Source organism: Winogradskya consettensis, from assembly GCF_018332715.1.
Taxonomy (GTDB): domain Bacteria; phylum Actinomycetota; class Actinomycetes; order Mycobacteriales; family Micromonosporaceae; genus Actinoplanes; species Actinoplanes consettensis.
Genome location: NZ_BOQP01000022.1, coordinates 1 through 57,671 on the forward strand (window position 1 = coordinate 1; position 57,671 = coordinate 57,671).

Here is a 57,671-nt window from a genome sequence, read left to right on the forward strand (position 1 = left end):
GCAGGCCAAGGACGGCGCGGCGGGCCGGGTGGGTGATCAAGCCGAGGGTGTCCCTGGGGAGCACGGCTTGAGATACCCGTAACGCCGGCGTGACCATCGCTACGGTCGAGAGCAGGTGGCGTATCAGCAGCAAAGTCGCCCTGCGGTAGATCCAGTGGGACGACACCCACGGCATCACGGCAAGCCCCGGAACTACCAGACGTGTCGACCGGCACCACCGCCCCCGATCGAGGTCTCCGCCGTGAGCGGGCAGTTCTACGTCCCGAGCTCGCCTGACGACCCGACGGCGAGTTCTCTGCGCGCCCGCGCAGTCGTGGGAGACAACTAAACCGTGACGGGGACGCCGCCGGCGTTGCCGAAACCTGGCCCGACCGGCGGCGACGAACCCGGGGTCGCGTTCTAGCCCGGAAGGATGAGCAGGGCCCGATGCGGACAACGATGCAGCCTGCAGCAAAGCCTTACTCCCTGCACACACGACGTCAACGCCATGTCGAGGGCGGCCCCGGGCTGGCCAGGGATGCTCTCAGAACGAAGCGGCCGGCGCACAACGGGACGAGGCGGGATCGCTGGCGCAGAACGGGACGACGCGGGACACAGCTCCGGGCGCACGGAACTCAGGCGGCCAGAAACAAGCCCGGCCGGACCGGGCAAATCAAGAACGAACCCGACTCAGCCCTTAGGCGGGCCAGAAGTGAGTTCAGCCTTCAGCCCTAGCTGCCAGAAGCCAGGCCCCGCGCTCCGCGCCACCCCAGACCACCTGCCAGGGTTCAGCTGAGCCCCAGCCGAAGCTGACGCGAGTCAGCTGAGCCCCCAGCCCAAGCTGACACGCGTCAGCTGAGCCCCCAGCCCAAGCTGACACGCGTCAGTCGAGCCCCAGCCCAAGCGGGCCAGGAGTCAACTGATTCTCGGCTTTGCGGATCAGGACTGAACTGGCTCAGGCCTACGGGTCGTGCCGCGCGGAGCGCGGATGCCCCCAGCAAGCAGGTGCAAGCCTGCGAGGAAGCGCAAGAGCCAGGGCAGACCGCGGGGGCAAGCGGGGGTCAGCGGACGCCGGCGACGTCCATGCCTCGGAGTTCCTTCTTGAGTTCGGAGACTTCGTCGCGGATGCGGGCGGCGAGTTCGAATTGGAGTTCTCGGGCGGCGCCGAGCATTTGGTCGTTGAGGTCCTGGATCAGTTGGGCCAGCTCGGCGCGGGCCATGCCTTCTCGGGCGGGGGTGCCGGCGGAGGCTCGGGACTTGGAGCGGGTTTCGGGGACGGGGCCCTTGCCTCGGGAGATCTGGCGGCCGCCGCCGCCGACCACGTTGCCGGTGAGGGCTGTGTCGGTGTCCTCGGCTTCTCGGTAGATGTCGTCGAGGATGTCGTGGATCTTTTTGCGGAGGGGCTCGGGGCTGATGCCGTGGGCCTTGTTGTGGGCGATCTGCTTGTCGCGGCGGCGGTCGGTTTCCTCGATGGCGCTGCGCATGGACGGGGTCATCTTGTCGGCGTACATATGGACTTCGCCGGAGACGTTGCGGGCTGCGCGGCCGATCGTCTGGATGAGGGAGCGGCCGCTGCGCAGGAAGCCCTCCTTGTCGGCGTCGAGGATCGCGACCAGGGAGACCTCGGGGAGGTCGAGGCCCTCGCGGAGCAGGTTGATGCCGACCAGGACGTCGTAGTCGCCCTTGCGGAGCTCCTTGAGCAGCTCGACGCGGCGCAGGGTGTCGACCTCCGAGTGCAGGTAGCGCACGCGGATGCCGTTCTCGAGGAGGTAGTCGGTGAGGTCCTCGGACATCTTCTTGGTGAGGGTGGTGACCAGGACGCGCTCGTCGCGGGCGGTGCGCTGGTTGATCTCGTGCATCAGGTCGTCGATCTGGCCCTTGGTGGGCTTGACCACGACCTGGGGGTCGACCAGGCCGGTGGGCCGGATGACCTGCTCGACATATTCGCCCTCGGCCTGACCGAGCTCCCACGGGCCGGGGGTCGCGGACAGGAACACCATCTGGCCGACCCGCTCGAGGAACTCGTCGAATCGCAGCGGCCGGTTGTCGGCGGCGCTGGGCAGGCGGAAACCGTGCTCGATGAGGATGCGCTTGCGGGAGGCGTCGCCCTCATACATCCCGCCGATCTGCGGGATCGTCACGTGGGACTCGTCGATGACGGTGACGAAGTCGTCGGGGAAGTAGTCGAGCAGCGTGTAGGCGGGGTCGCCGGGGTTGCGGCCGTCCATGTGCATCGAGTAGTTCTCGATGCCGTTGCAGAAGCCGACCTGGCGCATCATCTCGATGTCGTAGGTGGTGCGCATCCGCAGCCGCTGGGCCTCGAGCAGCTTGCCCTGCCGCTCGAACTCGGCCAGCCGCTCGGCCAGCTCGACCTCGATCTGGCCGATGGCGCGCTCCATGCGCTCGGGACCGGCCGCGTAGTGGGTCGCCGGGAAGATCACCAGCTGGTCCACCTCGCGGACGACCTCACCGGTGAGCGGGTGCAGGTAGTAGAGCTTCTCGACCTCGTCACCGAACATCTCGATGCGGATCGCGAGCTCTTCGTACGCAGGGATGATCTCCAGGGTGTCGCCCCGGACCCGGAACGTGCCCCGCTGGAAGGCCATGTCGTTGCGCGAATACTGGATGTCGACCAGGCGCCGCAGCATCTTGTCGCGGTCGATCTCCTCGCCGACCTTCAGCTTGACGGCACGCTCGATGTATTCCTGCGGGGTGCCCAGACCGTAGATCGCCGAGACGGTCGCGACCACGATCACGTCGCGCCGGGTGAGCAGCGACATCGTGGCCGAGTGCCGCAGCCGCTCGACCTCCTCGTTGACCGACGAGTCCTTCTCGATGTAGGTGTCGGTCTGGGCGATATACGCCTCGGGCTGGTAGTAGTCGTAGTAGCTGACGAAGTATTCGACGGCGTTGTGCGGCATGAGCTCGCGGAACTCCTTGGCGAGCTGCGCGCACAGCGTCTTGTTGGGCGCGAGCACGAGAGCGGGCCGCTGCAGCTTCTCGATGAGCCACGCGGTGGTCGCGCTCTTGCCGGTGCCGGTAGCGCCGAGCAGGACCGTGTTGCGATCGCCGCGGCGCACCCGGCGCTCCAGCTCGGCAATGGCCGCGGGCTGGTCACCGGCCGGCTGATAGTCGCTGACGACCTGGAAAGTGCCGTCGAGTCGTGGGATGTCGAGCGCCATGGGACCTACCGTACGTCGGGGGTACGACAAGTTTTGCCGGGCCGGTCCGGGGCGTGTGCGATGAGTGCGTATTCGCCCCCGCCACCAGGCGTTGTCCGGCTCTCGGCGGCGGACCTACGCTGGTTGCGTAGGTCGCTCGCGGCGACCGCCCGGCCGGTCCGGTGCCACAGATCGGCGCCACGGCCGGGACCGGGATCGCTGCCCCGGCGCACGGCCGGCAGGCGCGTCCCGCAAGGTCGCGCTCTCCAGCGCCGACCGGCCGCCGCGAGCGCCCCTACCTCCAAGCACGGCCGACCCCAAGCACGGCCGACCCCAAGCACAGCGAGCTTCGAGAACAGTCGGAAGACAGCCGGGAGACAGCCGGGAGATCAGGGACGCCAGCCCGTGGCCTCAGCCCACTCGTACGCCGCAGCCGCCTCGGCGTCGAACCACGGCTCCTTGGCCCCGGCGTAGCCCTCGGTGGTGTCGTGCTCCGCGACCCAGCGTTCCTTCGCCGCGGCATATCCGTCGCGCGCCGCCGGCACAGCGCGCAGGTGATCCCGCATCAGGAGGGCGAAACGCCAGCCCGGGGACCCCTCAACGCGTACGTGGAGATTGACGGGACGGCCGGGATCAGCGTTGCCATGCAGGCGCTTGGGCCAGGTTTCGCCGGGATTGCCCCGGGCGTTGTCGCGCCACTCTCCCTCGCGCCGTGGCAGGCCCGCGGCACTGAGCGAGGCCGACAGCCTGTCGGCCTCGTCGAGGGTGGGAACGGTCAGCATCAGGTCGATCACGTCTTTCGCAGGCAGCCCGGGGACCGACGTCGAGCCGATGTGCGAGACGTCCGCCGCCCCGCCGAGGACCGGCCTGAGTGCATGGTCGATCCGGGCGATGATCCGGGCCGCCTGCGCCGGCCAGGTCAGATCCGGGGCCACGACGTGCAAGATCCCGTCGGTGGCGGCACGCTTACCGAGACGAAGATTATGTTCGTACGCCGTGAGCCGCTCACGCCATACCAGATCCACCCGCTCCTGAAGCAGGCCGAGCGACCCGTTGTTGTCGATGATCACGTCCGCCGCGGCACGGCGCTCGTCGTCACCGGCCTGCGCGGCGATGCGGGCAGCGGCATGCTCCTCGCTCATCCCGCGGGTCCCGGCCAGCCGGGCGATCCGGGTCTGAGGTGCGGATTCAACGACGATGACCAGGTGGTACGTCGGGGCGAGCCCGGTTTCCACCAGCAGCGGAACGTCGTTGACCACGATGGCACCAGGGTCGGCTCCGGCGGCCCGGGTGACGAGTTCAGCGGTGCGGGCTCGTACCCGAGGGTGAATGATCTTCTCGAGCCGGCGCCGAGCCTGCTCGTCCCCGAACACCCGCGCGCCGAGCGCGGGCCGGTCAAGCTCCCCGTCGGCGCCCACGATCCCGGGGTCGAACGCCTCGACCACCGCGGCCAGCCCCTCGGTGCCCCCGGCAACGACCTCCCGGGCCAGCTTGTCGGCGTCGACGATCACCGCCCCGAGCTGCGCGAGCCGCCGGGCAACGGCACTCTTGCCGGCCCCGATTCCACCGGTCAACCCCACCATGAGCACCCGGCAATTATCGCCCATCGCCCCAGGAACAACACCCGTGGCGCCCGCTCCACCATCGCCGGCCCGCTCACCGCCGCCCGCCTCGGGGTGGGGGCGCCCCGCCCGCTCACCGCCGCCCGCCTCGGGGTGGGGGCGCCCCGCCCGCTCACCGCTACCCGCCTCTGAGTGGGGGCGCCCCGCCCGCTCACCGCCGCCCGCCTCTGAGTGGGGGCGCCCGGCCCGCTCACCGCTACCCACACACCGGGGCCGCGCAAGGACACGAAGAAGCCGCCCAAACACCGGGGCCGCGCAAGGACACGAAGAAGCCGCCCAAACACCGGGGCCGCGCAAGGACACGAAAAAGCCGCCCAAACACCGGGGCCGCGCAAGGACACGAAAAAGCCGCCTGTCCGGCACCGTGAGGTGCCGGACAGGCGGCTTCTCGACCAACGAAACCATCCCGCGGTCCGAACGAGCCGGACGCGGAGCAGAGCCGAACACAAACCTGAGCGGATCCGGGCCGAACCGCGACGAGCGGGAAGGCTGAGCGGAAGACCGGGGCCGGACCGAGACGATCGATGATCCCACCAGGCGTCCCTGGCCCAGCCAGGCGTCCCTGGCCGCATCACCTACCGAACCTCGATCGAACGAACCCACCTCGACCGCACTGCCGCACCTCGCCGGAGCGACGTCAACCCGAACAACACCCAGAGCCGAACAAAGCCAGCCAATCAAGCCAGCCGAATCAAGCCAGCCAAATCAAACTCAGCCGGAGCAAAGCCGACCGGAGCAAGACCCGCCGCACCGAGCGCGACTACCACTTCCGACCGGGCGGACCCGGGTGGAGGCGGTGGTGATCCGGGTCCCGCTCCCTGGCTCGGAGGCCGGGGAGCGGGGTTGCCGGGTCAGTCGCGCGGGGTGACTACTTGCCGCCGGCGAGCTTCTCGCGCAGAGCGGCGAGGGCCTCGTCGGTGGCCAGCGTGCCGGCCGGCTCCTCGTTGGAGCGCGCCGGGGCGGACGAGCTCGTGGAGGAGGTGGAGGAGGTCGACGACGAGGTGGTGACGGCACCGACAGGCTGCGGGTTGAGCGCGGCCTCGGCGTCGGCGTCGCGGGATGCCTGCACCTGCTTGGTGTGGGCCTCCCAGCGCTCGCGGGCGTCGGCGTACTGCTTCTCCCACGTTTCGCGCTGCTTGTCGAAGCCCTCGAGCCACTCGCCCGTCTCGGGGTCGAAGCCCTCCGGGTAGATGTAGTTGCCCTCGTTGTCGTACGTGGCGGCCATGCCGTAGAGGGTGGGGTCGAAGTGCTCCTCGCCCTCGACGAAGCCCTCGTTGGCCTGCTTGAGCGACAGCGAGATGCGGCGACGCTCGAGGTCGATGTCGATGACCTTGACCAGCACGTCCGAACCGACCTGGACGACTTGCTCGGGCAGCTCGACGTGACGCTCGGCCAGCTCGGAGATGTGCACCAGGCCCTCGATGCCGTCGTCCACGCGGACGAAGGCGCCGAACGGAACCAGCTTGGTGACCTTGCCCGGCACGATCTGGTTGATCGCGTGGGTCCGGGCGAACTGGCGCCACGGGTCTTCCTGGGTCGCCTTCAGCGACAGCGAGACGCGCTCGCGGTCCAGGTCGACGTCGAGCACCTCGACCTCGACCTCCTGGCCGACCTCGACAACCTCGGAGGGGTGGTCGATGTGCTTCCAGGAGAGCTCGGAGACGTGCACGAGGCCGTCCACGCCACCCAGGTCCACGAAGGCACCGAAGTTGACGATGGAGGACACGACGCCCTTGCGGACCTGGCCCTTCTGCAGCTTGTTGAGGAACTCGGTGCGAACCTCGGACTGCGTCTGCTCCAGCCACGCGCGGCGGGAGAGGACCACGTTGTTGCGGTTCTTGTCGAGCTCGATGATCTTCGCTTCGAGCTCGCGGCCGACGTACGGCTGCAGATCACGCACGCGGCGCATCTCGACCAGCGAAGCCGGCAGGAAGCCACGGAGGCCGATGTCGAGGATGAGTCCACCCTTGACGACCTCGATGACGGAACCACGGACGACGCCGTCGTCTTCCTTGATCTTCTCGATGGTGCCCCAAGCGCGCTCGTACTGCGCGCGCTTCTTCGAGAGGATCAGGCGACCTTCCTTGTCCTCCTTGGTGAGGACGAGGGCTTCGATGTGGTCACCGACCGACACCACTTCCGCGGGGTCCACGTCGTGCTTGATCGACAACTCGCGCGAGGGGATGACGCCCTCGGTCTTGTAGCCGATGTCGAGCAGGACCTCGTCCCGATCGACCTTGACGACGGTGCCTTCGACAATATCGCCGTCGTTGAAGTACTTGATGGTCTCGTCGATGGCTGCGAGGAAAGCTTCCTCCGAGCCAAGATCGTCGACGGTGACCCTGTTGGCGCTCGAGGTGGCCTCGATGCTGCTCGTCATGTGGACTGTTGCTCCGAACGGATGGTTTCGTGGTGTCTCTTGCGCGCCGCGGAACTGCCGACGGGCACAGCACGAACATCCGGTGATCAAAGAAGCTTCTAGCTCGGGAAGCTTCATGATCAAGCGAGCAGGATCATGCTGGGACCGACGACTTGCGGAACCTGCTCCCTGCCGAGGCACACGATTCCGCGAGCGCATCGACTAGCTTACCGTGCGCATTACCACAGGTTGCAAGCCCTCCTGAGTACCGAGGCATATTGATCCCGTAAAACCCGCCATCACGGGCGTTATGTGCCATTTTCGACGTCCCGCGCGCCGGATGACCGTGCCGAAACCGTTGCACGAGCTCTGCCCGTACGGTGGCTGAGTGATCGAAGACCAGCCCCCCACCCGGGCCGCCACGCTCCGCCGCCCGGTGACCGACGACGAAAGCCGCGTCGCCAGCCGGCACTGGTGGGACCTCGACGCGGACGACTACCAGGAGGAGCACGGAGCCTTCCTGGGCGACGTCGATTTCATCTGGTGCCCCGAAGGCCTCCGCGAGGCCGACGTGAGACTGCTCGGTGAGGTCCGCGGCAAGCGCGTCCTGGAGCTCGGCTGCGGCGCGGCGTCCGCGGCCCGCTGGCTCGACGGCCAGGGCGCCGACGTGGTCGCGATGGACCTGAGTGCCGGCATGCTGCGCCAGGCCCAGCAGGCCGCAGACCGTTCGGGTGTACGCGTACCGCTCGTCCAGGCCGACGCCCTCGCCCTCCCCTTCGCCACCGACTCGTTCGACACCGTCTGCACGGCCTTCGGCGCGATCCCGTTCGTCGCGGACTCCGGAGCGCTCATGAAGGAGGCAGCGCGGGTCCTGCGCCCCGGCGGCACCTGGGTCTTCTCGATCACCCACCCGATGCGCTGGGTCTTCCTCGACGAACCGGGCAAGGAGGGACTGCTGGCGGTCCACCCCTACTTCGATCGCCGGCCCTACGTGGAACAGGACGAGGACGGCGTACCCACATATGTGGAGCAGCACCGCACCCTGGGCGACCGGGTCCGGGAGGTCGTGGAAGCGGGATTTGTCCTCAAAGACCTGATCGAGCCGGAATGGCCGGCCGGTCACGACCAGATCTGGGGCCAGTGGAGCCCCCTGCGCGGCCGCCTCTTCCCCGGCACCGCGATCTTCGTCTGTTACCTGCCCTGATCCGCGGGTATTCGCAGGTCATGAGCCCACGCAAAGGTGACAAGGTTTCCTGGAGCAGCCACGGCCACGAGGTCCACGGCACGGTCGAGAAGAAGATCACGACCGAGACCGAGGACTCCGGCCGCACGGTGAAAGCCTCCCCGGACGAGCCCCAATTCAAGGTCAAGAGCGCCAAGACCGGGGCCACAGCGGTCCACAAGCCGGGAGCCCTGCATGCCGAGTGACACGTACGCCGATTTCCGCTCGGCGGTGAACATGACCCCCGCCGAGCTGGACAAATGGCTGGCCACCGACGAGTCCCATTCCGTCGGCCAGAAGGGGCCGGCGGGCGGCGAGTCCGTCGGCCACGACAGCGGGCGGAAAATCGTCAAACTGCTGCACACGAAAAAGGCCGACCTCACGGACACCGACACGGCCCATATGGCGAAGGTGGTGGGTTACGTCCACCGCCACCTGGCACAACGGCCATCGGGAGACATCGAGGAGAGCAACTGGCGATACTCACTGATGAACTGGGGCCACGATCCCCTCAAGAAATAACATTTGGGTACGCGGTGAGCGCGCCCGCCGTCACCTGAGTCCCGGGCCACTCGGCTGAGGTAAGCCATCCGGATGAATCAGCCGGGCGAGGCTGGATCGTGATCCACGGGTGGTTGCTCCGGACAACACCAGCGTTCGCCGGGCGCCCGGTCGGCCCGGGACAACCCGGCTCCTGCCATGTCTCGCCACGGGCCCCCGGCCTCCATCAGCGTCTCGCTCCCGGCGCGCATCCGCTCTCCCGAGCGCGCATCGCCGCCCAAGCGCGCATCGCCGCCCAAGCGCGCATCGCCCTTTCAAGCGCGCACCGCGGTTAAAGCGCGCGCCGCTGCCCAAGCGCGCAGCGCGGTTAAAGCACGCCACTGCCCCAGCGCGCCACTGCCCAAGCGCGCGCCACTGCCCAAGCGCGCGCCACTGCCCAAGCGCGCGCCACTGCCCAAGCGCGCATCGCGGACGCCCCGACCTACCGCATCGGTCTTCGGCCTCGCGTCAAATGGGGCGAGGCCTGCTCCACCTCGCGGCATCGGGTATGAGGCCCACCGGCATCCCTGGCGGTGTGAGGGGCCGCCGGCATCGCGGCAGGCGCATGGGGCCCACCCACTCGCGGCCAGACGCATTCAGCCGACTCACTCACAGTGGTGGCCTCCAGCGCGATGGCGCCCGTCGCCCCGGACACCTCCCGCGCGGACAGGCATGATGCCTGCCCCACCTCGCTGCGGACACATGAACCCGCCCGCCCACGGCGGCGGCATGGGCATGAGGCGCCGCCCACCTCGCGGCAGGCGCATCGAGCCCACCCACCCCGGGGTGGTTCAGGGTCGGTTTGAGCTTGTCGACGGCAGGGTGCTGCGGAACGGCATGAGGCCCGCAAGCTGATGCACGGTTGGCGGGCTCAGGCGGGGAGTGGCGGGGCTGGGTGGGTCAGCTGGTGGCGGCGGTGGAGGTTATGTCGAGGAGGCCGGTCAGGAGGACGAGGGCGGCTGGGACGAGGCGGTAGTAGACCCAGGTGCCGCGGCGGTCGCTGTCGACCAGGCCTGCTTCTCGGAGGACTTTGAGGTGGTGGGAGATCGTGGGGCCGGTGAGTTTGAAGGAGCCGGTCAGGTCGCAGACGCAGACCTCGCCGCCGCCGGCGGAGGCGATCATGGAGAGGAGCCGGAGCCGGACCGGGTCGCCCAGAGCCTTGAACATCGGAGCGAAGGCGCTCGCCTGGTCGGCTTCGAGCGGGCGGCGAACCACCGGTGCCCACGCCGCCGACAGCGATGTCATCTCGATGGAAGTGCTTGGCATCAGCCCACCCTTGCAGAGCAAGGCAAATCGTTCTCACAAGAACCTGACAATTCGCTGCGCACCGCGAGACTACTGATGCGTAGCGCCAGAATGCATTATCGAGAAACGCGTCCAGCACCATCATGACCGTCACCCGAAGACCAAGTATTCCGAGGTGGACGGGGGTGTGGCGACCCGAGATGGATAATGCGGCGGCACGGTTGAATCGAGAACGAAAAGATCGACGTGTATACCCGAAAGTCCCACCAGCCGAACTCCCGGCTCGGTTCGGGTCCACTGGGGAGCATGCTCGGGATCCGCGCCGGCCGTGGCTCTCCGGGTATTGTCCGGGGCAACCCCGATGTGTCCGGAGCGAGCGCCCGGCAGGCTCTGCCCATGCCTCGCACCGTCAGGTTCTGCGCGCTCACCGCCCCCGCTCTCATGCTGGTCTACGGCCTGCTGAGGGTGATCGACGGGATGGACGGCAACCGGCACAACGGCCCCGCCTGGGATGTCGGCCATGGCGCCTTCTTCCTGGCGATCGTCCTGTTCGCCGTTCTCGCCGTGACCCTGCGGACCGCCGTGACCCCACGGACCGCCGTGACCCCACGGACCGCCGTGACCCCACGGACCGCCGTGACCCTGAGGACCGCCGTTCCTGGGGCGCGGATCGTCGACGACGTGGCCGTCGTGGCCGCCCTGGCCGGCGCGGTCTGCTTCGAATGGGTGATTCTCGGCGACCTGTTCGAGGGATTCCACGAGTCGGCACCATTGCCGGACGTCCTGCAGGTGCCAGGCCCGGCGCTGTTCGAGATCGGCCTGCTGGTACTGCTCGTCCGGCTGGTGCGGCTGCGGCGGTTGCCGGCCTGGGCACCGCTCGCTGTTCTGGCCGGCTTCGCCGCGATCGCCCTCAACCTGGACCTGCTCCCGCTCGGAGCGATCCTGGTCGGCCTTGGGCTGCTGCCCCTCGCACTGTCCGATCTCGAACGGTCTGACGAGCCCGCAGGACAACCAGCGGGAACGTAAGGACACTTCCCTGGGACGGCCTGACAGCGGATCGCCCCGACGCAGGCCGGCGCCCCAAGAGCGATCCGACGCAGGCAGGCGCCCCAGAGCAATCCGACGCAGGCAGGCCGGGCCGGGCCGGAGCAATCCGACGCAGGCAGGCCGGGCCGGGCCGGAGCAATCCGACGCAGGCAGGCCGGGCCGGGCCGGAGCAATCCGACGCGGATCAGAGGGCCGGAGCGATCCGGGCCGGAGCGATTCGGCTGCCCGGAGCGGTCCGCTGTCAGGCCTGCGGCCGGAGCGATCCGACGCGGATCAGTGGTCGGCGCCGTTCCAGTCCTTGCCGAGGCCGACGGAGACCTCGAGGGGGACGGAGAGGGGGTAGGCGGCGCCCATTTCGTGGCGGACCAGGGTTTCGAGGGCTTCTCGTTCGCCGGGGGCTACGTCGAAGACAAGTTCGTCGTGGACCTGGAGGAGCATGCGGCTTTCGAGGCCTGCTTCGCGCAGGGCGCGGTCGACGTGGAGCATGGCGAGTTTGATGATGTCGGCGGCGGAGCCCTGGATGGGGGCGTTGAGGGCCATGCGTTCGGCCATCTCGCGGCGCTGGCGGTTGTCGCTGCTCAGGTCGGGGAGGTAGCGGCGGCGGCCGAGGATCGTGGCGGTGTAGCCGTCCTGGACTGCGCGGCGGACGACTGTCTGGAGGTAGTCGCGGACGCCGCCGAAGCGTTCGAAGTATTCGTTCATCAGGCCACGGGCTTCTTCCGTGGTGATGGTGAGCTGGTTGGAGAGGCCGAAGGCGCTCAGACCGTACGCGAGGCCGTAGTTCATTGCCTTGATCTTGCGGCGCTGGTCGGGGACGACCTCCTCGACCGGGACGTGGAAGACCGAGGAGGCCGTGGCGGCGTGGAAGTCGGCGCCGGAGTTGAAGGCCGCGATGAGGGCCTCGTCGCCGGAGAGGTGGGCCATGATGCGCATCTCGATCTGGCTGTAGTCGGCGGTGAGCAGCGACTCGTAGCCGTTGCCGACGACGAAGGCGCGGCGGATGCGGCGGCCCTCCTCGGTGCGGATCGGGATGTTCTGCAGGTTGGGGTCGGTGGAGGAGAGCCGGCCCGTGGCTGCCACGGTCTGGTTGAACGTGGTGTGGATGCGGCCGTCGTCGGAGACCGATTTGAGCAGGCCGTCCACGGTGGATTTGAGCTTGGCGACGTCGCGGTGGCGCAGCAGGTGGGTCAGCAGCGGGTCGCCGGTCTGGACGTGCAGGCTCTGCAGGGCGTCGGCGTCGGTGGTGTAGCCGGACTTGATCTTCTTGGTCTTGGGCAGGTCGCGCTCGACGAAGAGGATCTCCTGCAGCTGCTTGGGCGAGCCGAGGTTGAACTCGCGTCCGACCACCTCGTGCGCGGCCTGCTGGGCCAGTTTCACCTCGGCGGCGAAGCTGGACTCGAGCTCGTGCAGGTAGTCGATGTCGGCGGCGATGCCGATGCGCTCCATCTCGCCGAGCACGACCTCGAGGGGCTGCTCGACCTCGGCGAGGATGCGCTGGGAGGCACCGTCGTCGCGGGAGAGCTCCTCGGTGATGGTGTCGGCCAGGTCGAGGGTGGCGCGGGCCCGGAGCATGACGTTCTGCTCGGCGGAGTCCTCCTCGCCGGGCGGGTCGAGCAGGGTGAGCTGGCCGTTGTCGGGGGCGTCGACGCGCAGCTCGCGTTTGAGGTAGCGCAGGGCCAGGTCGGTCAGGTCGTAGGCCCGCTGGTCGGGTTTGGCCAGGTAGGCGGCGAGGGCGGTGTCGACCCGCACGCCCTGCAGGGTCCACCCGTGCGACTGGAACGCCAGCATGGCGGGCTTGGCGTCGTGGATGACCTTCGGCCGGGCGGGGTCGGCGAGCCAGGCGGCGACCGCGCCCTCGTCGGTCTCGTCGAGCTCCGCGGGGTCGAACCAGGCGGCCGGGCCGTCGCCGGTGGCGACCGCGATGCCGCTGAGCGACCCGGTGCCACGCCCGAAGGTGCCGGTGACCGCGACGCCGACCGGGGCGCTCCCGGCGTGCTGGGTGAGCCAGCCGGTGACCTCGCCGGCGCGCAGGACGGTGCCTGCCAGGTCGAAGCCGGACTCGGCCTCGGGCTCGACCGCGTCCAGATACGAATAGAGTCGCTCGCGCAGCACCCGGAACTCGAGCGCGTCGAAGACCTGGTGCACCGCCTCGCGGTCCCAGCCCTGCCACTTCACGTCCTGCGGGCCGACGGGCAGCTCCAGGTCGCAGACGAGCTTGTTGAGGTCGTAGTTGCGCATGACCTGCGACAGGTGGGCGCGCAGGCTGTCTCCGACCTTGCCCTTGATCTCGTCGACGCGGGCGATGACGCCGTCGAGGCCGCCGTACTGATTGATCCATTTCGCGGCGGTCTTGTCGCCGACGCCCGGCACACCCAGCAGGTTGTCGCTGGAGTCGCCGACCAGCGCGGCCTTGTCGCGGTAGCGGTTCGGGGGGACGCCGTATTTCGTCTCGATGGCCTCGGGCGTCATCCGCCAGACCTCGGACACGCCGCGCACCGGGTAGAGGATGGTGACCTTCTCGCCGGAGAGCTGGAACGAGTCGCGGTCGCCGGTCGAGACGATGACGTCGAAGCCCTGCTCGAGGGCCTGGGTGGTGAGCGTGCCGATGATGTCGTCGGCCTCGTAACCGGGCTTCTCGACCACTTGGATGCGCAGTGCCTCCAGTACCTCCTTGATCAGGCTGACCTGGCCGAGGAAGGGCTTGGGGGTCTCCGACCGGCCCGCTTTGTATTCCGGGAACAGCTCGGTGCGGAACGTCTGCCGGGCCACGTCGAAGGCGACCACGATGTGGGTCGGCTTCTCGTCGCGGAGCATGTTGATCAGCATCGAGGTGAATCCGAACACTGCGTTCGTCGCCTGACCCGTCTGGGTGGAGAAATTCTCCACGGGCAGGGCGAAAAAGGCTCGGTAGGCCAGCGAGTGGCCGTCGAGCAGCAGCAAGCGGGGGGTCTGGGCGTCGTCGCTCACGTCGGTGAACTCTAGTCGGGGGGTACGACATCAATAAGCAACAGGGCGTCCCCCAACCGGGGAACGCCCTGTCGATGAAGCGAAATCAGGCGACGCCGAGGTAGGCCTCTTTGACCGCCGGGTCCGTGAGCAGGTCCTGCCCGGTGCCGGCCTTGACGATGGCACCGGTCTCGAGCACGTAGCCGCGGTGGGCCCGCGACAGCGCCTGCTGGGCGTTCTGCTCCACCAGCAGCACCGTGGTGCCCTGCTGGTTGATCTCCGTGATGATGTCGAAGATCTGCTGGATGATCATGGGTGCGAGACCCATCGACGGCTCGTCCAGCAGCAGCAGCTTGGGCCGGCTCATCAGCGCCCGGCCGACCGCGAGCATCTGCTGCTCGCCGCCGGACAGGGTGCCGGCGGCCTGCTTGGCCCGCTCCAGCAGACGCGGGAACAGGCCGAACACCCGCTCCAGGTCGGCGGCGATGCCGGCGCTGTCACGCCGGGTGTACGCCCCCATGTCCAGGTTCTCCCGCACGGTCATACCCGGGAAGACGCCCCGGCCCTCGGGCGACTGACAGATGCCCTTGATGACCCGCAGGTCGGCGCGGAGCGTGGAGATGTCCTCGCCGTTGAACACGATCTTGCCCGACGCCAGCGGGTTCAGCCCCGAGACGGCGCGCATCGTGGAGGTCTTGCCGGCGCCGTTCGCGCCGATCAGCGCCACGATCTCGCCCTCTTCGACCTGCAGGCTGATGCCGTGCAGGGCTTCGATGCGGCCGTATTTGAGCGTGACGTCCTGCAGCTCAAGCAGCATCAGCGGACTCCCCCAGGTAGGCGGCGATCACCTTCGGGTTGTCCCGGATCTCGGCCGGGGTGCCTTCGGCGATCTTCTTGCCGAACTCCAGCACCACGATCCGGTCCGTGACTCCCATGACCAGCCGCATGTCGTGCTCGATCAGCAGCACGGTGTAACCCATGTCGCGGATCTTGCGGATCAGCTGGTTGAGCTGCTCCTTCTCGGCGGGGTTGAAGCCGGCGGCCGGCTCGTCGAGACAGAGCAGCTTGGGCTCGGTCGCGAGCGCCCGCGCGATCTCCAGGCGCCGCTGGTCGCCGTAGGGCAGGTTGCGGGCCAGCTCGTTGGCGCGGTGCTCGATGCCGACGAGACGCAGCAGCTCGAGCGACTTACGCTCGCCCGCCCGCTCCTCCAGCGTGTGCCGGGAGAGGCCGAAGATCTTGGCACTCGTACGCGCGACCTGCTGCCACGTGCGCACCAGCCCGTTCGACGAGTTCACCCGCGGCAGCTCCTCGGGCTTGACCTTCACCCGGTAGAGCCGGAAGAGCGCGCCGAGCACGCTCGTGTAGTGCCGCGAGTCGGTGCCGACCATGACGTTCTCGATGGCCGACATCTCGGGGAAGAGCCGGATGTTCTGGAACGTCCGGGCCACCCCCATCCGGTTGATCTCGTGCGGCTTCTTGCCCGTGATCTTCTTGTCGTCGAAGAGCACACCGCCCGACGTGGGCTTGTAGACGCCGGTCATGACGTTGAAGCAGGTCGTCTTGCCGGCACCGTTGGGCCCGATCAGCCCGAGGATCTCGCCCTTGTAGAGGCTGAAGCTGACGTCGTTGAGCGCCACCACGCCACCGAAGCGCAGCGTGACGTGATCGACGTCGAGAAGAACTTCGCGTTCGTCAGGCACCGACGGCCACCTCCTCCTGACGGTCCTTGAGCTCACGGGCGCGCCGCTTGCTCGGCAGCAGGCCCTGCGGGCGCAGGAGCATGACGAGCACCAGCGCCAGGCCGAAGACGAGGAACCGGTACTCCGAGAAGTCCCGGAACCGCTCCGGCAGGTACGCCAGCAGCACCGCGCCGAGCGCCGCACCAGCCATGTTGCCAGATCCGCCGACAACCACCATCGCCACGAACAGGATGGAGAGGTTGGCGTTGAACTGGTTGGGCTCGATGAAGCCCTGCCGGCTGGCGAACAGGAAGCCGGAGAGGCCACCGAGCGCCGCACCGATGGCGAAGGCCCACATCTTGAACTTGAACGGATTGACACCCATCACCGCAGCGGCGTCCTCGTCCTCGCGGACCGCCAGCCAGGAGCGGCCGACCCGGCTGTTCTCCAGCCGGCGGACGAGGAAGACGACGAGCAGCACGATGGAGAGCGCCAGCCAGTACCACGGCTTCGCGTCGATGAGACCGAAGATGTGGTTGTCGGCCGAGGGCGCGCCCTGCGGACCGGGGATGGAGGCGATACCCGCCGGGCCACCCGACCAGTTGGTCGAGTTGCGGATCACGATACGGATGATCTCGCCGAAGCCGAGCGTCACGATGGCGAGGTAGTCACCGCGCAGCCGCAGCGTCGGCCAGCCGAGGATGACACCCGAGATCATCGCCAGGGCGATGGCGATCGGGATGCAGATCGCCCAGGTGATCGCCCACTCCGGGGCCAGGTCGAACTTGTCCTGCAGCGACTTGACGACCGGCGACTGCGTGGAGCCGAAGATCGCGACGGCGTAGGCGCCGATCGCGAAGAAGCCCACGTAGCCGAGGTCGAGCAGGCCCGCCAGGCCGATGACGACGTTGAGGCCGAGTGCGATCAGCACGTAGACCGCGCAGGTGAAGAGCACACCCGCCCAGTTGTTGCCACCCTCGATCGAGTCGGTCCGCAGCCAGGTCAGACCGGGAACGCCGAGCAGCGGCAGGTAGTAGAGGAACGCGACGAAAGCCAGGAAGCCGATGCCGCGCTGCCATTTCGGCAGGCCACGCCACCGGTTGCCGACGCCGGCGAAGAAGTTGCTGACGCCGGAGAGGCGTCCTTCGTTCGTGGTCTCGGTCATGCGCGTGCCCTCCCCAAAGACTCTCCGAGCAGGCCGGTGGGGCGGAACAGCAGCACCACGACCAGCACGACGAACGCGGCGACGTCCTCCCAGTTGGACTGGGTGAGGGTGGCGGCGTAGACCTCGACGACGCCGAGGAGCAGACCGCCGAGGAGCGCGCCACGCAGGTTGCCGATACCGCCCAGGACCGCGGCGGTGAAGGCCTTGAGGCCCAGCAGGAAGCCTACGTTGAAGCGGGTGTTGCCGTACCGCACCGAGTAGAGCAGTGCGGCGGCGCCCGCGAGCAGGCCACCGAGCAGGAAGATCAGCATGATGACGCGGTCCTTGTTGACGCCCATGAGCGCCGCCGCGTCGGGGTTCTGTGCCACCGCCCGCACGCCCCGGCCGTAGCGGGTGCGGTTGATGAACTGGTCCAGCGCGAACATCATCACAAGAGCCGCGACGATGGTGATGAGCTGGGTGTTGGTGACCTCGGTACCGAAGATGGTGAAGGCCACCTTCTGCTTGATCAGCGTCGGCATGCCCACCACGAGCCGGCCCTGCCAGATGCCGAACGTCTCGGAGAGCACCATGGAGATGCCGATCGCGGTGATCAGGAAGATCAACGGTGGTGCGTTGAGCTGGCGCAACCGTCTGTAGGCCACGCGTTCCACCGCGACCGCGGTGGCACCCGAGGCCAAGGCTCCGCCCAGCAATCCCGCGGCAAGCAGCAGCAGCGTCATTGCCACGCCCTGCGTGCCGTCTGCGCCCAGCAGGTTCCACACCCCGAGAACGGCGAAAGTGCCGATCATGAAGACCTCGGAGTGGGCAAAGTTGATCAGCTTCAGTACGCCGTAGACCAGGGTGTAGCCGAGCGCGACGAGGGCGTAGATAGAGCCCTTCGCCAAACCGTCCACCGTGTGCTGGCCCAGGTGCCCGAAGAGTTCATCGAAGTTCACGAAATCCCCTTTTTGCACCAGACGCGGCCGGAGGCATCGCCTCCGGCCGCGTCACAGAACCGCGTACTAGCTGAGCTTGATCTCCTGCTGCGCCTTGAACGCGCCGCCGGTGATGTCGTAGGACCAGATGACGACCTTGCTCTTGTCAACGTCGCCGTTCTCGGCGAACTTCAGGTACTTCGAGACGCCCTGCTTGTCGTAGGCGCGAACCCACTCCTGCAGCTCGGCGCGGGTCTTCTTGCCGGCCTTGTAACCCTCGAGGAGGATCGTCGCGCCGTCGTAGCCCTCTGCACCGTAGGAACCCGGCGCCTCGCCGTACTCCTTGGTGAAGTCGGCGGAGAACGTGCCACCGGCCTCAGCGGCGGGCAGACACGGGCAGGTCACGACCGCGCCGTCGGCGGCGGCACCGGCACCCTTGGGGAATCCGGGGTCGTACAGGCCGTCGAAGCCGAGGAACTTGGCGGTGACGCCGGCGGCGCGGGCCTGCTTGAGCAGCGGGGCAGCCTCGTTGGTGTAACCGCCGTACGCGATGACGTCAGCCTTCGCGGACTTGATCTTCGAGATCGTGGCGTCGAAGTTCTGCTGGTCCGTCTGGACCTTGTCGGAACCGGCGACGGTCGCGCCGAGACCGGCCTTGACCTTGTCGATGATGCCCACGCCGTAGGTCTGACCGTCGTCGATGACGAAGACCTTCTGGCCCTTGAGCACGTTCTTGATGTAGGTGACCGCGGCTTCGCCCTGCGTGTCGTCGTTGCCGACCACGCGGAAGAAGTTCTTGTGGCCGAGCGTGGTGAGCTCGGCGGCGGTGGCCGACGGGCTGACCATCACGAGGCCGGCGGCGTCGTAGGTCGCCATGGTGGCCTTCGACTCACCGGAGAAGTGACCACCGATGACCGAGGTGAACGACTGGTCCTGGGCCACCTGGTTCGCAATCGGGGTCGCCTGGTCGGCGTTGCCCTGAGTGTCGAAGTCCTGCATGGTGACCTTGCAGTCGGGGTTCGCCGCGTTGAACTGCTTGACGGCGAGCTTGGCCCCGTTCAGCGACGGGATGACCAGGCCGGCGTTGGGACCGGTGAAGGCGCCGAAGATGGCGATCTTGCCGCCGCAGGCGGCCGAATCCGTAGTGTCGTCGCTGCCGGCGTCCTGGCAAGCTGCCATGCCGAGCAGTGCCGCGGACAGACCCACGGCTCCGAGGGCCCGTACAAAGTTTCGCCTCAAGGCTTATGACCTTTCATCCTGGTGCAGGCGGGGCGCCGCGGACAGAAGGTCATCACGTGCCGTCCCCGTCATGTCCGTACCGCATTGCCTGCTTACTGCTTGTGATGGCGGAGCGTACTTGCCCGGCATTACCTGCGTAAGCCGTAGAAGGCACACTTGCCAAACCGTTACGAAGCCCGGCGCGTTAGGCCTGGTCTGTCCTGCCCGAGTGGCCCATGCAACACGTTTCGGACGTTACCTGTCTGTTTCGTCCAGATAAATTAGTGCCTTTTGGGCATCGTCGGCGATCAGCAGCACCCCGCCGGGTCCTACGGCGACGGCGACGGCGCTGTCCGCCCCGGCGGCCACCTGGGCAGGCATCGCGACCGGCGACCAGGCTCTGCCACCGTCGGGCGAGGACCAGAGGGAATACGCGATGCCGTCCGAGGTGACGGCGGTGAGGACCCCATCGGCGTACGCCACGGATCTGACACCGCCGCGACCGGCCGGGGCGACGGCGCCGAAGGCACCGGCCGGGACCCACGTCTGCCCCTGCAACCGCCAGGCCACGAACCGGCCGCCACGGACCCCGACCGCGACCGGCACGTCGGCGACGGCCACCCGCTGCAGTTCCTCGTAGTCCGGCGTCGGCTCCGCGGCGGGTATCGCCGTCCAGGACCTCCCGTCGGGCGAGGTCCAGCCCGCGGCGTCCCGGTCGATCCGGCCCGTCGGCAGATAGCCACCGACGACCAGCCAGCCCGCGCCGGACGGGACTCCGTCGAAGGCCCAGCTCTCCCCCGCCGCGGTGGAGGCGAGGCCGGGTGCGCGCTCGTGGATGTCGAAACGGGTCGCGTCCGCCGAGGTCCACGCCGCGGCGCCGCTCATCCGGTTGCCGGTGATCAGCCAGCCGGCGGGCCCTGCGTCGAGCCGCGACACGTTGACTGCCTGCGGCCCGCCGTACAGCTCGAACGGCGCGGTGACCTCGCGCAGGGTGCCGGCGGCGGTCTCGTACCAGGAGCTGGTGCGGGGGTTGCCGTGCGCGCCGCCCACCTTCGCGCCGACCGCGGCCATCCGGCCGTTGCGGCAGGCCACCGACGACAGGATGTTCTGCTCGCCGTAGTACGTCTTCGCCTCGATCGCAAGCGGGTGCCAGGACCGGCCGTCGGTGCTCGACCAGGCCGCCGGACGGGTCGCGTCGACGCTGGTCGCCACCGCACCCACCGCGAACCAGTGCCCGGGGCAGAAGGTCACATCCCGCAGCACCGTACGGCCGGGAGTCCCCGGCGGCGCGGGAAGCTCGACGGCCCGCCAGGTCCGCGCGGCCGCGGAGGGTGCGGGCGGGGACGGTGAATCGGTGGAGCACCCCGCCAGTCCGGCCGCCAGCAGCGCCGCCACGAAACGGCGCAGAGCTGGACGGCCGGCCAAAGTCACTGGATCGGCATCACTGGGGCGGCTGGACCTCGGCCGAAGGCTCCTGGCCCTCGGCGAGGATGCGATCGGCGACCTCACGCATGGTCATCCGGTGATCCATCGCGGTGCGCTGGATCCACTTGAACGCCTGCGGCTCGGTCATCGAGAACTTCGTCATGAGCTCGCCCTTGGCCCGCTCGACCGATTTCCGCGTCTCGAGCCGGTCGGTGAGCCCGGCCACCTCGGTCTCGAGCGCGGAGATCTCCGAATACCGGGAGAGGGCGATCTCGATCGCCGGCACCAGGTCGGACTTCTGGAACGGCTTGACGAGGTACGCCATCGCCCCGGCTGCCCGGGCGCGTTCGACCAGATCGCGCTGACTGAAGGCGGTGAGGATCACCACGGGGGCGATCCGCCCGCCGGCGATCCGCTCGGCGGCCGCGAGGCCGTCCATGATCGGCATCTTGATGTCGAGGATGACCAGGTCCGGGATGAGATCCTCGGCCAGGCGCACCGCGGTCTCGCCGTCGCCGGCCTCACCGACGACGTCATAGCCCTCCTCGACCAGCATCTCGGCCAGGTCGAGCCGGATCAGAGCCTCGTCCTCGGCGATCAACACCCGCCTGCGCTCGGCACTCGCCTGCGTGTCGGCCACGAAACTCCTACCCCCAACACTCCCGAAGTCGCGACACCCGGGTATCTGGGTGTCACCCCCGACAGCGTAGTAGGTAGTGTGTGTCCTGCTCGTATCGCCGTGACCTTGGTCGCGGTGAGTCGTGCGCGCCGGGGTGGAGGAATGGCAGACTCGGGGCACTCAAAATGCTCTGTCCGAAAGGGCGTGCGGGTTCGAATCCCGCCCTCGGCACTTCTGTAGGACGTCGCACCCCCGGGTCCATCCCGGGGGTCGATTTTTTATCGGTACGCCCGAACGTGCTGACCTGCCGCAACAGCGAGCTGAAGAGCCTCCGCGACGACGCGCGCCGTCAAGCCCGAAATCGTTGATCAATTGCACGCAGAGCGACCGTCCCGCATTTCCCCGTGACTTTCCCACACGATCGGGTGACGCGTGCCGGAACGCGTGACGGTGTGCCAAAAACGATCATGGACCCCGGGCGCGCCGACCGCGGGTTTTTCCGGAAAGACCGGTTTGCCGGACCCGGCTGGTGTTGTCATGGCAGTACCAGCACTGCGGGAGGCTCCATGTTGTGGTCCGGATCATCGCCCCTGACCGTCGTGCGTGACGGGATGTGGGGCTTCCTGCTCTTTTCCGGAGTGGCCTGGCTGGCGGTCGCCTGGAGCGTGCTGCGGCTCGAACCCGCCGACGTCGCCCGGGTGGCCGGACCGGTCATCCTGTTCGCCGCGCTCACCGAGGCCGTCCGCGCGCTCGCCGGGACGCGTACGTGGTGGCTGAACCTCGGCATGGCCGCGCTGTTCGCCGCGACCGGGGGCGTGCTCCTCGCCGACGGCAGCAACTCGTGGACCACGCCGGCGGCGCTGATCGGCTGGTACCTGATGGTGCGCGGGGCCGCCGACCTGGCGATCGCGATGATGACCCGGGAGATCGATCGGATCTGGGGGCTGCTGACGGTCGTCGGGGTGCTCGAGGTCGGGCTGGGGTTCTACGGCGCGAGCTCGTTCGCGCGTACGGCTGAGATCGTGGTGGTGATCCTGGGGGGTGCGGCCGCGATCCGGGGCGTTGCCGACCTGGTGGCCTCGCTGCGGCTGCGGGAGGCCACGGCAGGGACGCGCGCGCAGCGGCTGCTGGAGCTCCCGGAGGAGCGCGCGCTGGGCGTTGCCGGCTACACGGCGGGCCTGGGGGACTACAACGAGGCTCCCGTGCGGGGTCCGGCTCCGCGGCACGCCGCGGCCACCACCCACCGCACGTCGGCCGCGGGCATGGCGGATCTGTCCGGGCCGCCCGTTTCAGCAAATCCTCTGGGTACGCCCACAGCGGGCTTCTCCGGCGTCATCCACCCCGGCACCACGAGCGGCAGCTTCCACGACGAGGTACTGCGGACCACCGCGGATCTGGACACCATGCTCGCGCTCGCCGGAGTGACCGGCTCCGGCACCGCGGGAGTGGCCGCCCAGGCCGCCGCCGACCAGGCCCAGCAGGTGCGCGTCCCCGACACCGCCGAGGGCGCCGAACTGCCCGATCCCGCCCTCGCGGCGGCCACGGAGGCCTCAGCACAGGCAGCGGCGACCGCGGCGGCCAACGCCTCGCAGGACCCGCAGCGTTACGCCGACAACTCCCAGCTGCCGATGCTGGACCCCACCGCACACGCCGCCCGCGCCGCGATGCCCGGCATGGACGACACCTCGATCATCACCCGCGGCCGCCTGCTGGACTGACCCCCGCCAGGCACCGACGCGGCCCCTCTTGAGGCGCCGTCTTCAGGCGCCAACGCGGCGCAACAAGCCTTCCTGGACGGCGCTGGCGATGTGGGTGCCGTCGCGGGTGAACATGCGCCCGCTGGCGAGGCCACGGCTGCCCGACGCGGACGGGCTCGTGCAGTCGTACAGGAACCATTCGTCCGCGCGGAACGGGCGGTGCAGCCACAGTGCGTGGTCGAGGCTGGCGCCGATCACGCCGCCCGGGCCCCACACCTCGCCGTGCACGGACAGGACCGAATCGAGCAGGGAGAGGTCCGAGGCGTACGTCAGCGCGCAGGCGTGCAGGAGCGGGTCGTCCGGCAGCTTGCCGTTGATCCGCATCCAGACGCGCTGCTCGGAGGCCGCCGCCCGGTCACCGGGCGGGACCCAGCCGGGCGTGCCCAGATAGCGGACGTCGATCGCCTGCGGGGAGGCGTTGAACGACGACCGCCGCTCCGGGTAGCGCTCCAGCCAGTCGGCCATCGTCGGGGTGTCCTCCGGGCCCGGCACGTCGGCCGGAGCCGGTGTGTGGTGGTCGAGACCCGCCTCGGTCACCTGGAACGACGCCGACATGAAGAAGATCGTCCGGCCGTGCTGCTGGGCCGTCGAGCGGCGCACCGAGAACGAGCGGCCGTCGCGAATCGTCTCCACGGTGAAGTCGATCGGGACGGTGGGGTCGCCGGGGCGCACGAAGTAGCCGTGCAGGCTGTGCACCGAGCGGGCCGGATCCACGGTGCGGCCGGCCGCCACGAGCGCCTGCCCCGCGACCTGGCCGCCGAAGACCCGCTGCGCTCCCACCTGTGGGCTCTCGCCCTGGAAGCGGTCCTGGTCCAGCTGCTTGAGGTCGAGGACCTCGAGCAGCTGGTCGACGGCGGCCTGCCCGGAGAGGGGCACGGTCACACGGTGCTCGGGTCGACGAGCGAGCCGAGCTGGTGGACCCGCAGGGTGTTGGTCGAGCCGGGGGCGTTCGGCGGGCTGCCGGCCACGACCACGACGTACTCACCGGGCTTGGCCAGACCGAGGCCGAGCATGGCCTGATCGACCTGGCGGAACATGTCGTCGGTGTGCTGGACGAAGTCCGTCAGGAACGTCTCGACACCCCAGGAGAGCGCGAGCTGGTCGCGGACCTCGGGGACGGGCGTGAAGGCGAGCAGCGGGAGCTCGCTGTGCAGCCGGCTGAGACGCCGGACGGTGTCACCGGTCTGCGAGAACGCGACGAGTGCCTTGGCGCCGATGTTCAGCGCGATGCGGGCCGCCGCCACGGTCAGCGCGCCGCTGTGGGTGCGCGGGTCGTGCTGCAGGATCGGGACGCCGAAGTCGCCGCCCTCGGTGGTCGTGACGATCTTGGCCATGGTGCTGACCGTCAGGACGGGGTACTTACCGACCGAGGTCTCGCCGGAGAGCATGACCGCGTCCGCACCGTCGAGGACGGCGTTGGCGACGTCGGAGGCCTCGGCGCGGGTCGGCCGGGAATTCTCGATCATCGAGTCGAGCATCTGGGTGGCGACGATGACCGGCTTGGCGTTCTCGCGGCACAGCTGCACCGCGCGCTTCTGCACGAGCGGCACCTGGTCGAGCGGGAGCTCCACACCGAGGTCGCCACGGGCCACCATGACACCGTCGAACGCCAGCACGATCGCCTCGAGGTGGTCGACCGCCTCGGGCTTCTCGACCTTGGCGATGACCGGGACGGTGCGCCCCTCCTCGGTCATGATCTCCTGGACGAGCTTCATGTCGTCGGGCGAGCGCACGAAGGAGAGCGCGATCAGGTCGACGCCGAGGCCGAGCGCGAACCGCAGGTCCGCCTCGTCCTTGTCGCTCATCGCCGGGACGCTCACCGCGACGTTCGGCAGCGAGACACCCTTGTTGTTGGAGACCGGGCCACCCTCGGTGACCAGGCAGCGGATGTCGTTGCCGTCGACGGCGGAGACCTCGATGGCCACCTTGCCGTCGTCGATCAGGAGGCGGTCACCGACCTTGACCTCCTGCGGCAGCTTCTTGTAGGTGCACGAGACGCGGTCCGGGGTGCCGAGGATGTCGTCGCTCGTGATGGTGACGCTGTCACCGGTGGCCCACACGTGCGGCCCGTTGGCGAACTTCCCGAGCCGGATCTTCGGACCCTGCAGGTCGGCGAGGACCGCGACGGCCCGGCCGGTCTGCTTCGCGGCGGCGCGGATCAGCTCGTAGATCTTCTGGTGATCCTCGTGGCTGCCGTGGCTGAAGTTCATGCGGGCCACATCCATGCCCGCCTCGACCAGGCCGAGCATGCGCTCGGGGGAGGCGGTTGCGGGACCCATGGTGCAAACGATCTTGGCGCGGCGTGTCACAGCCATCAGGCTAATCTCTCTTTCGGGCGGGCCTGCCGGCCGACCCCCGTCAGGATGGTGAAATGCGGGTGACGACACCCCGCGCTCGCAGGCAATCTCAGCAGGCGGGAACGGGCGGGCGTCAACGACCGCGATACGGCCTCAGCTTATCGCCCGGCCCCCCTGTGACGGCGGCGACTGCCATCGTTCACCCTCAGCAACCGGCTGGTCCGCTTTCCCGGTGTTTCCGATAATCCGGTGTTGCCCGGCGTCCCCGGCACCGGACACCCCCGCACGACTCCGCCGGAGCCGTGCGGAAGAGAACCCGGCGACCCGGCCCGCGCCCGTGAGGGGGCGATATCGGGAGCGAAGACTTCGTAGTATGTCGATGTGACTGATCCGGTGGGTGCGTTCTGTGCGGAGCTCAGAAATCTCGTCCGCAGCTCGGGCCTGTCGGCCAACGCGGCCGCCCGCCGGCTCCACCTCAGCAGGAGTCAGTTCTACGCGATCATCAACGGCGAGGTCCGCCGGCCGCCCGACTGGGGCAAGGTCGAGACTCTCATCCGGTTGTGCGATGAGGACGATGCCGCGGTGGCCGCGTGGCGCACCCGGCACGACCGGATGATCCGCGAATACGACGAGCTCCGCGTTCAGCAGCGGGAAGCCGGCACCCTCGAGGAACCGGAGGAACCGGAGGAACCGGAGGAACCGGAGGAACCGGAGGAACCGGAGGAACCGGAGGAACCGGAGACGCCCGACGGGCCGGCCGCGGAGCCGGGCGGCGCCCGCAGGAGAAAGCTGCTGCTGGTGGCCGCCGTCATCGTCGCGGCCGCGGTCGCCCTCGTGGCGGTCGTGCTGGGGGTCCGCGACACCGGCGGCGAGGGTTCGGCTGCTGCCGGCGGGGCCACGCAGGCACCCACGCGCACAGCCTCCCCCGCGCCCACCGGCACAGCCTCCCCCGCGCCCACCGGCACGGCCTCCCCCGCGCCCACCGCGATGGGAGCGGAGGACGACGGCAGCACCGCCTGCGTCAGCGGGCCGCCCGCGCCCGGCACGGCGTTGCTGACCGTGCCGAGGGACCCGAAGGCCGGCGTGCCGAAGACGCAGGAAACGTGGTGGGCGTCCAATTCTCACGTCACGCTCTTCGGCGTGGGCCCGTCGGGGTTCAGCGCGGACGTCGTCGGCGGTACTGAACACGACTACAGCCTCGTCGTGCTGCACGGCTGCATCCCGCTGATCGCAAGGCATCGCTACACGCTGATCTTCACCGCCTCCGCCACGCCGGTGGGTTCGGCGCTGGTCCGGGTGCAGAACAGCCGGAACCAGATCGAGACGGGGTCGTTCCAGGACGTGGTTCACCTGACGGCCCAGCCGCGCCCGTTCACCTACACCTTCGAGGCCGCCGTGACCAGCAACAGCAGTGAGCTGACGTTCCAGGTGGGCGGCCAGCCGGACGATTTCCGCCTGACACTCACCGGGATCGGCCTCACGGAACAGGCCTGACCGGTCACTGCGGCGGGGTGCAGCTGAACTCCGACACCTTCAGCGGGCTGTGGGTGTCGTACTCGGACGGTGGCATGGTCGGCAGGTTGTTGGCCAGGAACGTCTGCCACAGACCCGTGGTGACGAACCTGCCGAGGGCACCCCGCAGGCGCTGGCAGAGCTCGAAGTTCCCCTTCCTGACGCCGATCCCGTAGAGCTCCAGGTGGCCGATGCGGGTGCCGAGGATCTCGTACCTGCCGGGATGGTCGTTCACGAAGCCGTAGAGCACCAGGTCGTCCGTGCCGATCGCCTGGACCTTGCCGGTGTCGAGCTGGTCGAGGCATTCGGTCAGGGTGGCACTCGCGCTGAAACTCGCGTATCCATAGTGATCGAGCTGGTCCTGCGACGTCGATCCCTCCTGGACACAGCCGGTCAGGTTCTGTGGTTTAACCTTGGCGAGCGCGGCCGCGTCGGTCTTGCGGACGAGCAGCGCCTGCTTGGCGATCAGGTACGGGCCGACGAAATCGACCTCCTTGGCGCGGGCGTCCGTCGCCGAGTACGTGGCGATGACCGCGTCGACGGTGCCCTCCTTGATCAGGGTCTCGCGGTTGAGGGACAGCGTGTCGTACGGGCGGACCGTGAAGCCGAGATCCTGGCCCAGCCACCGGGCCAGGGCGTAGTCGTAGCCGCTCCAGGCACCACCGACCGATTTACCCCAGCCGGGTACGTCCGCGTGCACGCCGATCGTGAGGTGTTCCCCGGGTGCGGCGGGCGGCGGGGTAGTAGTGGTGGTTCCGCAGGCGGCCAGAAGGAACGTGAGGGCGAGAGCAGCACGGGTCATCCGGTTCTTCATGTCAGCTCACAAACTCCGCGTCGGTGATGTCGATGGTCATCCGGCAGGCTTCCGGCGCGGCGACCGTGAGCCGGACCTCGCGGGCGGCGCCGCCCGGTCCGAGTTCCAGCTCCATCGGCTCACCGTTGGATGCGGTCGCTTCGTCGCGTACGGAGCCCCCGAAGATCAGGGCCGCCGTCAGGGTGGAGTCGCGTTCGCAGAAGCCTGAGGTGTCGGTGTTGTGGAGATGTCCGGTGAAGCGCAGTCGCTCACGGGCGACGCCGGCGGCGGACGGATGCCAGGTGACGGTCTGGCCGGTCTCCAGTGCGGCGGAGGTCATCGGGGCGGCGTCGATTCCTGCTTCCCGGCTGGTGTGGAACAGACCGGCCGCCACCACGACCATCAGCAGGGCGAGCATCCAGAGGCCGAAGCGGCGACCGGCACCCACCGGGGTGAACTCGGCGCTGCCGCGGCGGGCCAGGTAGACGGCGGTAAGGATGTCGAGGGAGCCGACGACGACCTGGAGCACGGACAACGCCCGGGCGCCGTCCTCGCCGGTGAAGAAGAGGTACGCCGCCAGCCCGCCGCCGAGAACGATGATGAGCAATGGCCAGCCCACGCCGCGCCGGCCGGTGTCCCGGTATGCCATGAGGAATAGTTGTCCGGCAGGCGGGTTTCACGTGGTGGAAACCGGACTACACCGGACTACACCGGAAACACGAAGGACCCGGCCATCCGGCCGGGTCCTCAGTGGAGATGCGTCAGCGGACGGTCGCGAGGGGCTGCGACGAGGGGTGTACGGGGGCCGGAAGCTCCCCGGGCGCACCCAGGTAGGTGTGGATCGCCGCGGCGGCGGCGCGGCCCTCGGCGATCGCCCAGACGATCAGGGAGGCGCCGCGGTGCATGTCGCCTGCCACGAAGACGCCGGGGGCGTCGGTCTGCCAGTCGTCGCCGGAGTCCACGGAGCCACGCCGGTTGGGGGTGACGCCGAACTGGTCGAGCAGCGGCTGGCGTTCGGTGCCCTCGAAGCCGATCGCGAGGAGCACCAGCTCGGCGCGCAGGTCGCGCTCCGAGCCGGGGGTGACGGTGACCGTACGCACTCCGTCAACCCGTTCGACCACGACATCGGCGACCCGTACGGCGGCCACGTTGCCGGAGCCGTCGTTGACGAACTCCTGCACGGCGACAGCGAAGACGCGCTCGCCGCCCTCCTCGTGGGCCGGGTAGTTGCGCAGGATGACGGGCCACGTCGGCCACGGGTGCTGGCCGGCGATGCGGGTCTCCGGGGGCAGCGGGTACTGGTCGAGCTGGATGACGCCGGCCGCGCCCTGGCGGTGGGCGACGCCGAGGCAGTCCGCGCCGGTGTCGCCGCCGCCGATGATCACGACGTGCTTGCCGTTCGCGTCGATCGGGGTGCTGTCCTGCAGACCCGCGACGACCCGGTTGGCGGGGACGAGGTGCTCCATGGCGAGGTGCACGCCGCCCAGCTCGCGTCCCGGCGTCCCGGGGGTGTCACGGCTCTCGAGCGCCCCACAGGTGAGCAGGACAGCGTCGAACTGTTCCCGAAGCTCAGCCGCGGTGATGTCGACGCCGACGTTGACGCCGGTGCGGAACTCGACGCCCTCGGCGGACATCTGCTCCATCCGGGCGTCGATGCGCTCCTTCTCCAGCTTGAAGTCGGGGATGCCGTAGCGCAGCAGGCCACCGATCGCGTCGTCGCGCTCGAAGACCGTGACCGCGTGCCCGGCACGGGCCAGCTGCTGGGCGGCGGCCAGGCCCGCGGGGCCGGAGCCGACGACGGCGACCGACTTGCCGGAGCGGGTGACCGGCGGCTGCGGCTTGACGTAGCCGAGGTCGAACGCGTGGTTGGCGATCTCCACCTCGACCTGCTTGATGGTGACCGGGTCGTCGGCGATGCCGAGGACGCAGGCCGCCTCGCAGGGCGCGGGGCAGAGCCGCCCGGTGAACTCCGGGAAGTTGTTCGTCGCGTGCAGGCTCTCGGCCGCCGCCGCCCACGCTCCCGTGCGGACCAGGTCGTTCCAGTCCGGGATGCGGTTGCCCAGCGGGCAGCCCTCGTGACAGAACGGGATGCCGCAGTCCATGCACCGGGTGGCCTGGTCGCGGATGAGCTCCTCGCCCGCGGGCGGGTAGACCTCGTGCCAGTCGCGGATGCGCACCGGCACCGGGCGCCGCTTGGGCAACTGCCGTTCGTACCTCAGGAAACCGTTCGGATCAGGCACGAGTCGCCCCCATAACTGCCTCGTCGACGTCGCGACCGGCAGCCTCGGCGGTCTTGATCAGTTCCATCACTCGCTTGTAGTCACGCGGCACGACGGCGGTGAACTCCGCCACCGCGGCCGGCCAGTCCCCCAGCAGCCGTTCGGCGACCGCCGAGCCGGTCTCGTCCAGGTGGGTCGTGACGAGCCGGTGCAGGATCTCCTGCTCCTCCGCCGTCAGCGGGGCCAGGTCGACCAGCTCCGGGTTGACCTTGGACGCGTCCAGGTTGTGGATGAACGCCATGCCACCGCTCATGCCCGCGGCGAAGTTGCGCCCGATCGAGCCGAGCACCACCACGACACCACCGGTCATGTACTCGGCGCCGTGGTCGCCGACGCCTTCGACAACCGCCGAGGCGCCCGAGTTGCGCACGGCGAACCGCTCGCCGGCCTTGCCGCGCAGGAACAGCTCGCCCGCCGTCGCTCCATAGAGGATGGTGTTGCCGGCGATGATGTTCTCCTCCGCGACGAACGGCGCGTCCTCGGCCGGCCGGATCGCGATCCGGCCGCCGGAGAGGCCCTTGGCCACGTAGTCGTTGGTGTCGCCGATGAGCCGCAGGGTCACGCCGCGCGGCAGGAACGCGCCGAACGACTGGCCGCCGGTGCCGCGCAGGGTGAACGCGATCGTGTTGTCGGGCAGGCCGTTGCCGCCGTACCGGCGGGTGACCTCGCCGCCCAGCATCGCGCCGACGCTGCGGTGGTCGTTGCGGACCTTCACCTCGGCGCGCACCTCGGTGCCGTCGGTCAGGGCCGGCTGGGCGAGCGCGATCAGCTCGTTGTCCAGCGCCTTGTCCAGGCCGTGGTCCTGCGCGACGACGCCGCGGCGGGCCGCGCCCTCCTCGAGCTCCGGCACGAACAGCACCGGGCTCAGGTCGAGGCCCTTGGCCTTCCAGTGGTCGAGCGCCGGGACCACGTTGAGCACCTCGGCCTGCCCGATCGCCTCGTCGATGGTGCGGAAGCCCAGCTCGGCGAGGTAGCCGCGGACCTCCTCGGCGATGAACATGAAGAAGTTCTCGACGAACTCGGGCTTGCCGGTGTAACGCTCGCGCAGCACGGGGTTCTGCGTGGCGATGCCGACCGGGCAGGTGTCCAGGTGGCAGACGCGCATCATGATGCAGCCCGAGACGATCAGGGGCGCGGTCGCGAAGCCGAACTCCTCGGCACCCAGCAGCGCCGCGATGATCACGTCGCGACCGGTCTTGAGCTGACCGTCGACCTGCACGGTGACCCGGTCGCGCAGCTTGTTCAGCAGCAGCGTCTGCTGCGCCTCGGCGAGGCCGAGCTCCCACGGCGAACCGGCGTGCTTGAGCGAGTTGAGCGGCGACGCGCCCGTCCCGCCGTCGTGGCCGGAGATCAGGATGACGTCGGCCTTGAGTTTGGCCACGCCTGCTGCGACGGTGCCGACCCCGATCTCAGAAACCAGTTTCACGTGTACGCGCGCAGCCGGATTCACGTTCTTGAGGTCGTGAACGAGCTGGGCCAGGTCCTCGATGGAGTAGATGTCGTGGTGCGGCGGCGGCGAGATGAGCCCGACGCCCGGGGTGGCGTGCCGCGTCTTCGCGATCCAGGGCCACACCTTGTTCCCGGGGAGCTGCCCGCCCTCGCCCGGCTTCGCGCCCTGCGCCATCTTGATCTGCAGGTCGTCCGCGTTCACGAGGTACTCGCTCGTCACACCGAAGCGGCCGGAGGCGATCTGCTTGACGCTGGAGCGCCGCGCCGGGTCGTAGAGCCGCTCGACGTCCTCGCCGCCCTCGCCGGTGTTCGACTTCGCGCCGAGCCGGTTCATCGCGATCGCCAGGGTCTCGTGCGACTCCGCCGAGATGGAGCCGTACGACATGGCACCGGTCGCGAAGCGCTTCACGATCTCCGACGCCGGCTCGACCTCGTCCAGCGGCACCGGCACCCGGCCGGGGTCGAAGCGGAACAGCCCGCGCAGCGAGCCCGCCGCCTCGGCCAGCCCGTCGACCTTCGCGGTGTACTGCTTGAAGACGTCGTACTGCTTGCTGCGGGTGGCGTGCTGCAGCAGGAACACCGTCTCCGGGTTGAAGAGGTGGACCTCGCCCTCGCGGCGCCACTGGTACTCGCCCCCGACCTCGAGACGGCGATGGCTGCGCTCGGCGGGGTTGCTGGGGTACGCCTTGGCGTGCCGGACGGCCACCTCGGCGTGGATCTGGGCCAGCCCGGAGCCGCCGATGCGCCCCGACGTGCCGGCGAAGTAGCGCTGCAGCAGCTTGTTGTCCAGGCCGACCGCCTCGAACACCTGCGCGCCGCAGTACGACGACACCGTCGAGATGCCCATCTTGGACATGATCTTCAGGACGCCCTTGCCGAGCGCCTTGACGTAGTTGCGGACCGCCTTCTGCGACTCCATCCCGGCGAGCGGGCCGGTCGCGATGAGGTCGTCGACGCTCTCGAAGGCGAGGTACGGGTTGACCGCCGCGGCGCCGTACCCGATGAGCACTGCCGCGTGGTGCACCTCCCGGCAGTCGCCGCTCTCCACGACGAGCGCGACCTGCGTGCGGGTCTGCTCGCGGACGAGGTGCTGGTGGACGGCCGCGGTGAGCAGCAGCGACGGGATCGGCGCCAGGTCGGCGTTCGAGTCACGGTCGGAGAGCACCAGGATGCGTACGCCGTCCTCGATCGCCTCCGACACGTGCCGGCAGATCTGGGTCAGCCGGGCCTTGATGCCCGCAGCCCCGTCGCGCAACGGGTAGAGACCGGAGACCCGGACCGCCTTGAAACCGGGCAGGTCGCCGTCCTCGTCGATGGAGAGCAGCTTCGCCAGCTCGTCGTTGTCGAGGATCGGGTAGGGCAGCACGATCTGCCGGCAGCTCGCGGGCCCCGGGTTGAGCAGGTTGCCCTCCGGCCCGATCGTCATCGACAGGCTGGTCACCATCTCCTCGCGGATCGCGTCCAGCGGCGGGTTGGTGACCTGGGCGAACAGCTGGTGGAAGTAGTCGAACAGCAGCCGCGGGCGCGTCGACAACGGCGAGATGGGCGTGTCCGTACCCATCGAACCGAGCGGCTCGGCACCGAGCCGGGCCATCGGCGCGACCAGGATCTTCAGCTCCTCCTCGGAGTAGCCGAAGATCTGCTGGCGGCGCATCACCGAGTCGTGCGTGTAGATGATGTGCTCGCGCGGCGGCAGGTCACCGAGGTCGATCAGCCCGGCGTGCAGCCACTCGTCGTACGGCTGCGCGGCGGCCAGCTCGGCCTTGATCTCGTCGTCGTGCACGATCCGGCCGGCCTCGGTGTCGACCAGGAACATCCGGCCCGGCTGCAGGCGGCCCTTGGCGACGACGGTCGACGGGTCGATGTCGAGCACGCCGGCCTCGGAGCCGAGCACGACCAGGCCGTCGCTCGTGTGCCACCAGCGCCCGGGGCGCAGGCCGTTGCGGTCCAGGACAGCGCCGATGACCGTGCCGTCGGTGAAAGCGACCGAGGCGGGACCGTCCCACGGCTCCATCAGGCTCGCGTGGAAGCGGTAGAAGGCGCGGCGGGCGGGGTCCATGCCCGGGTCGTTCTCCCACGCCTCCGGGATCATCATCAGCACCGAGTGCGGCAGGCTGCGCCCGGCGAGGTGCAGCAGCTCCAGCACGGCGTCGAAGTTCGCGGAGTCGGACGCCTCGGGCGTACAGATGGGGAAGAGCCGTTTGATTTTGCCCGGCACGTTCGGCGACTTCAGCAGCGCCTCGCGGGCCGCCATCCAGTTCTTGTTGCCACGGATCGTGTTGATCTCACCGTTGTGGGCGATGAACCGGTAGGGGTGCGCCAGCGGCCACGACGGGAACGTGTTGGTCGAGAACCGCGAGTGCACCAGCGCGATCGCGCTGTCCATCCGCTCGTCGGTGAGGTCCGGGAAGAATTCCGGGAGCTGGTCGGGCGTGAGCATGCCCTTGTACGTGATGGTGCGCGCCGACAGCGACGGGAAGTAGGCGCCGACGCCGCGCTGCTGCGTCTCCCGCTCGGCCTGCTTGCGCACGCAGAACGCGACGATGTCGAGCTCCTGGCCCGTGAGACGCTGCCCGGTGCCGGCGCCGGTGATCCGCTCGGCGGCGAGGAAGACCTGCTTGATCGCGGGGCGGGCGGCCTCCGCGGTCGCGCCCAGGCCGGACGGGTCCACCGGGACGTCGCGCCAGCCCAGGATCTCCGCACCCTCGACGAGGGCGTACTTCTCGAAGACCGCGATGGCGCGGGCCGCGTCGGAGACGTCGGTCGGCAGGAAGACCAGACCCGTGGCGTACGCGCCCGGCTCCGGCAGCTCGAAGTCGACGATCTCGCGCAGGAACGCGTCCGGGACCTGGATCATGATGCCGGCGCCGTCGCCGGTGTTGTACTCGGCGCCACGGGCGCCACGGTGGTCGAGCCGGATCAGCGCGGAGAGACCCTTGGCGACAACGTCGTGAGACCGTCGCCCGTGCAGGTCAGCGACGAACGCGACGCCGCATGCGTCGCGTTCGTTTGCCGGGTCGTAGAGCCCTTGCGAGCCTTGGGAATGCTGCGCAGCCACCGGGCCTCCGATCGTCACTTGTGTTTCCGTTTCAGGTCGGGACGACGTCGGCCCTGCAAAAGTCTCTCGATACTACGTTAGTCAGCACCGAACGCCAGGTGCGGATGGATCACACTGCCCGCGCCGGGATCACCCTTGATCCGCGCCGGTTCGATACGCTGCCGCGGTGGCGCTAGAGGATACCGATATCTTCCCCAGGCTGGAGCGGTTCTACGACGCTGTCCCCCGTGACGCCGCGGTAGCGGAGGAAATCGGGGAATTCGTGCTGTTCGTCCGCGAGGGTAGGGGATGGCCCTACTACGCCCGGCCACGCCTGGGCGGCGAAACACCGTCCGCTGCCGATGTTACTGCCGTCCGTGCCCGGCAACGAGAGGTCAGCGCCCCCGAAGCCTTCGAATGGGTGCACGAGACGACCCCGGACCTGCTCGCGGTCGCCCGTTCCGCGGGGCTGGACGTGCTTCTCGCGCCCCTGCTCGTGCTCGACCGCGCGGCCCTGGTGCCGGAGCTGCCCATCCCCGGCGCCGCGATCCGCTTCCTCGAGCCGGGCTCGCCGTCCTTCGCCACCGACATCGCCGCGACCCGGGCGGTGGGACGGCTCGGTTTCGACGCCCCCGCCTCGGCGACCTCCGCCGCGCCCAGCACCGCCACCGCCGGGGCGCTGACCCTGGACCCCGCCGGGCCCGAACAGCGCGACGCCGTGCCGCAGCCGAGCGCCGAGATGATCGCCGAGCAGGAGCGCCGGCACGCGTCGGGCCGGTGCATCAGCGCGGTTGTCGAGTCACCGGCCGACGGCATCGTCGCCTGCGGCTCGGTGCAGCGGGTCGACGGCGTGAGCGAGGTGGTCGGGGTGGCGACGCTGCCCTCGGCCCGCCGCCAGGGGTACGCCTCCCAGCTCACCGCCAACCTCGCCCGCCGCGCCCTGCTCGAGGGTGACGACCTGGTGTTCCTGTCCGCGGCCGACGACGACGTGGCCCGGCTCTACTCCAAGATCGGCTTCCGCCGTGCGGGGACGGCCTGCATCGGCTCCCCCGCCGCCGCAACGGTCTGACGCCCTTCGGGCTTGGTCGGGCGGGCTTGGTCGGGCGGGCTATTCCGGCGGCTGCCAGTCGGCGGTGTGGCCGTGGGCGTGGCCCAGGATGCGGGGGCGTAGCGAGCCGAGGGCGGCGTTGCGCGCTCGCAGTGCCAGCCGGCCTCGGGCCTGCACGACGGCTGACATGCGCCGCGTCTGGCGTACCACCGAAGCGGTTCTCGGGCGCCTCGCCCGGTCGTAGTCCTCCACCGCCTGGCCGAGTTCAGAGCCCGGTGAAGCCGTGGCCACCAGCGACCGCAGCGTGGCGGCGTCCTCGAACGCGAGGCAGGCGCCCTGACCCAGGTGGTGCGGCATCGCGTGGGCGGCGTCGCCGAGCAGCACCACACCACCACTGCCGCAGCGGAACCCATAGGCCCGGGGCAGCGGCCGCAGCTCGCGAACCTCCTGCGGCACCAGATCCTCGGGGCGGGTGGCGGCGAGCAGCTCCCCGACGGGCGGATGCCACGCGGCGAACCACCGGCGCAGCAGGGCGAGCTGGGTCGCCGCGGGTTCGGGACGCGGTGCCCCGGCAGCGGTCGCGACCCAGTAGACGCCGCCCTTCCCGGCCGCGCGTTCCCCGAGCGGCATGGAGACGAAGCGGTATCCGGCGCCCAGGGTCTCTCCCCCGGCCGCCTGATCCGGGGGGAGTTCCGGGGCTCGGTAGCGGGGCACGACGGCCTGCCACGCCGCGAAGCCCGAGCCGACCACCACGGCTTCCGGGGCGAGCGCGTGCCGGACCGCGCTGTCGATGCCGTCGGCCGCGACGACCAGGTCGGCCTCGTAGAAGATCCGCCCGTCACCGACCGCCGGGCGTGACCCCCGATGAGCGCGAACCTTGGTGATCTCCACGCCGGTGCGGATCTCGACGTGATCGTTGAGACCCGCCACCAGCGCGTCGTACAGGTCCTCCAGGTGCACCACCGCCGGCGCCGGGCCCGCACCCGGACGGGTGTGCGGCGCGACCAGGAACTGGCCGTCCGGGCGGCGTACCCCACCGTCGGGCAGCGGCGCCGCGATCGACGACCAGCCGCCGTCGGGGTCCAGCGCGTCCAGTGCCCGGCGGCCGTTGGGCCAGAGCACCAGGGCGGTCGGCGGCGCGGCAACCCGCTCGCCCCGCTCCAGCAGCGTCACCTGCCAGCCGTCGCGGGCCAGCGCACCGGCGGCGGCCAGCCCGGCCATGCCCGCACCCACCACCACCGCCGTGCGCATAACCGCGCCCCGGGCCTTAACGCTCGTCGGCGGGGGCGGCAGCTTCGTCGTCCGCCTTGCTGCCGGCGGCCTCGTCGGCCTTGGCCGTCGCACTCGGCGTGCTTGCGGCGGTCGCAGTCGGGACGGCTGCGGGGGCCGCAGTCGGCGTGGTTGCAGGGGTCGTGCTCAGCGACTCGGTCGCAGTCGGGGCGGCTGAGGCGGTCGGGGCGGCTGAGGCGGTCGGCGCGGCTGAGGCGGTCGGCGCGGCTGAGGCGGGCTTGGCGAAGGCGGACACCTGGTCCTTCGGCGCCGGCTCAGGCTCGGCGACGGGCTCCGCGGCGGGCTCCACCTTGGCGGCGGGCTCGGGATCTGCGAGTGGTTCGGGTTCGGCGGGCGCCAGGATTCCCGTACGTTCGTACGCCCGGAACTCCTCCTCGCTCACCACCCGGTAGGCCTTCGGCGCCTTCGCGGGCTCCTTGTCCGAACCACCGGCGACGTCGACCTGATTGACGTCGCTCTCCGCCGCCACGGCCACGGGCACGGTGTCGGGCGCGTCGATCGGCACGACGTACTCGCGCGGCCCCTTGACGAGCAGGAAGTAGATCAGCGCCGCGAGGAACACGATGATCGCGGTGAAGACGTTGAGCCGGATGCCGAAGAAGTGGTTGGCGTCGTCGACGCGCAGCATCTCGATCCAGAACCGGCCCGCGGTGTACGCCATGACGTAGATCGCGAACGCCCGGCCCTTGCCGAACTTGTACTTGCGGTCCAGCGCCCAGACCAGCACGGCGACGCCGACGTCCCACAGCGCCTCGTAGAGGAACGTGGGCTGGTAGAGGCCCGGCAGGGTCACGGCCTTGCCGTCGATGACCGTGGCGTGACCCGGGTTGGAGCGGTCCATGTCGTGCACCTGCAGACCCCACGGCAGCGTGGTGGCCTTGCCGTAGAGCTCGTTGTTGAACCAGTTGCCGAAGCGGCCGACGGCCTGGCTGATCGGCAGCGCGGGTGCGAGCGCGTCGGCGAAGACCGAGAGCGGCAGGCCGAGCTGGCGGGCGGCCAGCCAGGCGCCGAGCGCGCCACCGGCGACCGCGCCCCAGATGCCGAGGCCGCCCTCCCAGATCTGGAAGATCCGGAACGGCTCACCGCCGGCGCCGAAGTACTCGGCGGGCGAGCTGATGACGTGGTAGATCCGGGCGCCGACGATGCCGAACGGCACGGCCCAGACCGCCATGTCCAGCGAGGCCCAGGGTGCGACACCCCGGCGGCGCAGGCGTTGCTCCATAACCAGGACACCCACGACGATGCCCAGCACGATGCAGAGCGCGTACGCCCGGACGGGCAGGCCCAGCAGGTGCCACACCGACGTCGTCGGACTGGGGATGGAGGCGTAGTCGTAGTTCACGCGCGCACCCTACCGCCTTGCCATCAGGCGGGTTTGCCCGCGCGTACACCTTCTGCCAACTCGGCACTCAGCGCGCGCAGCCGCTGGTGCCCGGTCGCCAGATCCGGAGCCTCGAGAACGCACCGGATGAGTGCACTGCCGACGATCACGCCGTCGGCGAACGCGGCGACCTCGGCGGCCTGCGCACCGGTGCCGACACCGAGACCCACCCCGACGGGCAGGTCCGGGTCGGCGGCGCGGATGCGGGCGACCAGCTCGGGGGCCTGCGACGAGACGCTGGTCCGCGCGCCGGTGACCCCCATGAGGGCGGTGGCGTAGACGAAGCCCCGGCAGTTGGCGACCGTCATGGCCAGCCGCTCGTCGGTCGACGAGGGTGAGACCAGGAATGTCTTGTCGATGGCGTACTTGTCGGCGGCGGCGATCCACTCGCCGGCCTCGTCCGGGATCAGGTCCGGCGTGATCATGCCGGTGGCGCCCGCCGAGGCGAGGTCGCGGGCGAACGCGTCGACGCCGTACTTCTCGATCGGGTTCCAGTAGGTCATCAGCACGACCGTGGCGCCGGTGGCGGAGACAGCCTCGATGATCTTGAGGGTGTCCCGGGTGCGGACCCCGGCGGCCAGGGCGATGTCGCTCGCCTTCTGGATCACCGGCCCGTCCATCACCGGATCGGAGTACGGCAGCTCGACCTCGATGACGTCGCAGCCGGCCTCGGCCATGGCGACCATCGACGTGATCGAGTCGTCGACGGTGGGGAACCCCGCGGGCATGCAGCCGACGAGAACCGATCGGCCCTCCGCCTTGGCCTTACCGAACGTCGCGGCGATGCTCACGTGACTTCCCCCGGCACGATGACCTCGTTCTCATCAAGAATTCCGAAGTACGCCCCGGCGGTGTGCACGTCCTTGTCACCGCGCCCGGACAGGTTGATGATCATCGTCGCCGGGCGGCCCAGCTCGGCGGCGAGCCGCGGGGCGATCTTCGCGGCGCCGGCCAGCGCGTGCGCGCTCTCGATCGCCGGGATGATGCCCTCGGTGCGGCACAGCAGCTGGAACGCGGACATCGCCTCCGCGTCGGTGACCGGCTCGTAGCTCGCCCGGCCCGTGTCGTGCAGCCACGCGTGCTCCGGCCCGACACCCGGGTAGTCGAGCCCGGCCGAGATGGAGTGCGACTCCTTCGTCTGCCCGTCCTCGTCCTGCAGCAGGTAGGTGCGGTTCCCGTGCAGCACACCCACCGAACCACCGGTGATCGACGCCGCGTGCCGCCCGGTCTCGATGCCGTCGCCGCCGGCCTCGAAGCCGTACAGCCGCACGCCCTCGTCCGGGACGAACGCGTGGAAGATGCCGATCGCGTTGGACCCGCCACCGACACACGCGACGACCGCGTCGGGCAGCTTGCCGATCCTGTCCAGGATCTGCTCGCGGGCCTCGATGCCGATGCCGCCCACGAAGTCCCGGACGATCTCCGGGAACGGGTGCGGGCCGGCCGCCGTGCCGAGCAGGTAGTGCGTGGTGTCGACGCTGGAGACCCAGTCCCGCAGCGCCTCGTTCAGCGCGTCCTTCAACGTCCGCGAGCCGTTCGTGACGGGCACGACGGTGGCGCCGAGCATCCGCATCCGCGCGACGTTCAGCGCCTGCCGCTCGGTGTCCGTCTCGCCCATGTAGACGACGCACTCGAGATCGAGCAGCGCGGCGGCGGTGGCACTGGCGACGCCGTGCTGGCCGGCGCCGGTCTCCGCGATCACCCGCGGCTTGCCCATCCGCTTCGCGAGCAGCGCCTGGCCGAGCACGTTGCGGACCTTGTGCGCGCCGGTGTGGTTCAGGTCCTCACGCTTGAGGAACACCTCCGCACCGATGGCGTCGGAGAGCCGTTCGGCGCGGTAGAGCAGGGACGGCGTACCCGCGTAATCGCGCAACAGACCGGTGAAGCGTTCCTGGAAGACGGGGTCGTTCTTTGCCGATCGGTACGCGGCTTCGAGCTCGTCGAGCGCACCTACCAGCGCCTCGGGCACGAACCGTCCCCCGAACTGACCAAAATGTCCCGAAAGGTCGGGCAGTACGGGTGCACTCATCGGACCGGCCTCGGCGTCGCGGGGTGGTTGCCGGCGTTGACCAGCTCGGCGACCGCGTCACGAGGACTCTTCTGGGTGACAAGGCCCTCGCCGACCAGCACAGCGTCGGCGCCCGCGGAGGCGTACCGGATCAGGTCGTGCGGACCGCGCACCCCCGACTCGGCGATCTTCACGACGTTGTTCGGCAGCCCCGGCGCGATCCGCTCGAAGACGGACCGGTCCACCTCGAGAGTCCGCAGGTCCCGGGCGTTCACCCCGATGACCTGGGCACCGGCGTCCAGTGCCCGGTCGGCCTCTTCCTCGTTGTGCACCTCGACGAGCGCGGTCATGCCCAGCGACTCGATCCGCTCCAGCAGACCGGTCAGCACGTTCTGCTCGAGCGCCGCCACGATCAGCAGGACGAGGTCGGCACCGTGGGCGCGGGCCTCGTGGATCTGATAACTGGAGACGACGAAGTCCTTGCGAAGCACCGGCACGCCCACCGCAGCGCGCACCGCGGCCAGGTCGGCGAGCGAACCGCCGAACCACCGGCCCTCGGTCAGCACGCTGATACAGCGCGCACCACCGGCCGCATACTCGCCCGCCAGCACCGCCGGGTCGGGGATGTCGGCCAGCGCGCCCTTGGACGGCGACGACCGCTTCACCTCCGCGATCACTGCCACTCCGGGCTTGCGCAACGCCGCGTACGCGTCGATCGCCGGCGGAGCCGCCGCCGCGAGCTCGCGAACCTGGTCCAGCGAAACTTTCTCCTGCCGGGCCGCTACGTCTTCGCGTACCCCCTCGAGGATCTCCTCGAGCACATTCTGCGGTCCCGCACCACGCTGATCGGATGTCACCGAACGACTCCCCTCTCCGGGTGTCCTCGGCCCGATGCTAGGTGGCGGCCGTCCTGTCCAGCCCTCCGGGGTATGGCGATCCTCACGAGATGGGCTGCGGCATAATGCGCTGCCGGGCGACAGTTGTCATATCTGTCACACCCGCCCCACGCGTGTCGCTGCGCCCACCTGCGGCACCCTGGATGATCGGCTGACCCCGGAAGACTGTGACGGTGGCGTCACCCGGCCGAAATACGACTCCGGCACCCTGGGCTTCAGGCAAACTTGTCTCTGGTCCCTGGCGCCGACAGCTCTGTGGAGTCCTGACATGACCACTGCTTCTGCTTCCGCTGCGAGCAATGCCCCCGGTGAGAGTGGCTTCGCCGCCGCCTCCCGCACCTTTGTCTCCCGCACCGCCGAGTTTCTCACCGGCATGGAGCGCCGGATGATGGGCAACACCCGCACCGCCCAGAGCAACGCCTACGAGGCGATGCTCGCCGATCGCGCCCGAGCCCAGGCCCGCGCCGACATGGACGCCATGGTCGCCGCCCTCGCCGCAGCCCCCCGCGCCCGCAACAACACCCGCACCCCCGTCGCCCACTGACAGGCTCCACGCCCGGCCGCCCCGCGGCCCAGCGCATCCCCGCCTCTCACTACGTCGGGTCGTCCCCGCGGTCGAGGGCATCCCAGGCCGCGCGAGAGTTGACCGTCCCCTTCTCATCAACGACGGGCACGGCCTTCGACGACCGTTCGTAGCGAGCACCCATGCCCGGCCATTCGTGACCGTGCCGCAGTGCCTCCCACCCGCCGGCGACCACCACGAGCCCACCGGCCGCACAGAGCACCGCCCACGCCGTGGCCGATCCCGTGCTCCCGCTGAGCCCGGCCCGCCCCTCGACCGCGGCCACCGCAATCCCGGCCCCGGCCAGCACCAGCAACCCGCCGAGCACCCGCCGCGCGACCCCGCGGGTCGCGAGCAGCGCCCCGGCACCGGCCAGCGCGACCAACGCCAGCCCCAGTACCAGCGGCGCCGACTCACTCCCATCGAACTCGTGCTTCCGATCGAGCAGCCCCCCGGTGGTCGACACGGCCACCGTCCAGGTACGGGTAATGCCCCACAACGCCAGCCCGGCCCCCGCCGCACAGAGCACAACTGTGTAAGCCAGCCGCCGCCCCTTCCCCGGCCCCGCCGCCCCTTCAGGCCGCCCGCTCACAGGACCCGCCGCTCCATCAGGCAGCGCGTTCATCGAGCCCGCCCGTTCATCGGGCCGCGCGCAGCGTCTCGGCGGCTGCGATCGCGGCGAGCACCGCGGCGGCCTTGTTCCTGGTCTCCTGCTCCTCGGCAGCCGGATCGGAGTCGGCGACGATCCCCGCGCCCGCACCGACGTAGGCCTTGCCCGCACGCATCAGCGCAGTCCGGATCGCGATCGCCATGTCCATGTCGCCGCCGAACCCGAAATATCCGACAGTGCCCCCATAAAGCCCCCGCCGCACCGGCTCCAGGCTCTCGATGATCTCCATCGCGCGAACCTTGGGCGCCCCGGACAACGTCCCCGCCGGGAAGGTCGCGGCGAGCGCGTCGAACGCCGTCTGATCGTCGCGCAACTCCCCGACCACGGTCGAGACGATGTGCATGACGTGGCTGTACCGCTCGATCCGCGCGAAATCCGGCACCTCGACAGAGCCCGCCCGGCAGACCCGGCCCAGGTCGTTACGCCCCAGGTCGACGAGCATGACGTGCTCGGCGCGCTCCTTCGGGTCGGCCAGCAGCTCCGCGGCCAGCGCGTTGTCCAGCTCCGGGGTCGCGCCGCGCCAGCGGGTGCCGGCGATGGGGTGCAGCAGCGCACGGCGTACCCCACCCTCTTCGGCAGTGACCTTGAGATGCGCCTCGGGTGACGAACCCACGATGTCAAAATCATCGAACCGCAACAGATACATGTACGGGCTGGGGTTCGTCGCCCGCAGCACCCGGTAGACGTCCAGCGAGTCCGCGTCGGTCTCCCGCTCGAAACGCTGAGCGACCACGATCTGGAAGCACTCCCCGGCCCGGATCGCCTCCTTCGCCGTCTCGACCGCCTTCTGGTAGTCACCCGGCGCCGTTCTGCTGACCACCTCACCCGCCGCCACCCGCTCCACCGTGGAGATCATCGGCGGGGTCGGCCGGGAAAGCGCGGTGGTCATGGCATCAAGACGACCCACAGCCTGGTGGTACGCGGCCAGCGCCGCATCCCTGTCCGCGCCCTCGGCGAGCACCGCGTTCGCGACCAGGAACGCCGACCCGTCGAAGTGATCGAGCACGACGAGGTCGGTGGCGAGCATCATGCCCAGCTCGGGCAGCGGCACGTCATCGGTCGCGGTGACGGGCAACCGCTCGAACCGGCGGATCAGGTCGTAGCTCAGATAGCCGACCATGCCCCCGGTCAACGGCGGGAGCCCGGTTCCCGTACCCGGATCATCGGGGGTGGTCAGGGCCGCGACCGTCTCCCGCAGGGCGACCACAGGATCACCATCCAGCGGTACGCCCGCGGGTGGCGTCCCCAGCCACGCCGCCTGCCCGTCCCGCTCGATCAGCGTGGCCGCACTCCGCACCCCGATGAACGAATAGCGTGACCAGGTCGCTCCCCCGGCCCCCTGCTCGGCGGACTCGAGCAGGAACGTCCCCGGCCCCCCTGCCAGCTTGCGGTAGACCCCGATCGGCGTCTCCCCGTCAGCCAGCAACCGCCGCACCACCGGCACCACCCGCCGCCGCCCGGCCTGCTCGACAAAACCCGCCTCGTCCGGGACGACAGCGCCGCTGGTCACGCGTTCTCCTTGGTTACCGTGAGATCGTTCGAGAAGCAGGTGTGCGTCCCCGTGTGACAGGCCGCCCCCACCTGATCAACGGTCACCAGCAGCGCATCCCCGTCACAGTCGAGCGCCACCGACCGCACGAACTGGTGATGCCCCGAAGTAGCACCCTTCACCCAATACTCCTGCCGGCTCCGCGACCAGTACGTCGCGTGCCCGGTCGTGAGCGTCCGGTGCAAAGCTTCGTCATCCATCCACGCGAGCATCAGCACATCACCGCTGTCATGCTCGCGGACGATGGCGGCGACAAGGCCGTCGCTGCTACGACTCAGACGGGCGGCAATCGCCGGATCGAGGGAAGATGGCCGTACGGGCTGGTTCTCGAGGTCGCTGACTGGCACAGTCCCAGATTGTCCCGCATGGGTGGCGACCGTCCACACCCTGTGTCGCGTAACCCACGATCCGGTCACGGACCCGGACAGGGGGTGTGACCCCAGCGCCGGGAACGGTACCGTCGTCGTGCGCCGCGCCGGCCCCCGGCGCCCGCGCCCGTGTCCGCCGGCTCCCCCGACGGCCGCGCCGCCCCCGCGACGGGAGTCACGAGCAGATGGACCCGACGGCCACCAACGACGACGGGCAAGCCCAGCCCGCCGACGACCGCCCCTGGCCGGCCCCGGACTTCCTCGCCCCACCCGCCCCGGGCTCAGCCCCGGTCCCGGCCACCAGACCCGCACCCGATTCAGCTCCGGTCCCGACCACCAGGCCCGCCCCGGGCTCAGTTTCGGTCCCGGCCGCCAGGCCCGCACCGGGTTCAGCTCCGGTCCCGGCCGCCAGGCCCGCACCGGGTTCAGCTCCGGTCCCGGCCGCCAGGCCCGCAGCGGAGGAAACCTCTCCCTGGTACGCAGGCAGCGACACCGGCTCCCTGCCCACAGCCGCAGGCTCCTCAGGCTTCGGCAAATGGGCCTTCGACCGCCCCGTCTCCGCCCCCGCCAACCCCGGCCCCGCCGTGGCTGATTCTGCCGCCGCCGACCCTGCCGCCCTCGGCCCGGTCTCCGGCCCCGGCGTTTCCAACAGCCACCCCACAGGTCCGGCCGCATTCCCCCGCATCGCCGGAACTGCCCGCCCGGCCCCCATCCTCCCCGGCCCGTCAGGCTCCTTCCCCGCCTTCGAACGCCCCAAATCCCGCCCCACCCCCGAACCCCACCCCCCAGCGGACCCACCCCAGCCCATCCCCTCCCAGTCCACCTTCGGTCAGCCCGCCCCTGGCCAGCCCGCTTCCGGCCAGCCCGCTTCCGGCCAGCCCGCTCCCGGTCAGCCCGACCCCGGCCAGCTGCACCCCGGCCAGGCCACCGCCGATCAGCCCACCCCCGGCCAAGCCACGCCGGACCAACTCACCCCCGGCCGAGCCAACCCGGACCAGTTCGTTCCCGGCCAGGCCGATCCGGACCAGTTTGCTCCCGGGCAGCCCCGACTCCCCCGGGACCCGTTCCGCTCGGCCCTGCACACCCCCGAGACACCCCCCACTCAGGAATCACCCAGGCCGCGTCGCCTCTCCGACCAGTTCCCCTCGGACCGCTTCCGCGCCACGTTCGGCCCCGCGTCCCGCACCCCCCACGCAGCCGAACCCACCACCCCACCCCGCGCAGAAGACCACCCCACGGGGGAACCACCCGCGAACACCTGGCCCACCTCTCCTTCGAATGGCTGGGCCGGCACTTCGAATGGCTCGGCCGGCACTTCGGATCGCTTGGCCGGCACTTCGGATCGCTCGGCCGGCACCTCGGATCGCTCGGCCGGCACCTCGGATCGCTTGGGCGACTCTTCCGATCGCTGGGCTGACACCTCGGATCGCTGGGCCGGCACTTCGGACCGCTGGGCCGACTCTTCCGATCGCTGGGCCGACTCCCCGGATCGTTTGGCCGACTCTTCCGATCGCTGGGCCGACTCTTCGGAGGGCCAGGCCGGCGACATCTCAGCCGCCGAAGATCCCGGCGCAGCACGTCAGCCGGCTGATGACACTCCGGGTGACCGCTGGCCGGGTGACGAGCCCGCGGCAGGACGATCGGTTTCCCCGGAGCCCAGTGACGCGCCGGCGCAGACCCCATCCCCCTGGGCGGTCAGCCCTCCGCCGTGGTCGGCCCGCAACACCCCTTGGTCACCGGGTACGCCATGGGCGGCTGGCGCCACACCCTCCAACGCGGCACCCGAGCCATCGGCCACGCCCACTTCGGACAAATCACCCACCTCAGACGCCGCGGATTGGGACAACGTGGCGAAAGCCGCCTCGCCCACAGCGGGTGGGCCACTGATCCCGGGTGACACCGCATCCGAGGAAGAATCGGAGCAGCAGGAGAACGCAGCAGGTAACGGCGACACGGAAATGGTGGCGCTCGGTTCGCGCAGGCCGATGGACGGTCTGCCCGGCGGGGCTGTCAACGGATGGAACGACCAGGGAGGCTTCCCACCCTTGGAGACCAACGGACACCGCGTGAACGGCCACAGCCACGGCGACACCTCGCCGCGCAACGGCAGTGCCCCGGACCCGGACCCCCGGCCTCAGCCGCGCACCAACCCGCTGGCGATGTCCCGCTCCCCCTTCACCCCGCCACCCCCGGAAACCCCACCGCTGTACGCCCCCTCGCCCTTCGCGATCCCCGGCAATCCCCCGGTCCCCGAGCCCCCGGCCACGGACCCGGACGCGGTACCAACAGCGAGCAGCCCCGAGGACCACATCCCGGACGCCGCTCTCTCCTACGGGGAAGCCACCTTCGGCAGAGACCCGGACAACGACCTCTACGGTGAAAGCCTGACCGGCCGTAGCACCCCGTTCACCAGCGACGACCCGTTGTCCCCGGATTCCCCCCTGCCCGCCGGCGACCCCCTGACCGGCGACTTCCTGGGCCCCGACACCCTCATCCCCAGCAGCGACGACCTCTACGGCGAACGCCTCACCGGCCGCAACCGCGCCTACGAACCCGACCCGGACCCCACCGAGACAGTCGGCCGCCGCCGCCAGCGCACCCCCGACGACCTCACCGACGTCCCCACCTGGCCGAACTCCCCGACCACCCCATCCAGCCAGACCGGCCCATCGAGCCAGACCACCCCAGCCGGCCAGACCGGTCAGACGGGCGGGGCCACCCAAGCCGGCGAGACCAGCCCGGCCACCTCTCAGCCCGAGGCCACCCCGCAGCAGACCGGCACCTACGCCGCGCGCGAAAACCTCGCCGCCACGCCCGACGAACCCCCACCGCCCGCCGCCCCGATCTCGCACCCCGAAGACCGCCCGGTGGAGCCCCGCCCCATCTACTACGGCCACAACCCCTTCACCCCGGACACCCCAGCCCGCCCGATCACCTCTCCACCAGCCCAGACGCCGCAGATCCAGACGCCGCAGGGTGAAACGCCCCCGAGCGACGCAGCGGTCGTGCAGACGCCGACGGGTGAAGTCCCCACGGACCAGACACACGTGGGCCAGACCTACACTGGGCAGACCTACACGGGCTCGACCGCTACGCATCCCGATCCGATTGATGCGGATGACGTCGCAGCTCAGGTGCCCTATTCGGCGAGTCGCTCAGTGTCGGGCCCGCCTGCTGCGCCCCGGTCCATTCCCGGGCTGACTCCGCCGGCGGATCAGTTGCCCGGTCCCGTCCAGCCGGCCGCCGAACCGGAACCGACTTCGGCCTGGGAGGCTCCCCGCCCGCCCGTGGACGCCGATCCCACAGCTGGAATCACCGGTTCGACGAGGCCGATCCCAGGGTTGACCCCCACCGCCGGGCCGGTTTCGGCCGCGCCTGACCCGACCTTCGCGGACCTTCCCGGCGCGAGCAGCACAACACCCGCAGACCTGCAGGGCGAGAATGGCGCGGCAAGTGCGCGGGAGTCGCTTGCTGATCTGCCGACTGTTCCTCAGGAGAGTTCTTCGGGTGGGCGGCGTCGACGACGTGACGATGATGAGCCGGCCGCGGATTTCCTGGCCATGTGGCGAGCCGCGGATGACGCACCGGCGCGCCGGCGGGCAGCCTGGGAGAGCGACGAAGCCGAACAAGCCACAACCGGCCAGCCCGTAGCCGACCCGCCCGCAGCCGCCCAAGAGACAGCCGCCGAAGACAAAGCCGGCCCAGACAAAGCGGTCCCAGACAAAGCGGTCCCAGACAAAGCGGTCCCAGACAAAGCGGTCCCGGCCGAAACCGCCGCGGACAAAGCCGATGAAGCCGCGATCGGTAGAGCCACGGTCGGCTCGGCTTCGGGAGCTGTTCCCGCAGACGGGGACGAGGGCGAGAACGACGACCCGACCGGCGTGAGCGAGCTGGCAGACGCCGCCGGCACGGTCATGGAAGCGGAAACAGCCGAGCACGGCGAAGTGCCGGAGACCGACGACACGATCACCGGCGTGGCCGACACGGCTGAAACCCCCACCGGGGCGACCGGTGACGGCGAGACCGTTGAGGTCATCGAGGTGATCGCGGAGCCGGTTGACGGCGGAGGCACCGGGGAGCCTGCCTCGCAGTTGAAGCCGGGCGATGTCGGGGAGACCGCGATCTCGTTCTGGGATCCCGCGGCCGGGCAGCAGTTCCGGGGTGAGTGGCACGAGGTGAAGGCTCAGTTCGTGGACGATCCGGTGGCGGCTCTGGGCCGGGCCCGGGATCTGCTGACCGAGGCTGTTCATGAGCTGACGGAGTCGATGCTGGCCGAGCGGGATGAACTCGACCCGCTCCGGGAGACCTCCGCTCCGGACACCGAGAGTATGCGGATCGCCATGCGCGGCTACACCGAGTTCCTCGAGCGGATCCTTGCCCTCTGAGGGGAGGGTGTTCACGACGCGCGGGTCGGACTGCCCGTAGGTCGACTCCGTGTGCGAGTGAGCGGGTCACGGCGATGACGTCGGTCGCCGGGGGCGGGTGTTCTGGGAGTGGCACGGCAGGGCGTACGCGTCCGTCACCGGCCCCCGAACGGGTACGGCGCCGGTGCCGCAGGGCGAGACCTTCACAGGCATCGAGTTCGCCCCGAGCACGTCGCTGTGGACGATGCCGGCTCGCGGCCCTGGTCGACGGCGGCATCGAGTTGCCGGACACCGCGCGCACGAGGTTCCGGCTGGACGGCTCGCGCTCGGAGGCGCCGCTGCGGTTTGTGCTGGTCGCCACGCAGATCGCGGGGCCGGCGGTGGTCCGCTACGTGCTCGAGGTGGAGCCGGTCGCGTCAGCCCCGGCCGAGCAGCTGGTAGCCACTGCCGGCCCGAACGTGCGGCGCTACCTGACGGGCGACCTGTAGAACCGGTCAGGCAGCCTCTTCCTCCTGGTGACCGCAGCGGTGGCAGAGCACCGGGTGCAGCAGGTGAGCAAGGTCGTGACGGTCGGTGACGGGGCGCGGGAACGCGAGCCGGGCGAGCCGGTCGCCGAGCCGGACCATGAACCCGTACCGGTCGAGGCGGACCACCCGGGGGTCGTCGCCGGGGCGGGCGGCCGGGCCGAGCTGGCGCCGGACGTAGTCGGACATCTCCACGACGTGGTGGTCGGAGAGATCGGCGATCAGGTCGAATTCGATCGCGCGCAGCGGGTCGGGCAGGGCTTCGGCGTACTCGTCGGGGTCGACGTCCACGAGCACGGTGTTGCGTTCGTAGCGCACCTCGGCCACGTCCATGCGATGGATGACCTGGGTGTCCCCGACGTCGAGCAGGTCCGTGGCCGGGTCGGTCTCGGCGTAGTCGAGCGCCGCCTGGCGAGCCTCGGGGCCGTCGAGACGGGTGGCCCAGCCGGCGACCCAGATGCGGCCGAGCGAGGGCGCCCCGGTGACCGGTGGCACATCGGAAATATCGAGGACGAGCGCGGTGTCATCCACATCGGGTCCAGGGCGCAGGGCTGCGGTCAGCGCACCGTCGCTGGGCGAGAGCAGCAGCACCCGGCCCTGGGCGTCGGTCACGTGCCGCACGGGGTGCGGTCCCGGGCGGCAGGCGATGTGCGCGGTGGCGGGCAGATGGCCGGCCGCAAGGGTTCGCGCGACCTCGGCATGGGTGGGCTGCATGTCAGGATCCTCCGGGCATCGGTTAGCCTTACCTTAGTAAGGCAAGGCTAACCGTAACACCCGTCCCGGAGGAATGAAGATCGCCCGTGAACAACTCCCGACCCAAGGCCCGGCTGTCGCGGGCTCTCGGCATTCCACTCACCCGTAAGTGCGTCAAGTACTTCGAGCGGCGCCCGTTCCCGCCCGGTGTGCACGGTCGTGGCCGGCGTAAGGCATCGGACTACCAGGTCCGGCTGCTCGAGAAGCAGCGGCTGCGGCACCAGTACAACATCAGCGAGACCCAGATGCGGGCGGCGTACGACGAGGCGCAGCGCAAGGAGGGCAAGACCGGCGAGAACCTGGTCGCGTATTTGGAGAGCCGTCTCGACGCGACCGTTCAGCGCGCCGGTCTGGCCCGCACGATCTACCAGGCCCGCCAGCTCGTCGCGCACGGTCACTTCACCGTGGACGGCAAGAAGGTCGACCGCCCGTCGTACCGGCTCAAGCCCGGTCAGGTCGTTGAGGTCCGCGAGAGCAGCCGGCAGAAGCCGCCGTTCCAGATCGCTGCCACCGGAGCGCACCTGGACGGGCCGACCGCGCCGTACCTCTCCACCGTGGTCGAGGACCTGCGCACGACCGTGATCCGCAAGCCGTTGCGCTCCGAGGTCCCGGTCATCTGTGACGAGCAGCTCGTCGTCGAGTTCTACGCGCGCTGATCGCAATCTGTTGAAGGCTCGGCACAACGAAGTGCTGAGCCTTCAACGCACTAAAGAGGGACTTCAGCGTGTCTGCTCCAGCCAGCTGGCGTACAGGCTGGCGTAGATAGAGCCCTCCTGAGCGAGCAGAACAGCGTGCGGGCCGCGTTGCACGACACGCCCGGCGTCCACCACGATCACCTCGTCGGCTGACTCCGCGGTGGACAGCCGGTGCGCGATGGCCACGGTCGTCCGCCCCCGCGTCACCGCATCGAGGGCGTGTTGCAGCCGCACCTCGGTCGCCGGGTCGACGGCACTCGTGGCCTCGTCGAGAACAAGAAGATCAGGATCCGCGACGTACGCCCGGACGAGCGCGACCAGCTGCCTTTCGCCCACGCTCAACGCCTCCCCGCGCTCCCCCACCGGCGTGTCGAGACGCTGCGGCAAGCCGGCGAGCCAGTCCCCGAGGCCCAGCTCGACAAACGCCAGCTCGAGCTCGTCGTCGCTGAGCTCCGGACGCGCGAAGCGGATGTTCTCGGCGACCGTCGCGTCGAACAGGAAGCCGTCCTGCGGGACCATGACGACCCGCGACCGCAGCGAGTCGAACCGTACGGTCGTCAGTGGCGTGCCGCCGAGCAGCACCTCGCCGCCGGCCGGGTCCATGAGCCGGGTGAGCAGTTTGGCGAATGTCGTCTTGCCGCTGCCGGTCTCGCCGACCACCGCGACCTTGGTGCGCGCGGCGATCTCCAGGTCCACGTCGGAGAGCACGACCGGGCCGCCCGGGTAGCGGTAGGAGACGTCCGCGAAGCGCACCGACAGCGGGCCCGGCGGCAGCCCGACGCCATTCTGGTCGGGGTCGGCGACGTCCGGGTCGATGTCGAGCACGTCGAGCACGCGCCGCCAGCCGGCCACCGCGTTCTGCGCCTCGTTGAGCACCTCGGTGGCGATCTGCACCGGCTGGATGAACAGCGTGACCAGGAACAGGAACGCCGTCAGCTTGCCGACGGTCAGCCCGCCGTCCACGCCGAGCAGCACCCCGACGACGACCACGGCCGACAACGCGAGCCCGGCGGCGATCTCCCCGGTGGAGAAACTGGTGACACTGGTACGCAGTGCGCGCTGCTGCGCCGACCGCAGATCGACGATCGCGGTGTCGAGCCGCTTCTCGGTGCGCCCGGCCACGCCGTAGGCCCGGATCACCGTGGCACCGACGACGCTCTCGGCGACCGCGCCCAGCATGACGCCGGTGCGCTCGCGGACGATCCGGTAGACGCCGGCAAGCCGCTTCTGGAAGAGCCGGATCACGATGACGGCCGGCACGAACGCGGCGAAGACCACGAGGGTGAGCTGCCACGAGTAGACCAGCATGACGATCGTGGTGACCACCAGCTGCCCGCTGGTCATCAGCAGCATCACGCCGCCGGTCTGCAGGAACTGGGTGATCTGGTCGACGTCACCGGTGACCCGCGACGTCAGCGACCCGCGCCGCTCGGACTGCTGGTGCAGCATCGACAGGTCGTGGATGTGCCGGAACGTACGGGTACGCAGCGCGGCCAGCGCGGTCTCGCTCACCGTGAACAGCCGCCGCGTCATCCAGTAACCGGCGAGCGTGGAGACCGCGAGCAGCGCCAGCGTGAGCAGCACGATCACCGTGATCGTGCCCAGATGCGGCCCGCCGGGCGCGCGGATGCCCCGGTCGATGCCCTGCTGGATGGCGATCGGCACGGCGACCCGCCCGGCCATCGAGACGAACGCGAGCACCAGCGTGCCGGCCAGCCCGGGCCGCAACTCGGGCGACAGCGCCACCCCGCGCTTCACGGTCGCGAGCATGCCCTCTTCAACAACCGCGGTGCTCACGCTGCGCTCACCTTGTCATGCCCTCCCGGCCCTTGCTTCGCTGCGGTGCAGTCGGTCATGACGGGACCTCCTCTACCAGCTCTTTTTTCTCGTACGCCGTCACGAGCCCCAAATACCCTGGCTCCGAGGCCATGAGCTCCGCGTGTGTCCCCGTAGCGACAACCTTGCCGTCCTCCAGGTAGACCACCGAGTCGGCGAGCGCGATCGTGGCCCGCCGGTAGGCGACCACCAGGATCGACGCGCCGGCGTCGTGCCCCCGCAGCGAGGCGAGGATGGCCGCCTCGACGCGCGGGTCGACAGCGCTGGTCGCGTCGTCGAGCACGAGCAGCCGGGGCCGCCCGGCCAGCGCGCGGGCCAGGGTGATCCGCTGACGCTGGCCGCCGGAGAGCGAGGTGCCCCGCTCGCCGACCGCGGTGTCGAGCCCGTCGGGCAGTTTGCTGACGAAGCCCTCAGCCTCGGCGAGCCGCAACGCCTGGTGCGCCGCGTCGTCGTCGATGTCCTCGCGGTCGAGGGTCACGTTGCCGCGGACGGTGTCGTCGAACACGAACGGCACCTGCGGGACAAGCGCGGACGTACGCGCGAGCGCGGCGCCACTGAGGTCGGGCAGCGGCACGCCGTCCACCGACACGTGACCGCTCGCCGGGTCGACCAGGCGCACGGCCAGGGACGCGATCGTGGACTTGCCGGAGCCGGTGGCGCCCACCAGTGCGACTGTCTGCCCCGCGGGCACGGTGAAAGTGATGTCGTGGAGAACGTCGGCGCTCCCCGCGTACGCAAAGGAGACCTGGTCGAAGTGCAGGGTGGCCGGACCGGTCCCGGGGTTTCCGGCTTCGCCGTAGGCGAGGTCGCCGCTCGCGCCGAGAACGGCCTGGACCCGTTCCCAGCCGGCGACGCTGCGCGGCAGCTCGCCGATCAGCCAGCCGATCGCCCGCACCGGGAAAGCCAGCACGGTGAACAGGAACGCGACGCTGACCAGCTCGGACACGGTGATCGCGCCCTGCTGCAGCCGCCACGCGCCGATCAGCAGGACGGCGAGGGTGCCGATGCTGGGCAGCGCGTCGAGCAGCGGGTCGAACAATCCTCGCAGCCGGCCCACGGAGATCAGCGCGTCCCGCAGCTCACTGACGTGCACCCGGAACCGCCGCGACTCGTCGGCCTCGCGGCCCATGGTCTTGACCACCAGGGCGCCGTCGAAGCTCTCGTGCGCGACCGCGCTGACCTTGCCGCGCAGCTGCTGTGCCCGGATCTGCCGGGGCGACATGCTGCGCGAATAGGCCAGATTGAGCAGGAAGAGGGCGGGGAAGAGCAGCACGCCGATCAGCGCGAGCACCCAGTCGACCACGAAGAGCGAGACCACCGCGGCCAGGATCATCACGACCGTCCCGACTGCGAACGGCAGCGGCGCGATCGGCGCGAATGCGGCCTCGACGTCGGAGTTGGCGTTGGAGAGCAGGGTGCCGGTGGCGTGCCGCTGATGCCACGCGGGCGGGAGCGCCAGGTAACGGCGGGTGACCGCGCTGCGGTAGCGGGCCTGCAGCCGGAACTGCATGAACCCTGCACCCAGTCGACGCCCGTAGATGCTCGCGACCCGCAGCAGCGAGATCCCGATGAACGTCACCGCGATCAGCGCGAGCTCCCGCGCGCCCGCCCGGTGCTCGGAGAACGCCGGCACCACCACCCGGCCGATGACCGCGCCGACGACGTAGGAGTTGGCGATCACCAGCAGGCCGAACATGCTGCTGCCGGCAACGCCGATGGTGAAGAGCCGGGGCTCCATGCGGATCGCCTGGCGCAGGACACGAAGGCCCCGGCCCAGCACGTCCTGGCTGGCCCTCGTGGTCACAGATTTCCCGCCCTGGGTAAGTCCCTGCCGGCCGAACCGGCCTTACCGGTCTATCCTGCCCAACCGCCCGTGTTAAGCCACGGGATTTACATTGTGTCCACGATTACACCGTTGCGCTGCCCCGCGCCACGTGGGCCGCGCGAGTTGGGTCACATGGATCTAGGATCATGAACATGACCGACCACGCGCGCGCCGAACGCCGTCTGCTCGCCGACCTCTTCACCGAGATCGGCCCGGACGCCCCGACGTGCTGCACCGGCTGGGACACCCGCGACCTCGCCGCCCACCTGGTGGTCCGCGAGCGCCGCCCGGACGCCATCGCCGGCAACCTCATCGCCCCGCTGGCCGGGCACGGCGAGCACGTCCGCAAGCAGACCGCGACCCGGCCGTACGACGAGATCATCGCGGAGCTGCGCACCCCGCCCTGGTGGAGCATGGTGAGCAACCCGATCACCGACGAACTGGCCAACGGCATCGAGTTCTTCATCCATCACGAGGACGTCCGCCGCGCCCAGCCCGGCTGGGAGCCCCGCGACCTCACCCCGGAACATCAGGGCTCGCTGTGGAAGGCCGCCAAGCTCACCTCCCGCATGGTCCTGCGCAAACACAAGCCGATCCGCGTCGAGTCCCCCGGCTTCGGCGTCTTCCAGGTCGGCGACGGCGAGCCGTCCGCCACCCTCACCGGCCCACCCGCCGAGCTGGTCCTCTTCCTCTCCGGCCGTCAGCAACACGCCCGGGTCGACATCACCGGCGACGGCAGCATCCGCACCGCCGACCTCAGCCACTGACCGGCCGCGCTGCCCGCTACTTGGACTCGATGCTCCCCAACCCCGCATCCACCTCGACGGTGAACTCCTCCGAGTAGAGCGCACTGCGCAGATAAGCCGTCGTCACCCGCTGAATCAGCGCCACCCGCTCAGGACTCTCATCGGTGGTCTCCGCGGCCTCATACCCGACAATGCCGCCGAGCGAATGCTCCGCCCCGAAAACGGTCAGCAAACTCTTACGCCCCGGGCTGTGCCGATAGGGATCGGCCATCCATTCCGCACCCCGGTGGGACAACGGCGAATCATCCTTGTCCCCCACCACCACCAACGCCGGCGTCTCCATGCCCGCGAACTCCGGATTCATGAACGGAAAACGCTCCGCGGCAAACGGCGTCAAATCCGCCCCGCCATTCCCCGCGGTAGCCAGCAACACACCAGCCTTGACCCGCTCATCCCGATAGTCCTCCCCACCCCGCACCCGCAACCCCAGCAAGTTACCCGCCGTCTGCCCCCCGAACGAATGCCCCGCCACCGCAATCCGCCCCCGATCAATCCCGCCCGGGACCCGCGCCTCCACCTCATCAAGCCGATCCAAAATCAGCTTCAGATCCCGAACCCGGAACCGCCAGATCTCCGGCACCCGCGGATCCCCCTGCGCCAACCCCACAGTCCGCGAATCAAGATGCGTCGGCTGAACAACAACAAACCCCCGCCCCGCCCAATAGTCTGCCAACGGCCCATAACCCTCCAACGAGGACCCAAACCCGTGCGAAAAAACAATAAGAGGCCACTCGCCACCCCCCACAGGCGCCGAAATCCGCACCCGCAGATCCACACCCCTACCGGGCGCCGCCAGCACAACAGGTTTGACAGAAACAACTTCGCTCACGCCCCAGGACGCTACTAACCAAAAGACAGTAGGTACCTAGAGGAAAGCGACCCCCACGTGGCCCACACCACACCGCCTCACGGCATCCCGCGGCTCCGCAAGCCTCGGGGCGTCCGGCCGAGCACCTCCGGCAACGGATCAATGAGCCGCAGCTGCGCCGATAGATCGCCTCGTGGTGCATGATCCGGTTCCGGAACAAGCGCAGATGCTCGAAGTGCCGATGCATGTCACCTCGCGGCCCCCGAAAGCCGGGCCGGAAGACGCGAAAGAGCGCCGGTCGCCACAGGGCTACCTCATTCGTCCTGCTCAGCAGCGAAACCCAGAAGCCGAATGTCATCGACGCCACGACATCGTCGGCGGAGGGCTCACGCTGCAACGATCGGCGCAGGCTGGAGACGGTCTCATCAACCGGCCGTCGGCCAAGGCCCGCGAGAGGGACCACATTCCACCAGTCGGCCCGGCCGTAGCGTTCCGTCAGAGCGTCATGAAAGGCGTTCCGCATCGCGATCTCCAAGCAGTGCAGCGCCGGATAGAAAGCCGCCGCGGCCTGGACGTTCCACCAATAGAGGCTCAGGACTTCCGACCTGTCGCCCGCGCAGTCTCGGAGGTAGGCCTGAAAGCGCGCTTCCGACAGGAATTTTCCCATCCAGCGTTGATCATCTTCCGGCATGGCCACGTTCGCCTGTTCCGGTAGGGCAGCCATCGTGGTAGCCTTGTCCCCGTACGCCCCGGGACCCGCCTCTGCTTGCATGCAACCCGGGGCAAAGTTATTTCTGGACCCCGGCACGTCGCGCCCTGCACCAGCAGCACGAAGGCATTAGGGGTTGCTCCAGGACTAGCGGGCGATAGACTACCCCACCAAAGCCTTCAGCACGACAGGCGCCTTGAATCCACGGGCCGCCCCGGGCGCCAAGTTCAACACGCCCCGTGACGCAACGCGGCCCCTTGAGCTCGCCACTCAGGCCTACACCCGACGCCTCTCCATCACCCACGAAAAAGCGCCAGCAGTCGGATTCACGACGTCTCTGGGCGATGAAAAGGTGAAGGCAGCACCGGTACTATGTGGACCTAACCCCGAGACCCGCCTCTGCTTGCAAGCGACCCGGGGTCAATTATTTTCCGGACATCCGCCGCCGGCGATCAGTCGTCCGAGCCGCCGCCACTGCTGCGCAATGCGAGCGCAGGCTGGGCGCCGGAGCAGGTGATCGTGAATTTGACGCGGTTGTGGTTGTCCGAGGTTGAGCGGAATTCGCCCTCGTTGCCCTGCTGCTCGTGCAGCGAGAAGCCCGGACGCGGCGACATCGTGACGATCTCCGCCTGCCCGGCGGCACACCGGGCCACCACCGTGCCGCCCCGTGTCACCAGGGTCTTGCTCGCCACGCCCGGGGTGCGCGAGGCCGAGGCGGAAGGGCTCGGACTGCTGCCGACGCCCTCCGCAGCCGACGGAACGACAGCAGACGGGACGACAGCAGACGGGCTGGCGGGCGGCTGTTCGCGGAGCAGCCGGTCGACCTCGGCGGCGCTCAACGGCTTGTTCTCGGGCGTGGTCAGGCCGGTGCCGATGACGCTGAGGGCCGCGATGCCGATCGCGACGGCCAGGGTGGCTGCGCTGAGCCAGCCGGCTGCGGCGAGGAGCGTTCTGCGGTTCACCTGGTCGACTATGCCCGGGGGTTGGCTAAGGATGCCCCTCGGGGACGCTAAAGGAGAGTTAAGGACGGCCGGGGAACGGGGCTGCTCGGATAGCGTGCGTGCGTGGCTCACCTGCTGTTGATCGAGGATGACTCGGCTATCCGTACCCATCTGCTTCGGGCTCTTCGGGAGCGGGGGCACGCGGTGGCGTCGTCGGCCACCGCCATGGAGGGGTTGCAGGCCGCCCTGGCCGAACGGCCTGATCTCGTGGTGCTCGATCTGGGGCTTCCCGATCTTGACGGGCGGGAGATGCTGCGGATGTTGCGGGCGGTGAGCGCCGTGCCCGTGATCGTGGCGACCGCCCGGGATG

Annotated in this window: 46 protein-coding genes and 1 tRNA gene (1 of these 47 running past the window's edge); 15 read left to right on the forward strand and 32 right to left on the reverse strand. The window is 69.7% G+C overall.

Annotated elements, in window-relative coordinates; genetic code table 11:
• Positions 1-1,040 precede the first annotated feature (1,040 nt).
• The 3 genes from uvrB to rpsA form a co-directional block, all read right to left on the reverse strand.
• The gene (gene uvrB / locus Aco04nite_RS21340) at positions 1,041-3,161 is read right to left on the reverse strand and encodes an excinuclease ABC subunit UvrB (protein ID WP_212999022.1); all 2,121 of its coding nucleotides are present in this window, start codon (positions 3,159-3,161) and stop codon (positions 1,041-1,043) included.
• 368 nt (positions 3,162-3,529) lie between these two features.
• On the reverse strand, positions 3,530-4,729 hold the full coding sequence (coaE, locus tag Aco04nite_RS21345; RefSeq protein WP_212999023.1) for a dephospho-CoA kinase: 1,200 nt from the start codon (positions 4,727-4,729) through the stop codon (positions 3,530-3,532).
• A 901-nt stretch (positions 4,730-5,630) separates the two neighbouring features.
• Positions 5,631-7,142 carry a 30S ribosomal protein S1 gene (rpsA, locus tag Aco04nite_RS21350; protein WP_203834608.1) on the reverse strand — a complete coding sequence of 504 codons (1,512 nt, stop codon included), beginning with the start codon at positions 7,140-7,142 and terminating at the stop codon, positions 5,631-5,633.
• A 367-nt stretch (positions 7,143-7,509) separates the two neighbouring features.
• On the opposite strand from rpsA, the gene Aco04nite_RS21355 reads away from it, so the two are divergent.
• From Aco04nite_RS21355 to Aco04nite_RS21365, 3 genes are read left to right on the forward strand one after another with little or no spacing between them, the layout of a single operon-like run.
• Positions 7,510-8,325 (forward strand): class I SAM-dependent methyltransferase, encoded by an 816-nt coding sequence (locus Aco04nite_RS21355; RefSeq protein ID WP_212999024.1) that lies wholly within the window; start codon positions 7,510-7,512, stop codon positions 8,323-8,325.
• Positions 8,326-8,345: 20 nt separating this feature from the next.
• Complete coding sequence (locus Aco04nite_RS21360; RefSeq protein ID WP_212999025.1) at positions 8,346-8,549, forward strand: hypervirulence associated TUDOR domain-containing protein; 204 nt, start codon at positions 8,346-8,348, stop codon at positions 8,547-8,549.
• A complete protein-coding gene (locus Aco04nite_RS21365) occupies positions 8,539-8,865 on the forward strand; it encodes a DUF3140 domain-containing protein (protein WP_212999026.1) in 327 nt (108 codons plus the stop codon). The genes Aco04nite_RS21360 and Aco04nite_RS21365 overlap by 11 nt, the downstream gene beginning before the upstream one ends.
• A 918-nt stretch (positions 8,866-9,783) precedes the next feature.
• Here the strand turns inward: Aco04nite_RS21365 and Aco04nite_RS21370 are convergent.
• The gene (locus tag Aco04nite_RS21370; RefSeq protein ID WP_438874927.1) at positions 9,784-10,149 is read right to left on the reverse strand and encodes an ArsR/SmtB family transcription factor; all 366 of its coding nucleotides are present in this window, start codon (positions 10,147-10,149) and stop codon (positions 9,784-9,786) included.
• A 375-nt stretch (positions 10,150-10,524) separates the two neighbouring features.
• Between Aco04nite_RS21370 and Aco04nite_RS21375 the strand changes: the two genes are divergently transcribed.
• A complete protein-coding gene (locus tag Aco04nite_RS21375; RefSeq protein ID WP_212999027.1) occupies positions 10,525-11,154 on the forward strand; it encodes a hypothetical protein in 630 nt (209 codons plus the stop codon).
• Positions 11,155-11,448: 294 nt separating this feature from the next.
• On the opposite strand, the gene polA is transcribed toward Aco04nite_RS21375, so the two are convergent.
• From polA to Aco04nite_RS21415, 8 genes are all read right to left on the reverse strand, one after another.
• On the reverse strand, positions 11,449-14,142 hold the full coding sequence (gene polA, locus Aco04nite_RS21380) for a DNA polymerase I (RefSeq protein ID WP_212999028.1): 2,694 nt from the start codon (positions 14,140-14,142) through the stop codon (positions 11,449-11,451).
• Positions 14,143-14,227: 85 nt separating this feature from the next.
• On the reverse strand, positions 14,228-14,938 hold the full coding sequence (locus Aco04nite_RS21385) for an ABC transporter ATP-binding protein (RefSeq protein WP_203834613.1): 711 nt from the start codon (positions 14,936-14,938) through the stop codon (positions 14,228-14,230).
• Complete coding sequence (locus Aco04nite_RS21390) at positions 14,928-15,821, reverse strand: ABC transporter ATP-binding protein (RefSeq protein ID WP_212999029.1); 894 nt, start codon at positions 15,819-15,821, stop codon at positions 14,928-14,930. The genes Aco04nite_RS21385 and Aco04nite_RS21390 overlap by 11 nt, the downstream gene beginning before the upstream one ends.
• Positions 15,814-16,965 (reverse strand): branched-chain amino acid ABC transporter permease, encoded by a 1,152-nt coding sequence (locus tag Aco04nite_RS21395; protein WP_212999030.1) that lies wholly within the window; start codon positions 16,963-16,965, stop codon positions 15,814-15,816. The genes Aco04nite_RS21390 and Aco04nite_RS21395 overlap by 8 nt, the downstream gene beginning before the upstream one ends.
• Positions 16,962-17,903, reverse strand: coding sequence for a branched-chain amino acid ABC transporter permease (locus Aco04nite_RS21400; RefSeq protein ID WP_203834616.1), 942 nt, complete (start codon positions 17,901-17,903; stop codon positions 16,962-16,964). Before Aco04nite_RS21400 ends, Aco04nite_RS21395 begins: the two co-directional genes overlap by 4 nt.
• A 66-nt stretch (positions 17,904-17,969) precedes the next feature.
• Entirely contained in the window at positions 17,970-19,121 is a 1,152-nt protein-coding gene (locus tag Aco04nite_RS21405) for a branched-chain amino acid ABC transporter substrate-binding protein (RefSeq protein ID WP_212999031.1), read from the reverse strand.
• 234 nt (positions 19,122-19,355) lie between these two features.
• Positions 19,356-20,531, reverse strand: a complete 1,176-nt coding sequence (locus tag Aco04nite_RS21410) for a hypothetical protein (RefSeq protein WP_212999032.1) — start codon at positions 20,529-20,531, stop codon at positions 19,356-19,358.
• Positions 20,532-20,541: 10 nt separating this feature from the next.
• Positions 20,542-21,165, reverse strand: a complete 624-nt coding sequence (locus Aco04nite_RS21415) for an ANTAR domain-containing response regulator (protein ID WP_203834619.1) — start codon at positions 21,163-21,165, stop codon at positions 20,542-20,544.
• Between the two features lie 127 nt (positions 21,166-21,292).
• Here Aco04nite_RS21415 and Aco04nite_RS21420 point away from each other — a divergent pair.
• Positions 21,293-21,375 (forward strand) — tRNA-Leu (locus Aco04nite_RS21420).
• 335 nt (positions 21,376-21,710) lie between these two features.
• On the forward strand, positions 21,711-22,862 hold the full coding sequence (locus tag Aco04nite_RS21425) for an HdeD family acid-resistance protein (protein WP_212999033.1): 1,152 nt from the start codon (positions 21,711-21,713) through the stop codon (positions 22,860-22,862).
• Positions 22,863-22,904: 42 nt separating this feature from the next.
• Here the strand turns inward: Aco04nite_RS21425 and Aco04nite_RS21430 are convergent, their stop codons facing one another.
• The gene (locus Aco04nite_RS21430) at positions 22,905-23,783 is read right to left on the reverse strand and encodes an acyl-CoA thioesterase (protein ID WP_212999034.1); all 879 of its coding nucleotides are present in this window, start codon (positions 23,781-23,783) and stop codon (positions 22,905-22,907) included.
• Positions 23,780-25,216, reverse strand: a complete 1,437-nt coding sequence (pyk, locus tag Aco04nite_RS21435; protein WP_203834622.1) for a pyruvate kinase — start codon at positions 25,214-25,216, stop codon at positions 23,780-23,782. The genes Aco04nite_RS21430 and pyk overlap by 4 nt, the downstream gene beginning before the upstream one ends.
• Positions 25,217-25,579: 363 nt before the next feature.
• On the opposite strand from pyk, the gene Aco04nite_RS21440 reads away from it, so the two are divergent.
• Positions 25,580-26,692 (forward strand): helix-turn-helix domain-containing protein, encoded by a 1,113-nt coding sequence (locus Aco04nite_RS21440; protein WP_212999035.1) that lies wholly within the window; start codon positions 25,580-25,582, stop codon positions 26,690-26,692.
• Positions 26,693-26,696: 4 nt separating this feature from the next.
• Here the strand turns inward: Aco04nite_RS21440 and Aco04nite_RS21445 are convergent, their stop codons facing one another.
• The 4 genes from Aco04nite_RS21445 to gltB all read right to left on the reverse strand — a co-directional run bounded on the left by Aco04nite_RS21445 (position 26,697) and on the right by gltB (position 34,307).
• Positions 26,697-27,512 carry a transporter substrate-binding domain-containing protein gene (locus Aco04nite_RS21445; RefSeq protein ID WP_212999036.1) on the reverse strand — a complete coding sequence of 272 codons (816 nt, stop codon included), beginning with the start codon at positions 27,510-27,512 and terminating at the stop codon, positions 26,697-26,699.
• Between the two features lie 13 nt (positions 27,513-27,525).
• Positions 27,526-28,152: a hypothetical protein gene (locus Aco04nite_RS21450; RefSeq protein ID WP_212999037.1), complete on the reverse strand. Its 627-nt coding sequence runs from the start codon at positions 28,150-28,152 to the stop codon at positions 27,526-27,528.
• Positions 28,153-28,264: 112 nt separating this feature from the next.
• A complete protein-coding gene (locus tag Aco04nite_RS21455) occupies positions 28,265-29,743 on the reverse strand; it encodes a glutamate synthase subunit beta (RefSeq protein WP_212999038.1) in 1,479 nt (492 codons plus the stop codon).
• Positions 29,736-34,307: a glutamate synthase large subunit gene (gltB, locus tag Aco04nite_RS21460; RefSeq protein WP_212999039.1), complete on the reverse strand. Its 4,572-nt coding sequence runs from the start codon at positions 34,305-34,307 to the stop codon at positions 29,736-29,738. Before gltB ends, Aco04nite_RS21455 begins: the two co-directional genes overlap by 8 nt.
• A gap of 148 nt (positions 34,308-34,455) precedes the next feature.
• Here gltB and Aco04nite_RS21465 point away from each other — a divergent pair, with 148 nt between their 5' ends.
• Positions 34,456-35,337 (forward strand): GNAT family N-acetyltransferase, encoded by an 882-nt coding sequence (locus Aco04nite_RS21465; RefSeq protein ID WP_212999040.1) that lies wholly within the window; start codon positions 34,456-34,458, stop codon positions 35,335-35,337.
• Between the two features lie 39 nt (positions 35,338-35,376).
• Here the strand turns inward: Aco04nite_RS21465 and Aco04nite_RS21470 are convergent, their stop codons facing one another.
• Genes Aco04nite_RS21470 through trpC form a run of 5 tightly spaced genes read right to left on the reverse strand, consistent with a single transcriptional unit; the run spans position 35,377 to position 40,816 of the window.
• The gene (locus Aco04nite_RS21470) at positions 35,377-36,567 is read right to left on the reverse strand and encodes an FAD-dependent oxidoreductase (RefSeq protein ID WP_212999041.1); all 1,191 of its coding nucleotides are present in this window, start codon (positions 36,565-36,567) and stop codon (positions 35,377-35,379) included.
• A 16-nt stretch (positions 36,568-36,583) separates the two neighbouring features.
• Positions 36,584-37,948 (reverse strand): prolipoprotein diacylglyceryl transferase, encoded by a 1,365-nt coding sequence (gene lgt, locus Aco04nite_RS21475; protein ID WP_244876169.1) that lies wholly within the window; start codon positions 37,946-37,948, stop codon positions 36,584-36,586.
• A gap of 23 nt (positions 37,949-37,971) precedes the next feature.
• The gene (trpA, locus tag Aco04nite_RS21480) at positions 37,972-38,778 is read right to left on the reverse strand and encodes a tryptophan synthase subunit alpha (RefSeq protein ID WP_212999042.1); all 807 of its coding nucleotides are present in this window, start codon (positions 38,776-38,778) and stop codon (positions 37,972-37,974) included.
• Positions 38,775-40,016 (reverse strand): tryptophan synthase subunit beta, encoded by a 1,242-nt coding sequence (gene trpB, locus Aco04nite_RS21485; RefSeq protein ID WP_212999043.1) that lies wholly within the window; start codon positions 40,014-40,016, stop codon positions 38,775-38,777. Before trpB ends, trpA begins: the two co-directional genes overlap by 4 nt.
• Positions 40,013-40,816 (reverse strand): indole-3-glycerol phosphate synthase TrpC, encoded by an 804-nt coding sequence (trpC, locus tag Aco04nite_RS21490; protein WP_203834635.1) that lies wholly within the window; start codon positions 40,814-40,816, stop codon positions 40,013-40,015. The genes trpB and trpC overlap by 4 nt, the downstream gene beginning before the upstream one ends.
• 343 nt (positions 40,817-41,159) lie before the next feature.
• Between trpC and Aco04nite_RS21495 the strand changes: the two genes are divergently transcribed.
• Complete coding sequence (locus Aco04nite_RS21495) at positions 41,160-41,435, forward strand: hypothetical protein (protein ID WP_212999044.1); 276 nt, start codon at positions 41,160-41,162, stop codon at positions 41,433-41,435.
• Between the two features lie 49 nt (positions 41,436-41,484).
• On the opposite strand, the gene Aco04nite_RS21500 is transcribed toward Aco04nite_RS21495, so the two are convergent.
• The 4 genes from Aco04nite_RS21500 to Aco04nite_RS21515 all read right to left on the reverse strand — a co-directional run bounded on the left by Aco04nite_RS21500 (position 41,485) and on the right by Aco04nite_RS21515 (position 45,122).
• The gene (locus tag Aco04nite_RS21500) at positions 41,485-42,045 is read right to left on the reverse strand and encodes a Trp biosynthesis-associated membrane protein (RefSeq protein ID WP_438874928.1); all 561 of its coding nucleotides are present in this window, start codon (positions 42,043-42,045) and stop codon (positions 41,485-41,487) included.
• A 46-nt stretch (positions 42,046-42,091) separates the two neighbouring features.
• Positions 42,092-43,633 (reverse strand): anthranilate synthase component I, encoded by a 1,542-nt coding sequence (locus Aco04nite_RS21505; RefSeq protein ID WP_212999046.1) that lies wholly within the window; start codon positions 43,631-43,633, stop codon positions 42,092-42,094.
• Entirely contained in the window at positions 43,630-44,019 is a 390-nt protein-coding gene (gene hisI / locus Aco04nite_RS21510; protein WP_212999047.1) for a phosphoribosyl-AMP cyclohydrolase, read from the reverse strand. The genes Aco04nite_RS21505 and hisI overlap by 4 nt, the downstream gene beginning before the upstream one ends.
• Before the next feature lie 746 nt (positions 44,020-44,765).
• Positions 44,766-45,122: a hypothetical protein gene (locus Aco04nite_RS21515; protein ID WP_212999048.1), complete on the reverse strand. Its 357-nt coding sequence runs from the start codon at positions 45,120-45,122 to the stop codon at positions 44,766-44,768.
• A gap of 765 nt (positions 45,123-45,887) precedes the next feature.
• Here Aco04nite_RS21515 and Aco04nite_RS21520 point away from each other — a divergent pair.
• Positions 45,888-48,425, forward strand: a complete 2,538-nt coding sequence (locus tag Aco04nite_RS21520) for a hypothetical protein (RefSeq protein WP_212999049.1) — start codon at positions 45,888-45,890, stop codon at positions 48,423-48,425.
• Between the two features lie 260 nt (positions 48,426-48,685).
• Positions 48,686-48,892, forward strand: coding sequence for a TetR/AcrR family transcriptional regulator (locus tag Aco04nite_RS49940; RefSeq protein WP_308161653.1), 207 nt, complete (start codon positions 48,686-48,688; stop codon positions 48,890-48,892).
• A gap of 6 nt (positions 48,893-48,898) precedes the next feature.
• Here Aco04nite_RS49940 and Aco04nite_RS21530 read toward each other — a convergent pair whose 3' ends face one another.
• A complete protein-coding gene (locus tag Aco04nite_RS21530; protein ID WP_212999050.1) occupies positions 48,899-49,642 on the reverse strand; it encodes a DUF2470 domain-containing protein in 744 nt (247 codons plus the stop codon).
• 86 nt (positions 49,643-49,728) lie between these two features.
• On the opposite strand from Aco04nite_RS21530, the gene rpsD reads away from it, so the two are divergent.
• The gene (gene rpsD / locus Aco04nite_RS21535) at positions 49,729-50,337 is read left to right on the forward strand and encodes a 30S ribosomal protein S4 (protein ID WP_203834645.1); all 609 of its coding nucleotides are present in this window, start codon (positions 49,729-49,731) and stop codon (positions 50,335-50,337) included.
• A 63-nt stretch (positions 50,338-50,400) separates the two neighbouring features.
• Here rpsD and Aco04nite_RS21540 read toward each other — a convergent pair whose 3' ends face one another.
• Positions 50,401-52,146 (reverse strand): ABC transporter ATP-binding protein, encoded by a 1,746-nt coding sequence (locus tag Aco04nite_RS21540; protein WP_212999164.1) that lies wholly within the window; start codon positions 52,144-52,146, stop codon positions 50,401-50,403.
• Positions 52,147-52,228: 82 nt separating this feature from the next.
• The gene (locus tag Aco04nite_RS21545; protein ID WP_244876170.1) at positions 52,229-54,016 is read right to left on the reverse strand and encodes an ABC transporter ATP-binding protein; all 1,788 of its coding nucleotides are present in this window, start codon (positions 54,014-54,016) and stop codon (positions 52,229-52,231) included.
• A 173-nt stretch (positions 54,017-54,189) separates the two neighbouring features.
• Here Aco04nite_RS21545 and Aco04nite_RS21550 point away from each other — a divergent pair, with 173 nt between their 5' ends.
• A complete protein-coding gene (locus Aco04nite_RS21550) occupies positions 54,190-54,804 on the forward strand; it encodes a TIGR03085 family metal-binding protein (RefSeq protein ID WP_212999051.1) in 615 nt (204 codons plus the stop codon).
• Between the two features lie 16 nt (positions 54,805-54,820).
• On the opposite strand, the gene Aco04nite_RS21555 is transcribed toward Aco04nite_RS21550, so the two are convergent.
• On the reverse strand, positions 54,821-55,672 hold the full coding sequence (locus Aco04nite_RS21555; protein WP_212999052.1) for an alpha/beta hydrolase family protein: 852 nt from the start codon (positions 55,670-55,672) through the stop codon (positions 54,821-54,823).
• 172 nt (positions 55,673-55,844) lie between these two features.
• On the opposite strand from Aco04nite_RS21555, the gene Aco04nite_RS21560 reads away from it, so the two are divergent.
• A complete protein-coding gene (locus tag Aco04nite_RS21560) occupies positions 55,845-56,366 on the forward strand; it encodes a hypothetical protein (protein ID WP_212999053.1) in 522 nt (173 codons plus the stop codon).
• Positions 56,367-56,812: 446 nt separating this feature from the next.
• Here Aco04nite_RS21560 and Aco04nite_RS21565 read toward each other — a convergent pair whose 3' ends face one another.
• Complete coding sequence (locus Aco04nite_RS21565) at positions 56,813-57,322, reverse strand: hypothetical protein (protein WP_212999054.1); 510 nt, start codon at positions 57,320-57,322, stop codon at positions 56,813-56,815.
• Positions 57,323-57,424: 102 nt separating this feature from the next.
• Between Aco04nite_RS21565 and Aco04nite_RS21570 the strand changes: the two genes are divergently transcribed.
• On the forward strand, positions 57,425-57,671 hold the start of the coding sequence (locus Aco04nite_RS21570; protein WP_203834652.1) for a response regulator transcription factor. The gene runs 437 nt beyond the window's last position; only the first 247 of its 684 coding nucleotides appear in the window; its start codon is at positions 57,425-57,427; its stop codon lies off the right edge, out of view.

What these genes read in the sequence shown, in the direction of transcription:
- Aco04nite_RS21550 (WP_212999051.1), top strand. Translation starts at nt 54,190, where the DNA reads ATGACCGACCACGCGCGCGCCGAACGCCGTCTGCTCGCCGACCTCTTC.
- Aco04nite_RS21540 (WP_212999164.1), bottom strand. Translation starts at nt 52,146, where the DNA reads ATGCTCGCGACCGTGAAGCGCGGGGTGGCGCTGTCGCCCGAGTTGCGG.
- Aco04nite_RS21425 (WP_212999033.1), top strand. Translation starts at nt 21,711, where the DNA reads ATGTTGTGGTCCGGATCATCGCCCCTGACCGTCGTGCGTGACGGGATG.
- Aco04nite_RS21530 (WP_212999050.1), bottom strand. Translation starts at nt 49,642, where the DNA reads ATGCAGCCCACCCATGCCGAGGTCGCGCGAACCCTTGCGGCCGGCCAT.
- Aco04nite_RS21450 (WP_212999037.1), bottom strand. Translation starts at nt 28,152, where the DNA reads ATGGCATACCGGGACACCGGCCGGCGCGGCGTGGGCTGGCCATTGCTC.
- pyk (WP_203834622.1), bottom strand. Translation starts at nt 25,216, where the DNA reads ATGGCTGTGACACGCCGCGCCAAGATCGTTTGCACCATGGGTCCCGCA.
- trpB (WP_212999043.1), bottom strand. Translation starts at nt 40,016, where the DNA reads ATGAGTGCACCCGTACTGCCCGACCTTTCGGGACATTTTGGTCAGTTC.
- Aco04nite_RS21495 (WP_212999044.1), top strand. Translation starts at nt 41,160, where the DNA reads ATGACCACTGCTTCTGCTTCCGCTGCGAGCAATGCCCCCGGTGAGAGT.
- rpsA (WP_203834608.1), bottom strand. Translation starts at nt 7,142, where the DNA reads ATGACGAGCAGCATCGAGGCCACCTCGAGCGCCAACAGGGTCACCGTC.
- Aco04nite_RS21375 (WP_212999027.1), top strand. Translation starts at nt 10,525, where the DNA reads ATGCCTCGCACCGTCAGGTTCTGCGCGCTCACCGCCCCCGCTCTCATG.
- uvrB (WP_212999022.1), bottom strand. Translation starts at nt 3,161, where the DNA reads ATGGCGCTCGACATCCCACGACTCGACGGCACTTTCCAGGTCGTCAGC.
- Aco04nite_RS21360 (WP_212999025.1), top strand. Translation starts at nt 8,346, where the DNA reads ATGAGCCCACGCAAAGGTGACAAGGTTTCCTGGAGCAGCCACGGCCAC.
- Aco04nite_RS21370 (WP_438874927.1), bottom strand. Translation starts at nt 10,149, where the DNA reads ATGCCAAGCACTTCCATCGAGATGACATCGCTGTCGGCGGCGTGGGCA.
- Aco04nite_RS21395 (WP_212999030.1), bottom strand. Translation starts at nt 16,965, where the DNA reads ATGACCGAGACCACGAACGAAGGACGCCTCTCCGGCGTCAGCAACTTC.
- Aco04nite_RS21470 (WP_212999041.1), bottom strand. Translation starts at nt 36,567, where the DNA reads ATGCGCACGGCGGTGGTGGTGGGTGCGGGCATGGCCGGGCTGGCCGCC.
- Aco04nite_RS21385 (WP_203834613.1), bottom strand. Translation starts at nt 14,938, where the DNA reads ATGCTGCTTGAGCTGCAGGACGTCACGCTCAAATACGGCCGCATCGAA.
- Aco04nite_RS21365 (WP_212999026.1), top strand. Translation starts at nt 8,539, where the DNA reads ATGCCGAGTGACACGTACGCCGATTTCCGCTCGGCGGTGAACATGACC.
- Aco04nite_RS21445 (WP_212999036.1), bottom strand. Translation starts at nt 27,512, where the DNA reads ATGACCCGTGCTGCTCTCGCCCTCACGTTCCTTCTGGCCGCCTGCGGA.